Origin of the sequence: Lentilactobacillus parabuchneri DSM 5707 = NBRC 107865, assembly GCF_001435315.1 — a bacterium.
In the GTDB taxonomy this organism is placed as follows: domain Bacteria; phylum Bacillota; class Bacilli; order Lactobacillales; family Lactobacillaceae; genus Lentilactobacillus; species Lentilactobacillus parabuchneri.
In genome coordinates this window covers 1-57,671 of the sequence record NZ_AZGK01000008.1, presented here as the reverse complement: position 1 = coordinate 57,671, position 57,671 = coordinate 1, and the positions used below count along the sequence as shown (strand labels likewise).

56 protein-coding genes, 1 pseudogene and 1 other annotated feature (1 of these 58 running past the window's edge) are annotated in these 57,671 nt (G+C 44.3%); of the genes and pseudogenes, 38 read left to right on the top strand and 19 right to left on the bottom strand.

The window, feature by feature from the left end; translation table 11 throughout:
• The 13 genes and pseudogenes from FC51_RS08440 to FC51_RS08385 all read left to right on the top strand — a co-directional run.
• Window positions 1–450, top strand: partial view of a phosphate/phosphite/phosphonate ABC transporter substrate-binding protein gene (locus tag FC51_RS08440; RefSeq protein WP_057910706.1) — the end only. 573 nt of this gene lie to the left of the window's left edge; 450 of the gene's 1,023 nt are visible here — the last part of the coding sequence; its start codon lies off the left edge, out of view; it ends in the stop codon at window positions 448–450.
• Between the two features lie 11 nt (window positions 451–461).
• Complete coding sequence (phnC, locus tag FC51_RS08435) at window positions 462–1,214, top strand: phosphonate ABC transporter ATP-binding protein (RefSeq protein WP_057910705.1); 753 nt, start codon at window positions 462–464, stop codon at window positions 1,212–1,214.
• A gap of 10 nt (window positions 1,215–1,224) precedes the next feature.
• Window positions 1,225–2,028 (top strand): ABC transporter permease subunit, encoded by an 804-nt coding sequence (locus FC51_RS08430; protein ID WP_057910704.1) that lies wholly within the window; start codon window positions 1,225–1,227, stop codon window positions 2,026–2,028.
• Complete coding sequence (locus FC51_RS08425; protein WP_057910703.1) at window positions 2,025–2,897, top strand: PhnE/PtxC family ABC transporter permease; 873 nt, start codon at window positions 2,025–2,027, stop codon at window positions 2,895–2,897. Before FC51_RS08430 ends, FC51_RS08425 begins: the two co-directional genes overlap by 4 nt.
• Window positions 2,898–2,922: 25 nt before the next feature.
• Window positions 2,923–3,669 (top strand): annotated as a pseudogene (gene phnX, locus FC51_RS12565) (phosphonoacetaldehyde hydrolase); the annotation flags it as partial.
• Between the two features lie 57 nt (window positions 3,670–3,726).
• Complete coding sequence (gene phnW / locus FC51_RS12560; RefSeq protein WP_375710450.1) at window positions 3,727–4,812, top strand: 2-aminoethylphosphonate--pyruvate transaminase; 1,086 nt, start codon at window positions 3,727–3,729, stop codon at window positions 4,810–4,812.
• A gap of 127 nt (window positions 4,813–4,939) precedes the next feature.
• Window positions 4,940–5,197 (top strand) — a binding site (T-box leader).
• Window positions 5,198–5,264: 67 nt separating this feature from the next.
• Entirely contained in the window at window positions 5,265–6,011 is a 747-nt protein-coding gene (locus FC51_RS08415) for an isocitrate lyase/phosphoenolpyruvate mutase family protein (protein ID WP_057910702.1), read from the top strand.
• Window positions 5,998–6,903, top strand: a complete 906-nt coding sequence (locus FC51_RS08410) for an isocitrate lyase/PEP mutase family protein (RefSeq protein WP_174520081.1) — start codon at window positions 5,998–6,000, stop codon at window positions 6,901–6,903. Before FC51_RS08415 ends, FC51_RS08410 begins: the two co-directional genes overlap by 14 nt.
• Before the next feature lie 119 nt (window positions 6,904–7,022).
• On the top strand, window positions 7,023–8,333 hold the full coding sequence (locus FC51_RS08405) for an MFS transporter (protein ID WP_057910701.1): 1,311 nt from the start codon (window positions 7,023–7,025) through the stop codon (window positions 8,331–8,333).
• A 311-nt stretch (window positions 8,334–8,644) separates the two neighbouring features.
• Window positions 8,645–10,381, top strand: coding sequence for an ABC transporter ATP-binding protein (locus FC51_RS08400; protein ID WP_057910700.1), 1,737 nt, complete (start codon window positions 8,645–8,647; stop codon window positions 10,379–10,381).
• The gene (locus FC51_RS08395; protein ID WP_057910699.1) at window positions 10,381–12,267 is read left to right on the top strand and encodes an ABC transporter ATP-binding protein; all 1,887 of its coding nucleotides are present in this window, start codon (window positions 10,381–10,383) and stop codon (window positions 12,265–12,267) included. Before FC51_RS08400 ends, FC51_RS08395 begins: the two co-directional genes overlap by 1 nt.
• Window positions 12,268–12,280: 13 nt before the next feature.
• A complete protein-coding gene (locus FC51_RS08390; RefSeq protein WP_057910698.1) occupies window positions 12,281–13,204 on the top strand; it encodes a hypothetical protein in 924 nt (307 codons plus the stop codon).
• A 167-nt stretch (window positions 13,205–13,371) separates the two neighbouring features.
• Window positions 13,372–15,513 (top strand): dockerin, encoded by a 2,142-nt coding sequence (locus tag FC51_RS08385; RefSeq protein WP_138491136.1) that lies wholly within the window; start codon window positions 13,372–13,374, stop codon window positions 15,511–15,513.
• Window positions 15,514–15,578: 65 nt separating this feature from the next.
• On the opposite strand, the gene FC51_RS08380 is transcribed toward FC51_RS08385, so the two are convergent.
• From FC51_RS08380 to FC51_RS08355, 6 genes are all read right to left on the bottom strand, one after another.
• Window positions 15,579–16,334: a TraX family protein gene (locus tag FC51_RS08380; protein WP_225362380.1), complete on the bottom strand. Its 756-nt coding sequence runs from the start codon at window positions 16,332–16,334 to the stop codon at window positions 15,579–15,581.
• A 204-nt stretch (window positions 16,335–16,538) separates the two neighbouring features.
• Window positions 16,539–17,141 carry a nitroreductase family protein gene (locus tag FC51_RS08375; protein ID WP_057910695.1) on the bottom strand — a complete coding sequence of 201 codons (603 nt, stop codon included), beginning with the start codon at window positions 17,139–17,141 and terminating at the stop codon, window positions 16,539–16,541.
• Between the two features lie 250 nt (window positions 17,142–17,391).
• Entirely contained in the window at window positions 17,392–19,047 is a 1,656-nt protein-coding gene (locus tag FC51_RS08370) for an alpha/beta hydrolase (RefSeq protein ID WP_057910694.1), read from the bottom strand.
• 148 nt (window positions 19,048–19,195) lie between these two features.
• Window positions 19,196–19,399, bottom strand: a complete 204-nt coding sequence (locus tag FC51_RS08365) for a cold-shock protein (RefSeq protein WP_020281299.1) — start codon at window positions 19,397–19,399, stop codon at window positions 19,196–19,198.
• A gap of 187 nt (window positions 19,400–19,586) precedes the next feature.
• Window positions 19,587–21,629, bottom strand: coding sequence for an ATP-dependent Clp protease ATP-binding subunit (locus tag FC51_RS08360; protein ID WP_057910693.1), 2,043 nt, complete (start codon window positions 21,627–21,629; stop codon window positions 19,587–19,589).
• A gap of 268 nt (window positions 21,630–21,897) precedes the next feature.
• Window positions 21,898–22,320: an OsmC family protein gene (locus FC51_RS08355; protein WP_057910692.1), complete on the bottom strand. Its 423-nt coding sequence runs from the start codon at window positions 22,318–22,320 to the stop codon at window positions 21,898–21,900.
• Between the two features lie 102 nt (window positions 22,321–22,422).
• On the opposite strand from FC51_RS08355, the gene FC51_RS08350 reads away from it, so the two are divergent.
• The 3 genes from FC51_RS08350 to FC51_RS08340 all read left to right on the top strand — a co-directional run bounded on the left by FC51_RS08350 (window position 22,423) and on the right by FC51_RS08340 (window position 25,393).
• Window positions 22,423–23,127: an NAD(P)H-dependent oxidoreductase gene (locus FC51_RS08350; protein ID WP_057910691.1), complete on the top strand. Its 705-nt coding sequence runs from the start codon at window positions 22,423–22,425 to the stop codon at window positions 23,125–23,127.
• Window positions 23,128–23,129: 2 nt separating this feature from the next.
• Window positions 23,130–23,309, top strand: coding sequence for a hypothetical protein (locus FC51_RS08345; RefSeq protein ID WP_057910690.1), 180 nt, complete (start codon window positions 23,130–23,132; stop codon window positions 23,307–23,309).
• Window positions 23,310–23,401: 92 nt separating this feature from the next.
• Window positions 23,402–25,393, top strand: a complete 1,992-nt coding sequence (locus FC51_RS08340) for a cation:proton antiporter (RefSeq protein ID WP_057910689.1) — start codon at window positions 23,402–23,404, stop codon at window positions 25,391–25,393.
• A gap of 402 nt (window positions 25,394–25,795) precedes the next feature.
• Here the strand turns inward: FC51_RS08340 and thiD are convergent, their stop codons facing one another.
• Entirely contained in the window at window positions 25,796–26,611 is an 816-nt protein-coding gene (gene thiD / locus FC51_RS08335) for a bifunctional hydroxymethylpyrimidine kinase/phosphomethylpyrimidine kinase (protein ID WP_155519317.1), read from the bottom strand.
• A gap of 162 nt (window positions 26,612–26,773) precedes the next feature.
• Between thiD and FC51_RS12645 the strand changes: the two genes are divergently transcribed.
• The gene (locus FC51_RS12645) at window positions 26,774–26,896 is read left to right on the top strand and encodes a hypothetical protein (RefSeq protein ID WP_268872288.1); all 123 of its coding nucleotides are present in this window, start codon (window positions 26,774–26,776) and stop codon (window positions 26,894–26,896) included.
• A gap of 117 nt (window positions 26,897–27,013) precedes the next feature.
• Here the strand turns inward: FC51_RS12645 and FC51_RS08330 are convergent, their stop codons facing one another.
• Both FC51_RS08330 and FC51_RS08325 read right to left on the bottom strand, forming a co-directional pair.
• Window positions 27,014–27,679: a potassium channel family protein gene (locus tag FC51_RS08330; RefSeq protein ID WP_057910687.1), complete on the bottom strand. Its 666-nt coding sequence runs from the start codon at window positions 27,677–27,679 to the stop codon at window positions 27,014–27,016.
• A 90-nt stretch (window positions 27,680–27,769) separates the two neighbouring features.
• Entirely contained in the window at window positions 27,770–29,107 is a 1,338-nt protein-coding gene (locus FC51_RS08325) for a TrkH family potassium uptake protein (protein WP_057910686.1), read from the bottom strand.
• Between the two features lie 150 nt (window positions 29,108–29,257).
• Between FC51_RS08325 and codA the strand changes: the two genes are divergently transcribed.
• Window positions 29,258–30,499: a cytosine deaminase gene (gene codA / locus FC51_RS08320; RefSeq protein ID WP_057910685.1), complete on the top strand. Its 1,242-nt coding sequence runs from the start codon at window positions 29,258–29,260 to the stop codon at window positions 30,497–30,499.
• Between the two features lie 94 nt (window positions 30,500–30,593).
• Window positions 30,594–31,481 (top strand): glycosyltransferase, encoded by an 888-nt coding sequence (locus tag FC51_RS08315; protein ID WP_075141183.1) that lies wholly within the window; start codon window positions 30,594–30,596, stop codon window positions 31,479–31,481.
• Window positions 31,482–31,641: 160 nt separating this feature from the next.
• On the opposite strand, the gene FC51_RS08310 is transcribed toward FC51_RS08315, so the two are convergent.
• Window positions 31,642–33,429 carry an ABC transporter ATP-binding protein gene (locus FC51_RS08310; protein ID WP_057910684.1) on the bottom strand — a complete coding sequence of 596 codons (1,788 nt, stop codon included), beginning with the start codon at window positions 33,427–33,429 and terminating at the stop codon, window positions 31,642–31,644.
• Between the two features lie 204 nt (window positions 33,430–33,633).
• Here FC51_RS08310 and FC51_RS08305 point away from each other — a divergent pair, with 204 nt between their 5' ends.
• Genes FC51_RS08305 through FC51_RS08295 form a run of 3 tightly spaced genes read left to right on the top strand, consistent with a single transcriptional unit; the run spans window position 33,634 to window position 36,233 of the window.
• Window positions 33,634–34,413 carry a 1-acyl-sn-glycerol-3-phosphate acyltransferase gene (locus FC51_RS08305; RefSeq protein ID WP_057910683.1) on the top strand — a complete coding sequence of 260 codons (780 nt, stop codon included), beginning with the start codon at window positions 33,634–33,636 and terminating at the stop codon, window positions 34,411–34,413.
• An 18-nt stretch (window positions 34,414–34,431) separates the two neighbouring features.
• Complete coding sequence (locus FC51_RS08300; protein ID WP_057910682.1) at window positions 34,432–35,382, top strand: glycosyltransferase family 8 protein; 951 nt, start codon at window positions 34,432–34,434, stop codon at window positions 35,380–35,382.
• Window positions 35,379–36,233 (top strand): lysophospholipid acyltransferase family protein, encoded by an 855-nt coding sequence (locus tag FC51_RS08295; protein ID WP_057910681.1) that lies wholly within the window; start codon window positions 35,379–35,381, stop codon window positions 36,231–36,233. The genes FC51_RS08300 and FC51_RS08295 overlap by 4 nt, the downstream gene beginning before the upstream one ends.
• 111 nt (window positions 36,234–36,344) lie before the next feature.
• Here the strand turns inward: FC51_RS08295 and FC51_RS08290 are convergent, their stop codons facing one another.
• On the bottom strand, window positions 36,345–36,842 hold the full coding sequence (locus FC51_RS08290) for a hypothetical protein (RefSeq protein ID WP_057910680.1): 498 nt from the start codon (window positions 36,840–36,842) through the stop codon (window positions 36,345–36,347).
• A gap of 123 nt (window positions 36,843–36,965) precedes the next feature.
• Here FC51_RS08290 and FC51_RS08285 point away from each other — a divergent pair, with 123 nt between their 5' ends.
• Complete coding sequence (locus FC51_RS08285) at window positions 36,966–37,874, top strand: ribonuclease H family protein (protein ID WP_057910679.1); 909 nt, start codon at window positions 36,966–36,968, stop codon at window positions 37,872–37,874.
• Here FC51_RS08285 and FC51_RS08280 read toward each other — a convergent pair.
• Window positions 37,871–38,437 (bottom strand): DUF2179 domain-containing protein, encoded by a 567-nt coding sequence (locus tag FC51_RS08280; protein WP_057910678.1) that lies wholly within the window; start codon window positions 38,435–38,437, stop codon window positions 37,871–37,873. The two genes, FC51_RS08285 and FC51_RS08280, sit on opposite strands and share 4 nt — an antisense overlap.
• Window positions 38,438–38,616: 179 nt before the next feature.
• Between FC51_RS08280 and FC51_RS08275 the strand changes: the two genes are divergently transcribed.
• Complete coding sequence (locus FC51_RS08275; RefSeq protein ID WP_057910677.1) at window positions 38,617–39,057, top strand: VOC family protein; 441 nt, start codon at window positions 38,617–38,619, stop codon at window positions 39,055–39,057.
• A 72-nt stretch (window positions 39,058–39,129) separates the two neighbouring features.
• The gene (gene pgmB / locus FC51_RS08270) at window positions 39,130–39,804 is read left to right on the top strand and encodes a beta-phosphoglucomutase (RefSeq protein ID WP_057910676.1); all 675 of its coding nucleotides are present in this window, start codon (window positions 39,130–39,132) and stop codon (window positions 39,802–39,804) included.
• Here pgmB and FC51_RS08265 read toward each other — a convergent pair.
• A complete protein-coding gene (locus FC51_RS08265; protein WP_057910675.1) occupies window positions 39,786–40,154 on the bottom strand; it encodes a DUF488 domain-containing protein in 369 nt (122 codons plus the stop codon). The two genes, pgmB and FC51_RS08265, sit on opposite strands and share 19 nt — an antisense overlap.
• A gap of 41 nt (window positions 40,155–40,195) precedes the next feature.
• On the opposite strand from FC51_RS08265, the gene FC51_RS08260 reads away from it, so the two are divergent.
• Entirely contained in the window at window positions 40,196–40,819 is a 624-nt protein-coding gene (locus FC51_RS08260) for a DNA-3-methyladenine glycosylase (RefSeq protein WP_057910674.1), read from the top strand.
• Here FC51_RS08260 and FC51_RS08255 read toward each other — a convergent pair.
• The 3 genes from FC51_RS08255 to FC51_RS12460 form a co-directional block, all read right to left on the bottom strand.
• Entirely contained in the window at window positions 40,816–41,316 is a 501-nt protein-coding gene (locus tag FC51_RS08255; protein WP_057910673.1) for a phosphatidylglycerophosphatase A family protein, read from the bottom strand. The two genes, FC51_RS08260 and FC51_RS08255, sit on opposite strands and share 4 nt — an antisense overlap.
• An 88-nt stretch (window positions 41,317–41,404) precedes the next feature.
• A complete protein-coding gene (map, locus tag FC51_RS08250) occupies window positions 41,405–42,199 on the bottom strand; it encodes a type I methionyl aminopeptidase (RefSeq protein ID WP_057910672.1) in 795 nt (264 codons plus the stop codon).
• An 82-nt stretch (window positions 42,200–42,281) separates the two neighbouring features.
• Window positions 42,282–42,452: a hypothetical protein gene (locus tag FC51_RS12460; RefSeq protein WP_169790220.1), complete on the bottom strand. Its 171-nt coding sequence runs from the start codon at window positions 42,450–42,452 to the stop codon at window positions 42,282–42,284.
• A 143-nt stretch (window positions 42,453–42,595) separates the two neighbouring features.
• Here FC51_RS12460 and FC51_RS12455 point away from each other — a divergent pair, with 143 nt between their 5' ends.
• Window positions 42,596–42,757: a hypothetical protein gene (locus FC51_RS12455; protein WP_167547568.1), complete on the top strand. Its 162-nt coding sequence runs from the start codon at window positions 42,596–42,598 to the stop codon at window positions 42,755–42,757.
• A gap of 418 nt (window positions 42,758–43,175) precedes the next feature.
• Here the strand turns inward: FC51_RS12455 and FC51_RS08245 are convergent, their stop codons facing one another.
• Complete coding sequence (locus tag FC51_RS08245) at window positions 43,176–45,188, bottom strand: M13 family metallopeptidase (protein ID WP_057910671.1); 2,013 nt, start codon at window positions 45,186–45,188, stop codon at window positions 43,176–43,178.
• 149 nt (window positions 45,189–45,337) lie between these two features.
• On the opposite strand from FC51_RS08245, the gene FC51_RS08240 reads away from it, so the two are divergent.
• Window positions 45,338–46,273, top strand: a complete 936-nt coding sequence (locus tag FC51_RS08240) for a PPK2 family polyphosphate kinase (protein ID WP_057910670.1) — start codon at window positions 45,338–45,340, stop codon at window positions 46,271–46,273.
• Window positions 46,274–46,346: 73 nt separating this feature from the next.
• Here FC51_RS08240 and FC51_RS08235 read toward each other — a convergent pair whose 3' ends face one another.
• The gene (locus FC51_RS08235; protein ID WP_057910669.1) at window positions 46,347–46,562 is read right to left on the bottom strand and encodes an NfeD family protein; all 216 of its coding nucleotides are present in this window, start codon (window positions 46,560–46,562) and stop codon (window positions 46,347–46,349) included.
• Between the two features lie 265 nt (window positions 46,563–46,827).
• Between FC51_RS08235 and FC51_RS08230 the strand changes: the two genes are divergently transcribed.
• The 4 genes from FC51_RS08230 to FC51_RS08215 all read left to right on the top strand — a co-directional run bounded on the left by FC51_RS08230 (window position 46,828) and on the right by FC51_RS08215 (window position 49,910).
• Window positions 46,828–48,156, top strand: coding sequence for a replication-associated recombination protein A (locus FC51_RS08230; protein ID WP_057910668.1), 1,329 nt, complete (start codon window positions 46,828–46,830; stop codon window positions 48,154–48,156).
• A 4-nt stretch (window positions 48,157–48,160) separates the two neighbouring features.
• Window positions 48,161–48,676 carry an O-acetyl-ADP-ribose deacetylase gene (locus tag FC51_RS08225; protein ID WP_057910667.1) on the top strand — a complete coding sequence of 172 codons (516 nt, stop codon included), beginning with the start codon at window positions 48,161–48,163 and terminating at the stop codon, window positions 48,674–48,676.
• A gap of 210 nt (window positions 48,677–48,886) precedes the next feature.
• The gene (locus FC51_RS08220) at window positions 48,887–49,594 is read left to right on the top strand and encodes an AzlC family ABC transporter permease (protein WP_057910666.1); all 708 of its coding nucleotides are present in this window, start codon (window positions 48,887–48,889) and stop codon (window positions 49,592–49,594) included.
• A complete protein-coding gene (locus FC51_RS08215; protein ID WP_057910665.1) occupies window positions 49,581–49,910 on the top strand; it encodes an AzlD domain-containing protein in 330 nt (109 codons plus the stop codon). The genes FC51_RS08220 and FC51_RS08215 overlap by 14 nt, the downstream gene beginning before the upstream one ends.
• A gap of 81 nt (window positions 49,911–49,991) precedes the next feature.
• Here the strand turns inward: FC51_RS08215 and FC51_RS08210 are convergent, their stop codons facing one another.
• The gene (locus tag FC51_RS08210; RefSeq protein ID WP_057910664.1) at window positions 49,992–51,062 is read right to left on the bottom strand and encodes a 2,3-butanediol dehydrogenase; all 1,071 of its coding nucleotides are present in this window, start codon (window positions 51,060–51,062) and stop codon (window positions 49,992–49,994) included.
• 216 nt (window positions 51,063–51,278) lie between these two features.
• On the opposite strand from FC51_RS08210, the gene FC51_RS08205 reads away from it, so the two are divergent.
• The 6 genes from FC51_RS08205 (at window position 51,279) to FC51_RS08180 (ending at window position 57,321) form a co-directional block, all read left to right on the top strand.
• Window positions 51,279–51,785 (top strand): acyl-CoA thioesterase, encoded by a 507-nt coding sequence (locus FC51_RS08205; protein WP_057910663.1) that lies wholly within the window; start codon window positions 51,279–51,281, stop codon window positions 51,783–51,785.
• A 78-nt stretch (window positions 51,786–51,863) separates the two neighbouring features.
• Window positions 51,864–52,298 carry a universal stress protein gene (locus FC51_RS08200; protein ID WP_057910662.1) on the top strand — a complete coding sequence of 145 codons (435 nt, stop codon included), beginning with the start codon at window positions 51,864–51,866 and terminating at the stop codon, window positions 52,296–52,298.
• 521 nt (window positions 52,299–52,819) lie between these two features.
• Complete coding sequence (locus FC51_RS08195; RefSeq protein ID WP_057911262.1) at window positions 52,820–53,935, top strand: YibE/F family protein; 1,116 nt, start codon at window positions 52,820–52,822, stop codon at window positions 53,933–53,935.
• Window positions 53,935–54,705, top strand: a complete 771-nt coding sequence (locus tag FC51_RS08190) for a YibE/F family protein (protein WP_057910660.1) — start codon at window positions 53,935–53,937, stop codon at window positions 54,703–54,705. Before FC51_RS08195 ends, FC51_RS08190 begins: the two co-directional genes overlap by 1 nt.
• A gap of 151 nt (window positions 54,706–54,856) precedes the next feature.
• Window positions 54,857–55,795, top strand: coding sequence for an ATP-binding cassette domain-containing protein (locus FC51_RS08185; protein ID WP_057911261.1), 939 nt, complete (start codon window positions 54,857–54,859; stop codon window positions 55,793–55,795).
• Window positions 55,795–57,321 carry an ABC transporter permease/substrate-binding protein gene (locus tag FC51_RS08180; protein ID WP_057910658.1) on the top strand — a complete coding sequence of 509 codons (1,527 nt, stop codon included), beginning with the start codon at window positions 55,795–55,797 and terminating at the stop codon, window positions 57,319–57,321. Before FC51_RS08185 ends, FC51_RS08180 begins: the two co-directional genes overlap by 1 nt.
• The last annotated feature ends 350 nt before the right edge of the window (window positions 57,322–57,671 follow it).

Genomic DNA, 57,671 nt, shown 5'->3' with positions numbered 1-57,671 from the left:
AAATTCTTCAGCAAGGTGCTTTATGGGCAATCACACCAAGGCTCAGCGGTAAACCTGCTGAAAGGAGATGCCGACGTGGCAGCCTTTGATGATATGGATTTGACCCAGTACGGTAAGTTCCAAAATGATGCCACTAAAGCCGGGGCAATCTTCAAGATTAACAAAGACGCCCCCGCACCGTTCACCGCAGTTCGCGGTAAGGAATCAGTTGCAATCGCGGCTTACGCTGTTCAAAACGAACCACTGGTCGCAAATACTAAAACAATTAGTAAGTCTGATATTGAAAAGATTCAAAAGCAGTTGACATCCAGCAGTGTGACAAATAACAAGTTGTTCTTTGCCCCTGCAAACGCGAAAGTCCGTGGCTTATTCACTAAGGACGGCAAAACACAATTTATCAAGATTACGGATGCCTGGTACAAGCCAACCCACGACATTCTTGGAGAATAAAGGAGATTAATATGCTTGAGGTTAAACAGTTAACAAAAACTTATGACGGGGGCAAACGCTCACTTCAAGACGTTTCATTTACTGCCCAGCCAGGAGAGGTGACGGTGATCATCGGGCCTTCCGGAGCAGGGAAAACAACGCTATTGCGAAGTATCAATCAACTCATTACCGATGATTCCGGGCAGATACGATTTGATGACCAAGATATCTGCGCACTTAACAAACGTGACCTCAAGCACATCCGTTCAAAGATTGGGATGATCTTTCAAAACTATAATTTGATTGAATCGCTGACGACAATCGAAAATGTGCTTCACGGCGGACTTGCCAGAAAATCAACGATTGCCGGTGTCTTATCGCTATACACCAAGCAGGAAAAAGAAGAAGCCTTACAGCTGATAGATGAAGTGGGTTTGAAGGATTTCGCATTTCAGTACTGTAGTGATTTAAGCGGTGGCCAAAAGCAACGGGTCGGAATCGCCAGATCGCTGATGCAGCATCCGGAAATGATTTTATGTGATGAACCAATTGCGTCACTGGATCCTAAATCAACCATCATTGTGATGGATATTTTAAAAAAGCTTGCCAAAAAACGGGGAATGTTGGTGCTGATTAATCTTCACCAAGTCGATATTGCAAAAGAATATGCCGACCACATTATTGGCCTAAATGACGGCCACATTGTATTCGATGGGCCGGCTGATCAAGCTTCCAGTCAAGATATTGAACGAATATATCGCGACAGTGCGTTTGTCACTTCATAGGGGGGATTCTATGAAAAACCAAGTAATGGATAGTTCCAAGTTCTTTATGCGAAAACGGCTCAATTTATCAATTGTGATTGGGCTGATGATTGTCTTGTATGTTGGTGCGTCATTGATTTTGAATTTTAACTCGGCTGCATTTCTTTACGTTGACCGCGGGATCATCTGGCTGGCTAAGAACTTTGTGCCCAACAGTCACTCAATTCAGTATTGGGGCATTATTCTGCAAGCCCTGTTACGGACGTTGATTGTGTCGGTTGCGGCGACAACGGTTGCCGGCGTCTTGGCACTTGGATTAGCGCTGGCGGGTGCGAAAACCACCGGCCCAAGTCAAACACTCAGTTGGTTGATTAGGGGATTTGCCTCCATCATGCGAAACATTCCGATCGTTGGCTGGGCAATGCTCTTGTTGTTTTCCTTTAAACAAAATGATTTTACGGGATTTTTAGCCTTACTTTTTTTGAGCATCGGCTTTTTAACCCGGGCATTTATGGAAACAATCGAAGCTGTCGACGTTGAAAAAATCCAGGCGCTGGAAGTAACCGGTGCGAATTATCTCCAAGTCATCTCCCAAGCGGTAATTCCCGAAATCACTACGCCATTAGTCTCGTGGCTGCTGTATATGATTGAAAACAATCTGCGGGATGCAACTTTGGTTGGGCTGCTGACAGGGACTGGCATTGGGTTTGTATTTGACCTTTATTTCAAGAGCTTACGTTATGGTCCTGCAGGGTTGGTCGTTCTGGCAATCATCGTCTTGGTGATTGGTGTTGAACTGGTCTCAAACCAAGTTGAAAGGAGAATTGCAATATGATCAGTAAACCTGAAAGGGGACTGGAGATGACACCCGAAGCTTCGCAGCCAATGACTAAATTTAAGCTGCCGCTTCGACTGAAGGATAAACGCCGGCGCACGGTTTATCTGGTCATGGCGATCCTGGTGTTCACCACGGTTCTCACGATTCCGACAATCATTCCAAAGGGCGTCAATTTGGCCGTCGCAACGAGTGGCTTGTTGGATAATTTGCGAATTATGATGCTTCAGCCGGCACCTTCCAATACCACCATGGAAAGCTTGATGGTGGCACTGTTTCAAAGTATTGCACTCGCCTTTCTCACGACCTTGGTCGGCGCTGTCATTGCCTTTTTCATCGCCTTGATGGCCGCGAGAAATCTCGCACCAACCTGGTTAATTAATATTGTTCAGACGGTTATGGCATTGATTCGGGCAATTCCAACGATCCTTTGGGTATTAATTTATTCGGTTGCCCTTGGATTAGGCGCTAACGCTGCTGTCATTGGATTAACATTTCACAGCGTCGCGTATTTGGTTAAAGTTTATGCCGATAGTATTGATGAAATTTCCGGTGACACCTTATCCGCTTTGCGGGCGATGGGCGTTGGCTTTTGGCCCTTGGTCAGCCAGGTTATTTTTCCAACGATTGCCTCAAGCTTGTTAAGCTGGACGTTTATCCGGTTTGAAATCAATTTTGCCAACGCGGTTGCGGTGGGTGCTGCGGCCGGAGCGGGTGGAATCAGCTACCAGCTATTTATGGCAAGTGGCTTTTACTTTGATTTTCACGAGGTCGGCATGATTGTTTACCTGATACTGGCATTTACCATTCCACTGGAAATTATTTCCTATAAATTAAGAAGTCGCTATATCAAACGAGCAACTAAGTAAGTCAATCAAGTAAGGAGATAAAATTATGATAAAAGCAATTGTATTTGATTGGGCAGGCACCACGGTTGATTACGGCAGTCAGGCACCAATTATTGCCTTCCAACAAGCATTTGAGAGCTTCGGAATTACGGTTCCGACTGCAGAGATTCGCGCAGACTTGGGCTTGGATAAGCTGGATCACGTTAAAAAGATCATGGCAAAACCAGATGTTCAAGACAAGTGGCGAGAAAAGCATCCCAACGACTCAATTTCACAAGCGGTGGACCAAATTTACCGGCGGTTTCAAACAGAAATTGTTCAGGTATTGGCAAAGACAAGCCAACTCAAATCCGGGCTGGTGGAGCTAGTCGCATACTGTCAACAGCGGGGCATTAAATATGCATCGACAACCGGCTATACAAGTGAGATGCTCGGCCATGTGATTCCACTGGCCGCCAAGCAGGGCTACACACCGGAAATTAACGTGACGTCCGACCTCACAAACGGCATCGGACGGCCAAATCCTGATATGCTGCTTTATGCCATGGATAAAATGGGCGTTGAAGGCCCTCATTCCGTGATTAAAGTTGGCGATACGGTCAACGATATTTTAGAGGGAAAGGCTGCCCACGCAATCACGGTTGGCGTGGTTGAAGGCGGCAACCTAATCGGGTTGACAGAAGACGAATATAATAGTCTGTCGATTGCCAAACAAAATTCGCTCAAGAATCGAGCGATTACAATTTTAGAAAATGCCGGCGCTGATTACGTGATTGATAATCTTCAGGATTTAATTAATCTGATTTCAGCAATTGATACCGACCAAAAATATGAGCCACAACCGGCACCAATTTTACTGACACCGGGGCCACTGACAACGAGTCCAGTTGTTAAGAAACAAATGTTGGTCGACCATGGTACTTGGGATGATGAATATAAAGCCGACACCCAAGCAGTTCGACAAGCGTTGTTGAAGTTGGCAAATGTCTCGAGCGCAAACTACACCGCTGTGTTGATGCAGGGAAGCGGCACGTTTGCCGTGGAATCAACAATTGGAACGGCGGTCCCAAAGCAGTCGGCAGTTTTGATGATTGCCATTAACGGTGCCTATGGCCAACGAATGGCTCAAATCGCCGATTACCTTGATATTAAACACGTTGATTTGAACTTTCGAGAAGATGAAATTACCGATTGGCATCAGATCAAAAGGGCTCTCGATGCGCATCCGGAAGTGACCCATTTTGCGATTGTTCATTGCGAAACAACGACTGGAATCCTGAATCCAATTGAAACCATCATCCCTAAAGTTCATGCCAAAGGGATTACGACGATCGTTGACGCAATGTCGAGCTTTGGCGGCGTGCCGATTGATGTTGAGAAAAGTGAAATTGATTATTTGATTAGCAGCTCAAATAAATGTATTCAAGGCGTTCCCGGCTTTGGGCTGGTGATTGCCAGAAAGGCTGTCATTGATGAAACAGCCGGCAATGCCCGTTCTTTGGCACTTGATTTGTACGATCAATATAAGTGCTTTGAAGACAATGATGGCAAATGGCGGTTCACGTCCCCAACCCACGTGGTCTACGCATTTCTTCAAGCATTACGTGAGCTGGATGCTGAAGGCGGCGTTTCGGGGCGTAATGCCCGATACACTCAAAACGAGAAGATGCTGCGGGCAGGAATGATTGAAATCGGTTATCAGCCGGTTATTGATGAGGCCGTTCAGTCACCGATCATTACGTCATTTAAGTACCCCACGGCCGATTTTGATTTCCGTAGCTTGTACGAATATCTCAAGCAAAATGGATTCATCATTTATCCAGGAAAAGTTTCCAATATTGATAGTTTCCGAATTGGAAATATCGGGGAAGTCTATTCCGGGGATATTGAGGAATTGCTCACGTTGATCAAGAAGCATGATGTGGTTAAGGTGTAGCCGATTTTCCCTGCATTGAATGAAGCCTAGTTGTAATCTGACTTGAAGGATTAATTGTGAGAATGTAAAAAATCCCTTTACAATTAAAATTCAATGAGTTAAGATACTATTCAATTAGAAAACGTTGAGAAAAGCGATGAAAAGCGGGAGTAAATTATTAATTGCATTTAGAGAGTTTCCGGTTGGTGAAAGGAAATTGCAATTCATGATTGAAAGTAGGCTTGGAGCTGTAGATGCGATCCCTGAGTGTTTACTGGATGCCACCATTAAAAGGCCAGCGACTACAATTTTATAAATTGTGTTCGTTAAGATCGAATTGAATTGAATGGTTTAATTCGATAAATCAAGGTGGTACCGTGCATCTATTTTAAAATGCGCCCTTCGAAGTTGATTCGAAGGACGCATTTTTTATTTTCTCATTTTTCTACACATAATTGATTGGAGGAATCACAATGACTCAAACTAATTTATTAACCTATCTAGATCAACATCCCGACACAATTATCCCTGCTTCAGGTGACGGGAATACTTTCAGGATGTTAAGTGATGAAGGCTTTCCAGCAATTTTAATTGATGGCACTTTGACAGCCAATACATTGATAGCCGAGGATTCGCAAGGCATGCTGACATTGTCTGAATATGCGAAATTCTTGCGGGACATGCGTTTAAAAAAGACCGGGCGGTTGATTGCCGATCTGCAGTCAGGGTTTGGCAATCCTCTCAATACCTACTATTCGGCAATGGAACTGGAACGATCAGGTGGAGACATTTTATTGTTGAATGACCAGACATACCCTGCTCACACAACGGCGGAGCCCCACACCACAACACCAGAGGACTTGATTGGTAAGTTGAGGGCAGCCAAGGACGCCTTGGAAAATTCGGACACCCAAATTTGGATCAAGCTAGAAGGAATTCAATCTTATGGAATTGAGGGTATTATTCAACGAATTGGATATCTGGCAAAGGCTGGCGCTGATGCAATTGCCATTGATCATTACGATATCGATCAATTAGCTCAACTGACTGAACGACAGTTACCATTGCCGCTAATGGAAACTTGGACCCCGGGAATGACCCAAATTACCGGGATTTCTGGCTGGCTGGACAAGGGAAGTTTAACGAGTGCAATTAAGAACGCGCAGTCAGATGCAATCAAATTAATCAAACAAGGAGGCATCACTTATGCTGAAAAATAATAAGATGCGTCATCAATTTAATAAAGAAGTCATGAGCGGCAACATCGTTGAGATGATGGTCGCACCAGATGCTTTAGCTGCCAAAATTGCTGAAGCCGAAGGGGCTCAAGCGATATTTTCAGCTGGATATGCCACAAGCGCGTCAGCTTTGGCCATGCCGGATCGAGGAATTGCGGACTTTGGCCTTTCACTTGAACGATGTCGGCAGATTATTAATGCAGTTAATGTTCCGGTATTTGCCGACGCAGATACGGGGTATGGTGATCTCGATAATATTAAGCGAACTGTCGAAAGTTATGAAGCGATCGGGGCAGCGGGGATGTTTATCGAAGATCAGGTTTGGCCTAAACGGTGTGGACACATGGATGGTAAAAAAGTTGAACCGACGGAAGTTCTTGAAGCTAAGCTGCGAGCTGCAAAATCAGCGCGTAAACACGATGACTTTTTGATTATGTCGAGAACTGATGCCCGTGCAGTTTATGGCTTGGATGACGCAATTGCCCGTAGTAAACGGTATCGTGCCGCGGGCGCCGATTTTATATTTATTGAAGCGCCACAAAGCGTTGCAGAATTGGAAAAGATTCATGAAGCCTTTCCTGACACACCGCTGATGGCCAACATGATTGAGGACGGCAAAACACCGCTAACGAAAAAAGAGGATCTACAGGAATTAGGCTTTAATATCGTGGTGCATCCAAACACATTGACCTATACGCAGGCATACGCTGAAAAGACGTTACTTGAAACTTTGAAACGTGATGGGTCGACTAAAGCATACAAGGATCGAATGATCACTTTTCCAAAGTTCAATGAATTTGTAGGACTGGACCGTGTTAACGCAAGGGATGCGGAATATTCACCTGAAAAGATGGCCCGGACGTATATGTCTTAAAGCAATGCTTATTTTGTTCCATCACACATAACTTTTCAATTGGTTTCATCAACACATAGATCGACGAACATAGTTAATAGTTGAGATGGCAGGCACACATAGTAATGGAGGATTTAATTATGGCAGATAACACGTATAGTTCCAATCAGGCGTATTCGTTAGAGAACCAGTTAAATGAGGCACGTGAAACACCGTTATTTTATAAGGTATTTGCCTTGGCGGGGGCAGGGATGATTCTAGATGCCGCTGATGTTTATATGGCTGGTGCAATTAATAGTACGTTAATTCAGACAAAATTTGCGAGTATTAGCCAAGGTTCATACTTTCTATCAAGTGGCTTTTTAGGTCTTTTTATCGGTTCACTTTTAGCCGGCTACATTGGCGACTTTTTTGGGCGAAAATTGTCCTACCACTTTAATCTTTTACTTTTCGGTGTATTTACATTGTTATCGGCGTTTGCGCCAAGTATGACGCTTCTGATTGGACTGAGATTTATTGCTGCCATCGGCCTGGGAGCAGAAATTGTTACCGGGTATGCGGTGGTTAATGAGTTTGCACCCATCAAACGGCGAGGACATTGGTCAGGGATGACCGCCATCGTTGCGAACACGGGGGCACCGATCACCCTATTGATCGCATCGTTCATGATTCCAAGATTTGGTTGGCGTTCAATGTTTCTTACAATGGGAACACTTGCTTTAGTGCTTTGGCTTGCCCGTCGTCATTTTCCTGAATCACCCCGCTGGCTTCTTGCCAAGGGTCGGACTGAAGAAGCAAATGTTATTATTAAGAAATTAACTGTTCGGGGTCTTTATGAAAAGGATGAGATGACTCATCCAGACGAACCAGTCATTCATATTCCCTTTGCAAAAGGGCTGTTCATTGCAATTATCGCGGTTAGCGCAACCCTTCTTTGCCAATATACATTCACATCTTGGGTGCCAACGTTACTTTTGAAGCAGGGAATTAATATTGTTGATTCGATTGGCTTTTCCGCTATTATGATGATCGGGGCTCCAATTGGGGCGGCAATCGGAGCTCTGTTAGTCGATAAAACCGGCCGCAAGAAGTTAATTGTTACCGCGTTTATCGCAACAGCTATTTTGGGAATTGCCTATGCATACGAACGCAGTACGGCAGGCATTTTGATTAATGGCTTCTTGCTGACGATCACGTTATACATTCTGGTTGCTTCGGTTGTTAGCATCTATACGAATGAGTTATTTGAAACGGCTCACAGATTCCGTGGTGCCGGGATTGCTAATGGGATTTCCAAGCTATTAAATGGCTTAATGCCAATCTTCGTTGCATTTATGATCACACAGGTTGCCACATCATTTATCTACTATATGATTGCCGCAATGGCGATTATTGCCGCAATCATCGTTGGGCTGTTTGGACCCGAGACGGATCAAAAGGCCATTAAATAAAACTATCTGAATAGTGGAGGATCAAAGGTCGAGCCATCATTAATCTATTGATGGCTCGGCCTTTTGTTTGCTGTTAAAACAACTACAATGTTCGCTAATAAGTTCTAATCTCGTAGCAGTTCACCGCACCCAAAATTTTTGATTAACATTGATGAAACTCACGGCCGAGAAGTTCATAATAGGAAGTATCTGTTTGCATATTATTTTTCTAAATTATGCTTGTATTTTAGATTGACTAGCAGTAATATAGTTCGGTACCTAAATATATGTAAAAGAATCATTAAAATAACGAACCTGGAAGGAGTAGCAAAATGCTGAAAATTGCCAAAGGACGGATCTCATACCTGGCAGTTCTTGGGGCAGTGCTGTTTATGATCGTTCAAGTTATTGCAAATTTGAACCTTCCCAGCTTGACCTCGGACATTGTTAATAATGGGGTGGCCAAAGGAGACATTAACTATATCTGGAAGATCGGCTTTGAAATGGCCGGCTTCTCGCTGATAAGTATATTGGCGGCAATCTGCAACGTCTTTCTCGCTGCCCGGACTTCACAAAAGTTGGGTCAAAACTTGCGAAGTGACGTTTACCGCAAAGTTATCAATTTTTCGAAGGATGAATATGACCAAATTGAAACGTCATCATTAATCACCCGGACGACCAACGATGTGGTTCAGATTCAAAACGTTGCCATTATTATGCTGCGAATGATGTTAATGGCACCCATCATGCTGATCGGTGCGAGCTTTTTGGCTTACACCAAGGATCATCAATTGACGATGATTTTCCTGGTTGTTTTGCCAATTATGATTATCTTTGTCGGCCTGCTGCTGTATTTTTCTGTTCCATTGTTTAGAGCAATGCAGACAAAGACCGATAAGATTAACCGGATTTTCCGTGAAGGCTTGACCGGAGTTCGGGTTATTCGGGCATTTCGTCAAGACCAGTTTGAACAGGATCGCTTCGAGGATGCCAACAAGGATTACACTGCCAATGCGATTAAGGTTAACACGATTGTCGCCTTGGCATTTCCAGTGATGACGCTGATTATGAGTGGTACTAACGTCGCGATTGTCTGGTTTGGTGCCAAATTAATTGGTGCTCAGTCGATGCAAGTTGGTAACCTGATTGCGTTCATGAGTTACGCCATGCAGATTCTGATGAGCTTCATGATGCTTTCGATGGTTTTCGTCTTTATTCCACGGGCGCAAGCTTCTGCCAAACGGATTCAGACGGTCTTTGCATTGAAATCAACCATGAAGCCAGCGGAACATCCCGTCGCCCTTGACCCAAACGTCAAGCAACATACCTTATCATTTGATCATGTCGACTACCGCTATCGTCAAGCAGAAATGCCGGCGCTTTCGGATATCGATTTTAAAGCTAGCAGCGGCCAAACGGTTGCGATCATCGGGGGAACCGGTTCAGGAAAGACGACGCTGGTCAGCTTGATTCCGCGTTTTTACGATGTTGATAAAGGTGAAATCGAGTTGGATGGTCATAACATCAACGATTTTTCGATGAAAGACCTGCGAAATCAGGTGTCCTTTGTTCCTCAAAAAGCGACCTTATTCACCGGATCCATTCGCGATAATATGAAGTACGGAAATCCCAATGCCACTGATGATGAGATTTGGCATGCACTGGAAATTGCTCGAGCCAAAGATTTCGTTGAAGAAGATCCAGCTGGCCTTGATTTGCAAGTCGAACAAGGTGGGGATAACTTCTCAGGTGGTCAAAAGCAACGGTTGGCCATTGCCAGAGCCCTGGTTAAGAAGTCCGCTGTGTACGTCTTTGATGACTCCTTTTCAGCACTGGATTTCAAGACCGATGCTGATTTGCGGGCTGCTTTAAGAGCTGATGAGCATATCCAGCAAAGCATTACGGTTATCGTGGCCCAACGAATCGCCACGGTGGCTGACGCTGACCTGATCTTAGTGCTTGATAACGGTAAGTTGGTTGGCAAAGGCACTCACGATGAGCTCCGCGCCAACAACAAGGTTTATCAAGAAATTATTCACTCACAATTACGAGAGGAGGATGACAAATAATGGCTGAAAAAGATACGGCACCACAACCTGCCGGCAACCAAAATCATGGTGGCCATGGCGGTTTTCAGGGAGTTGTCGAAAAACCCCATAACTTTTGGGGAACCACTAAGCGACTGCTGGATTACATGCAAGATCGCCTGGTCGGTTTAATCCTGGTTCTGGCCTTTGCCATTATCAGTGTTATCTTCCAGATTCGAACCCCGAAGATTTTAGGAGAAGCAACGACTGAAATCTTTAAGGGCTTGATGAAGGGAAATGCCCAACAAAAAGCCGGCTTTAGCGTGGCTTCACTTCCGATTAACTATCAAAAGATTGTCCAAATTATTCTCATCGTTCTTGTGATGTATTTGGCTTCTGCGGTCTTCAGCTTCTTGCAACAGTATATTATGACCCGAATTTCACAGAATACGGTCTATAAATTACGGCGGCAAATGAAACAAAAGATGCGCCTGGTGCCCATCCAATACTACGATACGCACAGTAACGGTGATGTCATGAGCCGGGCGGTTAACGATATGGATAATATCGCCAGCACCCTCCAACAAAGTCTTACCCAGGCGGTTACGTCTTTTGTGACCTTCATTGGAACTTTGTGGATGATGTTTACGATTAGTTGGAAATTGACCTTGATTGCATTGGTAACGATTCCGTTGAGCTTGTTAATTGTCGGCGTGATTGCACCACGATCCCAGAAGTATTTCGCGGCCCAACAGAAGAGTCTTGGCTTATTAAACAACCAAGTGGAAGAAAACTACGCTGGCCAAATCGTCCTCAAGAGTTTTAATAAGGAACAGGACACGATTGACCAGTTTGAAGTTCAAAATAAGAAATATTATCAAGCTGCTTGGAAAGCCCAATTTATTTCAGGGATTATCATGCCCATGATGATCTTCTTAAATAACATTGGTTACGTCTTCGTTGCCGTTGTTGGTGGCATCCAGGTTGCGAACGGAACGGTCACCCTTGGTAACGTGCAGGCCTTCTTGCAGTATACCAACCAGTTTTCACAACCAATTTCTCAGTTAGCCAACTTGATGAACACCATTCAGTCGACGATCGCTTCAGCTGAGCGGGTGTTTGAAGTGATTGATGAAGAAGAAATGAAGAATACCAAGCAAAATCGACCGATTGAAGAAAATACCGATAATTTGGTCGAGTTGGAACACGTTCAGTTTGGCTACAACGATGACGAGTTGTTGATGAAGGATTATAACCTTGCCGTTAAACGTGGCCAGCAGGTCGCTATCGTCGGTCCGACCGGTGCTGGTAAGACAACCATCATTAACCTGTTGGAGCGCTTCTACGACGTTAAGGGCGGTAGTATTCGCCTCAAGGGTGTCGACACCAGAGATTTGGATCGAGAAGCATTGCGGTCTCACTTTGCGATGGTTCTCCAAGATACCTGGCTGTTCACGGGGTCGATTTATGACAACATTAAATACGGCCGCGAAGATGCTTCCAAAGAAGAAATCATTGAAGCCGCTAAAGCTGCTCACGTGGATGAATTCGTCCGTAAGCTGCCAAAGGGCTACGATACCATCTTAAATGAGTCTGCTTCCAATATTTCTCAAGGACAGCGTCAACTAATTACGATTGCCCGCGCCTTTGTGGCGAACCCTGAAATTCTGATTTTGGATGAGGCCACCAGTTCCGTTGATACTCGGACCGAAGTTCAGATCCAGCACGCTATGAGTCAGTTGTTGGAAAATCGGACCAGCTTTGTCGTGGCTCACAGATTGTCGACAATTCAAAATGCAGACAACATTATTGTGATGAATCATGGAGCAGTTGTTGAAACCGGAACGCATAATGAGCTGCTTGCCAAAAATGGTTTCTATGCCGACTTGTACAACAGTCAATTCTCAGATGACGTTTCATTTGATTAGGGAGGAGCAGACGATGAAAAAAATATTGAGCTTATTGATCGCAGCAGCTTCTCTCATGATCGTGCTGAGTGGCTGTGGCACACCAACGCTGACGGTATCGAACCATCATTTGAATGCCAACGCCCTGGCTGTGACCGTCAAAGGAAAGAGTAACCAAAATCAGGTTCACTACACGGTCAATAATGGCCCCAAGAAGTCGGTGAAAACGGATAGTGGTGCTTTTGTGATTAGTGTACCGACCAAGAATTACCAGCAAACGGTTAAGCTGACAGCGGACGGCAAACACCAGACGGTAACGGTAGCCAAGGCAAAGGTCGTTGCCAGCTACCAGAAGATGCGCGCTTCATACAACCAAGCGTTAACCGGATCGGCATTGTCAACGAAGGATCAAAAGCTGGCAGCCGGGATGGCAAAGCAGGCTGCCCAGTTAAAAAAGCAATCCCAAGCGCTTAAATCCAGTAAGGATACGAGCGTAGCGGCCATGCAGAAGAAGGCCCAACAAGCCATGGCTTTGAAGCAGGAAGCAGCCAAGCTCAAGCAAACGCAAGCCCAACTTGCACCAGCGATGAAGCAGGCGAAGGCGAGTGTCAAGGATCAATTGCTGCCGAAAAAACCACAAACGGGCATTCATAATTTGATTTCGACCAACAAGATGGTTTTGAGAGCAAATCTAAACGGTGATAAGGTTTTGGGAATTGCAATGATGGTCCCGGTGTCCAGCTTGAAGCATAAGTCTGAACTTAAGCCGTTTATCGTTTCATTTTCAGTCTTATCGGAAAGTGTCGGCGCCAATGCCAAGCACGTTTTGAAGAAGTTCCAAAAGCAGGCAAAGGCGAAGAAATCCAGTTCCACAACAGCGCCGAAGTTCCACTCTAACGGCTTACTGTTTAGTCTGGGATATTCGACCAGTACGTTGTATGTGTTTATTACGAAGTAAAATATGATTCATATATATAAAAGTGATGCCTCTCCGGAATAATGGCGGGAGGCATCTTTTTCTTGATTAAAATTAAATTTAATTTGTGATATATTAATATTTGCTTAATAATCTAACCTAATTATAATGAAAGCATGCGTCATTAAATTATTTAGGGAGGTCATTACATGAAAAGTCGGAAAATACATATACATTGGTCGAAACATATCTTGGCGATACTTCTATGGGTACTGGCGTCGGCAGTTATATTTCAAGAAAATGTGAGTGCTGATACTTTGGGGACCACTGGAGATATGGACACAATTTCAACTCAGTCCAGTTCGTCATTGCCGACACGCGCATTTGAGTTAAAAGGAGTCACAATTAGTGCGCAAAATGCGAATCATTATGAAACAAGCCACTTTAACTTCTATTGGGGAAATTCTGGTAATGCGTCAAAGGTGACACTTGCTTATTTGAAAGAGGCGGGCACATTAATGGAACAGGTTTGGCAGGTTTACATTGGTGAGATGAAAATGACGCCGCCATTGTATGCAATTAATAAACCCTATGATCAACAACAGCCATACAAGTTAAATGTGTTATTGGCAGACACAGGGCTGAGTGGTGTCCAGAATGCATGGGCCTATGCCGATCGTGATTCCCAAACGTATCCATACTTTGCTGCCCAAGTCGCCGCCCTTGAGCCTTCCAAAGATTGGTGGGGTTCAGGTGTTCCTCATGAGTTTGGTCATGATGTTCAGTTTGCTCAAGGAAATAATAGTTGGAATGACGGAAAATATTTACAGCCTTGGTATGAAACTGTTGCAAACTGGTTTCGAGAAGAATACGCATATAGCGATGTTTACCGCAACTCAGGGAACAACTTAGGGACTTCATTGAGTGAAATGTATTTGCGGGCGACCATGCTCACACCTGTTAATGGGAGAGCATTCTATGAGGCTTGGCCACTACTGTTATTTTTACAACACAATCCAGATCACTTGAATATTTCGAGTAACTTGATGAAAAAGCTTCTAACGAATGGCGATAAAACCAATTCCCATGAAACATTTTTCAAAATATTGAGAAAAAATACACCGCGAGTTAGCCAAAAAACATTGTTTGGAGACTATGCTAGTCGAATTGCAAGCTTGGAATGGGCTGGTAATGATAGTCAGCCTTATTCACCCAAAACGCTTTATTCAATCGCACTTAATAGTCTGTTTAAGCAACATAATCTCTACTGGCAACAATTTTATACTCAGATGGAAAAGGTCAATCATACATCTAATACATTTCGCGTGCCTAATGAAAGGACGCCACAGGCCAATGCGTTTAATATAATCAAATTACAACCCAAATTTAAGCACAAACAAAATCAAACTAAGCTAACAGTCAGCCTTAAAGGATTGACAAAAAAGCACGGAGCTGACTGGCGAGCTAGATTGATTGTTCAGCCGGGAAATGGCGCTTCTGCAAGATATTCAAAGCTGTTTAGAAGCAATGGCTCAAAAAGTATTTCCGTCAAACAAACTGACGATGTTTATTTGAGTGTGGCAGCGACCCCGGATAAGAAAAATGTTGATGTGAACACATTTGGGCTATCAATTGATAGTAAACAATTTTCTGAAAAGGCGCATCCATACAACTCAAAAGCGCGCTATCCCTATCAAGTTACCCTTAAAAATGCGACCCCAGCAAGTCGACCACAGACCAGTTTGAAAGGTGTAAGTGGATACTACACGAAAGATGGCGGCTTCGTAGCCAATACGGCATCTGTAGGAAAGGATGTGACCGTTGGTAAGGGGGCAGCAATTCTTGATCATGCGAAAGTAAAAGACCATGCGGTTATTACTGGTCATGCTGTTGTTAAAGATCATGCAGATGTTTCCGGTGATGCACATATTTCTGGACATGCTTTAGTTGAAGGCAATGCAAGTGTTGAAGATCATGCTTCTGTCAGAGACTATGGGATCGTTGATCAGTATGGAAAGCTGACGGGTCATGCCATTGTTGATGAGATGGCAATCGTGAAAGACCACGCTCACATTGGCAATGATGCGAAAGCAACTGACAGCGCACTTGCTCAGGGGTATTATTCGGTACTTGATCATGCACAGCTTGGTGGAATGTCCATTGGAGGCGGCGGAAGCCCTAAGGCGATTAGTGGACTTGCTGGGAATGCTAAATCTTACGGAGATTTCTTTGATGATTCTGGCTATCAAGTACAGTCAGGAAAATTATCCGGGTATGAGTCAGTGTCCACTTCACTTGATCAATATAAAGATGGCTATATAAAGCCGACAGATGCAGTCAAAAATTCTTAATTTGTTGATTGGTCACAAAAAAGACGATTTCTCCAATTGCTGGAAAAATCGTCTTTTAATTTGCCTTAATAATGAATCCCCATCAATGATGCTAAAATATATAGAATCCAGATGTGCAGCGGATAAAAAGCATAGAAGAAGCCTTTCATACTGCGGCCGAGCTTGCCGTTGTAGAAGTAAATTGGAATCACAGCGAGAAACATTAGCCACTGGAAGTTGGTGGTAAACATGGTGCTGAAATTAAATCCAGTCGTTAGGAGGGCAACGGCGACGATCGCTAACAGCTGCCAGTTTCGGTTCTTTCGCAATAGGTATAGCAAAGGCCCAAGATAAAGAACAAAGCCATTTTCAGCAAGTAATGGGTTTGGAAGTAATGATACGACCTTCATCCAGATGGTGCCTCCAAGATTTGCGGACAAGACAGTCATCATGAGGCCAGCAAAGATGAGGGGGAGAATGATGAGGAAGATCCCACCCCAAATTTTAGATGGTTGATGTTTTTGGCGGCCTTGTGAAATGGTTTGAATGCCATACATCGTCAGGACACCAATGAATAAGTCGCCGAAAATGTTATTGATCAGCGCAAAGTTTCCAAGGCTAAAGAAATGTTGGACGACTAAATTACCAATCTGCATGATCCAAAAGCCGATCAGCAGACGACTCAAATAGCGTTTTTGGTCGTGGGTATGAATAAAGCCTTCAACACTGAGGAAGAAAAAAATGGTGGCGACCGGACGGCCAAACCAGTCGACCCAGTCCGGAACTCCGGCGGCGTTGAACATTTCGTGAACGTGGTCGATGAACATCAGGGTAATTCCGATGACCTTGATGTCGAAGTTGGTGATACCACGACGGGCAGTTGTATCGATAAGATCACTCCTTAAATTAAATTACAGAAAAATTCTACCACGTGTTTACCGAAAAATTATCGATTGATCGTTTGAAATAGACAATTTAAGAAAAATACAAAAAACACCCAGCTAGATTGTTACATCAGGTTGGGTGTCATTTTGTGGTGTCTTAAATTACTTCAAAACCTTGAAGCGATCTTCATCATTCATAAATTCTTTTTCGCCAGCAGGTGCTTCGATTGAACCAAAGTCCATCTGAGCACGGAGCTTCCAGCTGTCAGGAATGCCGAATGTTTCGCGCACTTCGTCATCGATTAGTGGGTTGTAATGTTGTAAGTTGGCACCAATACCGTTTTCGGCAAGGGATGTCCATACAGCGAATTGGGCGTTTCCTTGAGCTTGTTCTGCCCAGTCGGCAAAGTTGTCGGCATACAGTGCAAAGTCGTTTTCAAAGCGGTGAACGATGTCCATATCAGTAAAGAACATCACTGTTCCAAATGCCGATTTGAATGCGTTGATCTTTTGCAACGTCTTTTGGTAAGCCTCTTCAGAAGGAACTTCTGACTTGAGACGTTTGCCAACGATGTCCCAAAGTTTTTCATGGTTTTGGCCGAATAAGATTACGGCACGCGTTGTTTGGTTGTTAAATGGGGTTGGTGCCCACTTGATGTCTTCCTTGATTAAGTCAGCAATCTCGTCAGGGGTTTGATTGATGTTGCGGCCGAGTGCATAGATTGAGCGGCGCTTTTTAGCGAGTTCGAGTAATTGTTCTTTCATGTTTGAAATTCCTCCAATAAGTTACTTACTTTTTATTAGTCAATAGGTTAATCATACAGATTGATAAATGGGATGTCAACCAAAATCAACCGAAATTCTTTTATACTAATAGAGTAGCACAGATATGAGGTGGATGGCTTGATGGGGGTCAAGTTTTTTGTTATCATTCCTTATTTTTTATACAAAAATTGCCATTAGTAACAGATGGCCCGTTACTAATGGCAGAAGTTAAAGACTTAAAGGAATCCAATTAAGCAGCAATTGTATTGGCTGCTGGAACGTCTAATTGATCATTTGAAGATTGGCTTGTTGCTTGAGCAAGAAAAGCTTCAATATTGTTCATATAGTCCTGAACGGCGTTGCTTGCTGATGCGTGGCCGCCAACGTGACCATCGAGAATCCAAAGCTTTTTGTCTGATGAAGCACTCATGTTGTACATGGTTTGAGTTTCACTATCAGGGATGAATGCATCATCTTGCGTTGAAATGAACAGGGTTGGTAACTTTGAGTTCTTAACAGCGGTAATTCCAGAAACATCATCCAAATTAAAGCCTTGAACAAATTTGTTAATGTTATTCATCGCAGTCAACAATTGATCGAATGGAACCAAGGGAATTGAGCCATTGAGGTTCCAACCAATCTTCGAAGTGATGCTGTTGAGACTATTGGCCGCCCCGTTATATAAATGATAAATCAATGAGGGAAGTGTCGAGAAGCCACAATCCGCAATGGTTGCTTTAACAGAAGAAGGCAGGTTGCCTGAACCAGCGTATTGAAGTGCTGTGTCAGCACCCAATGATTGACCATACAAAACAATCTGGCTGTCCTTGCCGTTGACTTGATCAATCTGGTTGATCCAGTTCACCCAATCCTGCTTATCCTTATTACCAAAAGTCAGCCATTCACCATCACTGGCGTTCTGACCACGAGTGTAGGGCATCAATACGTTGTAGCCCAAATCATAAAACATCTTGGAAATCCGGCCCATGCCTTCAGGTTCGGTCGTCCAGCCCTGACCATAAATAATGGTCTTTTTTGAGTCGCCATTCTTAATGTAGGTTGCTCTGGCTGTCCCAGTTTTATCCGCAAACGGCACCTCCCACGTCTCTTTTTGAACACGGTTATCGTACCAGTCTTGCGCATCTGTATAGTACGTCTTAACGTAATCCGGATTGTATTTTTGATCCAAATCTGCCCAGTTCTGGCTGACATCCCAACGATTAGGGGATAAGAGCGTTCGGAAATGAGAGATAAATTGGGCACCTTGACGGCTGGCAACTAACGGATAAATGATTGAAGCGGCAATTCCACTTGTGATACCCGTAAAGAAGTTGATGAATGGATTATCACTTGACTGCTTGATAGCGGGATCTGTGGAATTTCCAATATCAGAAACGTTAATATCGTCTTTATTTGTTTCCGTTGCCGGTGTCGTTGTGGCGGCAGTTTCAGAATTTGTATCAGATACGTTGCCGACAGCGTTCTGATCTTCAGTTGTCTGCTCAGTTGTTGTATCAGCTGGGCTTGGAGTTGCGACCGGCTGATCGCTTGTCGACATGTTTTCAGTCGACGAATCAGTAGATTGACTGTCTGAGGATGCAGGTGACTCATTTGTCTGGGTGGTACTTGATGGCGCACTTGACTGCTGAGTGGCTGTCGTATCTGAGGTGTTTGTATCGGTACTTTCAACGGACTGAGTTGATTGCGCTGCCGGATCGGTGTTGGTTGATGACGGTGAGTCACTTGTGGACGAACTATCCGCAGGTGATGTGACTGTCGGTTCAGCCGTTGTTTGCACTTGGGAAGAATCTGCGTATGTAGGGTTACTAATTAACAGAAATCCGAAGACGATGGCTAATGCTGCAGTGAATTTCAACGTGTGCTGAAAGTGTTTTGCTGTATTCATTATATATATTTCTCCTTTCTTAATATTTGCAGAACTCTTATATTATATATGTAAGGCGTACGTCTGTATAGTGGCAATCCCTATTCAAGCACAAAAAAAGAACCAGCAACCGAAATTGCTGGTTCTTTTAAAAGTTTAAACTAATAAATTAGTCTTCAACTGGTGTAACGTTAGCAGCTTGTGGTCCACGGTCGCTGTCTTCAACGTCAAGAGTAACTTTTTGGCCTTCATCTAATGACTTGAAGCCGTCTTTGTTGATAGCTGAGAAGTGAACAAATACGTCACCATCGTCAGTAGTAATGAAGCCATAACCTTTATCAGCGTTGAACCATTTAACAGTACCTTGTTTCATAATATATGAAACCTCCTTGCGCTTTAAGCGCATAATTATATTTAATGTATCAAGTTGCAGTGATTCCAAGGAGTTATTTCATAAAACTATAAAACAAATACCTTTGAAAATCGAACCCTTAAACACATTAGCTATAATATACCAACATCCTTAGTCATTGTCAAATGCGAATCTGCAAAATTCGGGATTATGATGCAACGGCTTGCTTAGCTGCCACTGGTTCAACCTTAATTGCATCGTTATTTAAAACGACTTTGAAATCTTTGACATCAGGATTTTGCAGGTAGCTGTTCGTCAATTTGTCAGTAATTTCCTTGGTGATCACTCTGTGCATTGGACGGGCACCGAGCTCTTTGCTGTAACCCAAGTCAACTAACTTATTTTTGGCATCGGCAGTTACGTCGAAGTGAATGCCACGTGATTTGCCAACTAAAGCGTTAAGATCATGGAGCATTAAATCAAGGATCTTCAGCAGGTCAGGCTTGGTGAGTGAATTGAACTGAACGATGTCATCAATTCGGTTCAAGAATTCAAGCTTGAAGTATGGCTTCAGTCTGTCAATGACATCTTGCTTGTTGTCAGCTTCGGATTGGCCCGCGTTACTGGTCATGATAATCACGGTGTTGCTAAAATCAACCGTGCGGCCTTGGGCATCCGATAAGCGACCATCGTCAAGAATTTGAAGTAACAGGTTCAAGACATCTGGATGAGCCTTTTCGATTTCGTCCATGAGAATCAGGCTGTATGGATGACGACGGACCTGTTCGGTTAATCGACCGCCTTCTTCATAGCCAACGTAACCTGGAGCGGAGCCAATCAGCTTACTTGCACTGATCTTATCCATGTACTCTGACATATCATATCTAAACATGGCTTTGGTCGTGCCGAAGAGTTCCTTGGCAAGTGCTTTGGCAGTTTGCGTCTTACCAACGCCAGTCGGGCCGACAAACAAGAAACTGCCGATTGGTCGATTGCCTTCAGTGAAGCCGACTCGACTCCGCCGAACGGCCGCTGAAATTGCTTCAAGTGCTTTATCTTGGCCAATGACTTCTTTCTTTAAATCTGTATCCAAATGATTCAATTGGTTGACTTCGTTTTTGTTGACATCCGTTACAGGAACGCCAGTGATCCGTTCAACAACAGATTGAATGATTTCTGGTGTAACTTTTGGTGTTGCCACCTTGGTACCACTATCAATGTTGTTGATCTGGTCTTGAACCTGATCCAACTTGTCGCGTAACTTGGCAGCCCGTTCAAAATCTTCTTTTTGTGAGGCGGCTTTCTTTTGTTTTTCAAGTTGTTCAGCTTCTTGCTGAAGTGTTGATTTGTCTTTGGTTAATGATGAACCCATCGCAACCTTGGCGCCGGCCTGGTCAATCAAGTCAATCGCCTTATCAGGATTCATTCGGTCTTGAATGTAGCGGTTGCTCAAGGACACAGCGGCTTTCAACGCGTCAGCGGTATATTGAACGTGGTGGAACTTCTCGTACTTTGGTGCCAAGCCTTTGATAATCGTCAACGTGTCCTGTTCACTTGGCTCATTGACCATAATTGGTTGGAAACGACGTGCCAGTGCCTGGTCTTTTTCGATATCTCGGTACTCATTACTGGTCGTTGCACCAATTAACTGGAAGTCACCACGCGCCAGCTTTGGCTTTAAAATGTTTCCGGCATCCATCTTGTCACCTTCACCGGTTGAACCGGCCCCAATGATTTGGTGGATTTCATCGATAAATAGAATCACGTTCTTATCTTTAGAAACGTCGTCGATTAATTTCTTCATCCGTTCCTCAAATTGGCCACGGATTCCAGTTCCTTGGACAAGTGAAACGACATCAATTGAGATAATCTTCTTGTTCAGAAGCTTTTCAGAAACGTCGCCGGCAACAATCTTTTGGGCCAAGCCTTCCACTACGGCAGTCTTTCCGACACCGGCTTCACCGATCAAGACAGGATTGTTCTTCGTTCGACGACTCAGCACTTCTTCCATCTGTTCAATTTCTTTATCACGGCCAATAACTGGATCGAGCTTGCCGTCTTTTGCCATTTGTGTTAAATCAGTTCCGTATTCATCTAACAAAGTTTTCTTTTGTTGAGGTCTGCGTTCTTGAACCTGAATGGGTTGTTGACGCATTTGTTGACCATTGTTGGAATCAGACATCGCGTTTTTGAAGAATGGATCGTTAAAAATGTCATCAAAACCGTTAGCTCCAAAAATATCGTTATTCATAGGCAATACCCCCATATTCTAAGTGATTATTCATGATTAGTTTAAAAAGCGTTCCAGTGGGGAGAACATCCATTCCCCTCTCGAACAACTATATAATATCATATATATGTAATGGATACAAGGAAATGGCTTGAAAATATTAGTTAGATAAACGCCGTTAAATCAACGTTTTACCGGGTATGTTCCGGATTTAATAAAATAAAAATAGCACTCTATAATTTAGAGTGCTAACAATTAATGTAATTTTTGCTCAACTATCGACTACTAATTAATCCGTAATTTCAAACGTGAAGGCAACGGAATCCTTTAAGGTGTCGTGGACCGTGCAAAGGTGGATGGTGTCTTCAATGAACTTGTCGTTGCCAGCTTTATCGAGGTTGGTTTTGCAGGTTAGTTTAACGTGGATACTCTTTACCCGCGATGACTTGTCGGGGAAGCGTTCTGTTTCGCCGGTGACCTCAACTTCAAACGTTTCAACTTTAATGTTGGAACCTGGACGGTGGACCAGGGAAGCAGCGCTGGCACCGAGGCAAGCGCCAACCGCGCCTAGTAGATATTGAACCGGGTTGGGACCGGCATCAGTCCCGCGAAATTTGGTGGGCTCGTCCGCGATGAATTGATGAACGCCGGCAGTATTAATGGTTTGAGAACCAACGTCTCGTAAAGTTGTGTGAACGTTATAAATTGCCATAGTTTAAATCTCCCTTTAATTATGATTTGGTTTACAATCTAAATATAGATGATTTTGAAATGAAACGAAATAAAAAAGGTCTATGAAAGGCGAATTAACCGAATGAAAACACTCATACTCATTTCTCACCCGAAATTCGAAGATTCTGGTACCCAACAATTTCTCAAAACCAGCTTTTATTCGTTGGATGATGTGAAATACCAAGTGATCGACGAACTGTATTCATCGTCTGAATCCGGTCAAATTGACGTTGATAAGGAGCAGGCGGCAATGACCGATTTCGATCGCATCGTTTTTCAATTCCCGATGTACTGGTATTCATCCCCCGCAAGCTTAAAGCAGTTTATGGACGATGTCTTCACGCGAAATTACGTTGTTGCCAACCGGTCGCTAAAAACCAAGGAGTTGGGGATCGTCGTGACATTGGGAGATTCAGAAGCTGATTTTCAGGCTGGCGGCAAAGAGCAGTTCACAATTTCAGAATTACTACGCCCATTTCAGGCTTTTGCCAACAAATCGGGGATGACTTATTTGAAGCCGTTTGTGGTCAACCAATTTGGATACAAGGATCCCACCGAAAAAGAACAATTGCTGGTGGCTTACCTGCAGTACTTGAGTGCTGAAATGCCCCTGAGCTTAGAAAATCGTGAGCAGTGGCTTGTTGCGCGTTTGCAAGCCACTAAGGAAGGAAAAGCGGACGATCAAGTACAAGCAATTGATCTTGTGATTAACTCGCTTGAAGACCAGCAGGCAACCGTTGAGAGTCTAAAGCAAGACGTTAAAATGATTCGTGACCAGGAGGAATAGGGATGAACGACACAACAACTTGGCTGATCAATCAGCTAACGGAACTGAAACAGGACGATCAATCCTTTATTAACAAGTCACTTTACCAGGCCGCCATTGAATTGGCCAAGGAGCAGGAAAAGCGCGCCCAGCAGTCACAAGATGAGTTGGATGGCCGGATTTGGAGCCCGGATAAATGGTGATTAAGCGCCGAGTCTCGTCCAAGTGTTGGCGGGGCTTTTTTGCTGCAATCAGTGATAAACTATAATCGATATTAAGCAGAGGGGTGAATGAAATGGACATGGTACTCTTACTGACCATTATCTTGGCGGCAGTCGTGTTGGCAAATATTTTGGCACGACACGTGTCGTTTATTCCGCTGCCGTTTTTCCTGATTATTTTAGGTGGGATGCTGGCGGCATTGCCGATTTACCGCAACTTTCAGTTAGACCCGTCTACCTTTGCACTGGCGATTATTGCCCCGATGCTGTTTAATGAAGCCCAAAACAGCTCACGATTTTGGATTGGCCGCTCAATCACCAATATCTTATCGCTTGCGGTGGGGCTGGTATTGGTCACCGTGTTAGTCGTTGGGGCGGGGTTGCACTTGGCCATGGCGGTTTTGCCGCTGACTTTATGCTTTGCATTGCTGGCGATTGTCACGCCAACTGACGCCTCTGCGGTTAATTCGATTTTTGAAGCCAACCCAATTGCTGAAGAGCAGGCGGGGATTTTGCAGCATGAATCGTTGTTTAATGACGCAGCGGGCATTGTGTTGTTTGATTTATCTTTGACTGCCTTTATTTCCGGGACCTTCTCATTGAAGCTGGCAGTTGGCATGTTCCTGTGGGAATTCTTGGGCGGCCTGCTTTTCGGGAGCTTGATGGGTGTGGTGATTGTCAGCACGCGGCTATTTTTAATCCGCTACAACGACGATACACCCATTATTATGGTCTTAATTCAGCTGCTTTCGCCGTTTTTGATTTATTTACTTGCGGAAAAATTATTGCTATCAGGCATCTTGGCGGTAGTTGCCGCAGGGCTGGTTCAGGGATCCGAAAGAGATAAGCTGCGGTTAACGTCTTCTCGAATGCAGCTGGTTACCAGCAATGTTTGGGAAATCGTGTCCGGCACGCTGTCCGGGGTTGTGTTTGTTCTCTTGGGGCTGTCGCTGCCGGAAGTCGTTGAGGCACTTCATCAGGCACCCAATCCAAATTGGAATATTTTGAAATTAGTGTTGATTGGGATTGGTGTTTATCTTGCCAAAGGTGCTTTACGGTTGGCTTGGAGTCGCTACATGTTGAAGCGACGGGTTAAGTCGAAGCATGAGTGGCGTGACAGCCTCGTCATGGCACTTAGCGGCGCCAATGGGACAATTACCTTGTCACTTGCTTTCTCGATGCCTAACACGGTCAATGGGCAGCCATTTGCCTTTCGAGGAATGATGATTTTTGTGGCCGCGGTGGTTATTTTAACCAGCTTGATTATGCCGACAATCTTTGTGCCAATTATTTTGCCGAGTCAAGATCAGCGAAAGCCACGTTATCGTTGGGTGAAGCGGATGATCCAAGCGGCCATTAGTGACCTTTTGAAGGAAAAAGAACACCCGGCGGAGGCCCAGATTGTAATTGATTCGCTTCAGCAGCAACTGGTTCTGGACAGTACACCAAACTTACATTTGCGCCGCCAATTAATGAGTGAAAGCCATCAAGTTGAATTGAAGGCGGCTCAGAAATTACATGATGACGGAAAAATAACCGACGACGAATTAACTTACTACACAAAATTTTTAAATTTAAGCAATTTTTCGGCAGATGAAAAAATATGGAAGAATGTCTTATTAAGAATTCGGTTCAGTCTCCACATTGGCACGATGTATAAGGATTTGAACCGCGCGCAGGAGGCGTTTTTGACAGCGCCGGTCGCGCTTGAAGAAATTTATTGGCGTGAGCAGTTTGAAAAGCACGGGGAAGATATTTTGCCGATTGAAAAGGCCGGCTTCGAAGCGGTGATGGCGTTCCTAAAGACCCAGCAGGGTGACAATGGCGTTGAAACCAATATGGTGAAGCGATTCTATCGGACTCGGCACAGAAGAATTAACGGCGAAGATGTCGATATGAATATCGTCTACCAAATGTTCATGAGAGCTTTCCATAGTGAATACGAATTGATCCAGGATTCCTTACAGACGGGAAAAATAGATTCGGCCCTGGCGGAAAAGCTCCAGTCAAGAATCTCAACGGACGAGATGACTTATCTGCAGAATGTGGAGGTGTTCAGGGATTAGAGTGCGGACCAGAGCGGTTAGCAACCGGAGCCTAAGCTGGCTTTGGGTGAAATCGAGTTTGATTTCACCCAAAGTTGGCTTAGGTGCAGGTTGCTGCTCTGGACAGCACGTTTCGACTATGTAGCAGTGGTGCGTGGCAGACTAAGCGGAGGGGCCTGGCTCGAGAAGCACATTTCGGCTAAGTAGCAGTGAAGGTGCAGGTTGCTGCTCTGGGGAGCACGTTTTGGCTAGGTGGCAAGGGGTACATGGCGGACTAAGCGGAGAAAGCTGGCTCGAGAGTTTTGGCTAAGGAACAGTGAAACAACCACAGTATTAAATTCAACAATCCTAAGCATCACAAAAGACCAGCCAACAAACTGTTAGCTGGTCTTATTATTAAAGATTGCAATCGAGAAGTGAGCGTTACGGTTCCGGATACCCCGGTGCCCAGTGATTAATCGGTCCAAACTTATGACCAACGTTAATCTCATTTTCAATGGCCACGTCAACAAACTTCTTGGCGATTTTTACAGCTGTTTTGACATCGTTTCCGCGTGCCAACTCAGCCGCGATGCAGGCAGACAGGCTGTCGCCAGTTCCGTTTTTGCGGTCGGTATCGTAAAAGTCGCCGGTTAACCAGAAGCTTTCACCCGATTCGAGCAAAACATAGTCTGAGACCTCCGTTTGACCCGGATTATGGTGGCTTCCCTTAATCATGATGTTGTCGGCGCCGAGTGACTTTAATTTATTGGCGGCAGTGATCATGTCGTCTTTGGTATTAATGTCCATTTCAGCTAATTTTTGGGCTTCAAAGAAGTTGGGTGTAATGACGGTTGCTAACGGAATTAACTCGTCTCGAAGCGTCTTATAGGCACTTTCTTCCAGCAGCATATTGCCGTGCTTGGTGGTAATAACCGGATCCACGACCAATGGGCCAAAGTCGTATTTTTGGTAGTTGCGGATGACGGTTCGAATCAGATCGGTGTCGGCCAGCATGCCGGTCTTGCTGGCCCGGACGTCATAGTCATCCGCTAAATCTTTAAATTCCTGGTCGATAAACGATGATGGCAGGGTCACTGAGTCGTGAATACCATAACTGTTTCCGGCAACCGCAGCAGTCATCACAGCTGTTCCATAGATGTGGCGTCTAAAAAATGTATGTAAATCTGCCTGCATGCCGGCACTACCATCGCTGTCAGAGCCTGCAATCGTTAATGCTTGTGGATATTGTTCTGTCAAATTAATCACCTCAACCGTTTATTTTGTATTTAAGAATACCACATTTAATGAGAAATCATAGAGAAATCGCAGATTGATTTGCGTTGATGCATTGACTTGTATTATAATAATTTAGTCTATTGGAATTATGAAGTCATAATACAAAATAAGGAGAGTCTAATTATGCGAATTTGTCATCCACACGGCGTACAAGGACGTCGTCCAGTTAACCGTAAAAAAGATATTAAGCGGAACAAAGAATTATCATACTTACAACGTTTCTTGAAACAGAAGCCAGCTAAGTAATAGCTATAACTCGCATCTGTTACGTTGTCCATGGGACTAGGCGTGACAGGTTCCCACAAAATATCATATTAGTACTAAAAAGAACCGGGCAACTATAAAAGTTGTCTGGTTCTTTTTTTACGCCGTTGCAATTTCCTCAAACGCTTCAACATCCTTCTCCGTACCAATAATGGTCACAATATCTCCTGGCTTTGTGATGGTCGATTGATTGGGAATGATCGCACCTTCCTCATCGGCATGGGAAAGGGCAATCACGGAAATCTTGTAGCGGTTGGTTAAGTTAAGCTCTTTGAGGGTCTTATTAAATAACTTGGGATTTGTCAGCTCAAATTCGATAACCGACAACTCACCCTTTAGTTTTAAATCATTGAGGATCTTAGGCTCCATGACGTGCAAGGCAATTCGCTGGCCCATGTCACGTTCGGGCTGGATGACTTCATCGGCGCCCAGCCTTTCCAAAACCTTGGCATGGCGGGCGTTTTCAGCCTTACATACCAGGTGTTTAACGCCTAATTCTTCACAAATCATGGTGGTCATGATGCTGGCCTCCAAATCAGTTCCGATAGCGACAAACACATTGTCAAAATTACCAATGCCAAGTTGTTTTAATGCCAGTTCATTTTGAGTGTCGGCAACAATGGCTTCGGTTGCTCTATCGCGAAACTCGTTGACCCGATTTTCATTTTTATCAATCACCAGCACTTCCTGGTCGTGTTCCAGCAAGGCGTTGACAATGCTGGATCCAAAAAGGCCGAGGCCGATGACTGCATAATTTTGTTTCATGGTATGAATGCTCCTCTACGTTGAATTGATTATTACCTCATGATATATGGTTTTTGGATTAAAAGCCGCTTCTTCGACCAGACTTGCAAATTAGCCAATCATCACATTTTCTTCCGGATATCTGAAGGCATCTTCTGGTCGCTTTGACGTTAACAATGAGTACATGACCGTAAAGATTCCCACTCTACCCATGAACATCAGCACCGCGAAAATTAATTTGCCGATCACACTCAAATGCGCAACCAAGCCCAGACTAAATCCAGTTGTACCAAAGGCTGAAACGACGTCAAACATGATGTATTCCAATCCTTCTGATTTGGGGATGGTCTCCGTGAAAGTTAAAATCAGAGTCGCAATCGACAGGACGACGGCGACCAAGAATACCAGAGATAAAGACCTGGTAACGTTATCGTCACTGAATCGGCGCCCCCAAAACGTAGCGTCCCGCTTGCCACGGAGGGTTGCCCACACTCGAATTAAAAGAATGCCCACTGTGGTCGTTTTAATCCCGCCGGCAGTCGATCCGGGCGTTCCACCAATCAGCATCAAAATCATGGTAAAAAATGCCCCACCAAGGGAAATATGAGTGACTGGAAAGGTGTAGAAGCCGGCAGTTCTTGGTGTCACAGATAAAAACCAGGTGTTCATAATCCGCTGGAAAATGGTTAAATGACTGCCCTCTGAGAAATTACGCTCAGTCAGCATATAGACCACAAAGCTGATAACGATAATTCCCAGATAAGTGGTCAACGCCAATTTAGTGTGCAGGCTTAACCGATGATCTTCATGGTAGAAAAGAATGTCCTTCCAAACCAGAAAGCCGAGGGACCCGGAGATGATGAGAATCGTCAATACGAACAGCAGGTAGGGATCTGTTTGAAACCGCACGAGACTGTTATCAAACAAATCAAAGCCGGCATTACAAAATGCACTGATTGAGTGAAAAATGCTATAGCCCAGGCCTTTAACCAACCCATAACGGGGATAGAAATCAATAAAAATCAGGCCGGTCCCAAGAACTTGAATCGCCAGGGAAATGCGAACCACCAGAAAAACAACCGTGCTGGTGTTAGCAAATGATTGCAGGTTAAGGGACTGCTGGGTTAGCAGTTGGGTGGTCAAATCAACCTTCCGGCGCATAAACACAAACAGTAGAACGGCGAATGTCATAAAGCCCAAACCACCAATTTCGACCAGCATCAGGATCACAATTTTACCGAAGATACTCCAATGAAGCGCGGTGTTGACCACCGTCATTCCGGTCACACAAGTCGCGGAAGTTGCCGTGAAAAAGGCATTGATGTAACTGGTCATATGCCCGGATTTACTTGAGATTGGCAGCGACAGTAAAAAGGTTCCCACTAAAATAATAATCAGGAAACCTAACGTCAAGATCTGCGGTAACGCCAATCTGGTTTTTGAATTCAATGAATCAGAACCTTTCACTTAGCAAAAAAATGCTAATGTCTTAATAGGGATCACATATGTATTATCGCACACTCACCAGAAAGGGCCCAACTTTGCTGCCAAAATAGACTATAATATGAATAAATACGTTGATTGTGAGGGATAAATGACATGCTTATCAAAAATGTCCATATCGAAAATGCAGAACAAACCAGTGACGTCAAAATAGCTGACGGCAAGTTTGTCAAGATTGCGCCAAGTATTGAACCCAGTGACGGTGAACAGGTGATTGACGCCACCGATAAATTATTGCTGCCACCGTTTGTTGATCCCCATGTTCATCTGGATGCGACCCAAACGGCCGGCGATCCTGAGTGGAATCAATCCGGGACGTTATTTGACGGCATTCGAATTTGGAGTGAACGTAAGAAGAAGTTAACGATTGACGACGTGAAGACCCGCGCTAAGAAAGCCATCAAAATTCAAGTCGCCAACGGGATTCAATTTATTCGAAGCCATGTTGACGTCACCGATCCGGATTTGACGGCTTTAAAGGCCCTAATTGAAGTTCGTGATGAAGTTGCCGACCAGGTAGAACTTCAACTGGTCGCTTTTCCCCAAGAAGGCATATTGTCCTATCCAAACGGCAAGGAATTGATGATTGCCGCGGCCGATATGGGTGCCGATGCGATTGGTGGGATCCCGCATTTTGAATTTACCCGTGACTACGGGGTTGAGTCGTTGAAATTCTTGATGAAGGTTGCTGAAAGTAAGGGTAAATTAGTTGATGTCCACTGTGACGAAATTGACGATCCCGCTTCTCGAAACCTTGAAGTACTGGCAACTTTGGCACTGGAAAGTGGGTTGGGCGACAAAGTGACTGCCAGTCATACCACTGCGATGGGGTCGTATAACGACGCCTACACGTATAAATTATTCCGTCTCTTGAGAATGTCTCATATCAACTTCATTGCCAATCCATTAGTTAACACCAACCTGGGCGGTCGTTTTGACACCTACCCCAAGCGTCGGGGAATGACCCGGGTTAAGGAGTTGGCTGAAGCTGGCATCAACGTTGCCTTTGGTGAAGATGATCTCAAGGATCCCTGGTATCCAATGGGCAATGGCAACATGCTTGACCCCGTTGAAATGGGCATTCATGTCGGTCATCTGATGGGCTATGACGATATCATGAATTCGTATCAATTTATCACGACAAACGCTGCCAAGGCGATGCACATTAGTGGTCACTATGGCATTCATGTTGGTAAGCCTGCCAACTGTATCATCATGAACAACAATAATTTCTACAATGCTTTAAATGAGCGATCAGAAATTTTGTATTCAATTCATAATGGCCAAATCTTGGTTCAGACTGAGCCGAAGCACGTGACAAATCACTTCGAAGATTAATCGTTTAAAGTAGGAGTTGGGACAACGTCCGTTGTGCCGACTCTTTTTTACACACATCATGCACACGCTCTTTTGTTGCCATTTTACGTCAAATATGACACACTTTGAGTGGGTAGCACGACAGGGGGAAGCAACGTTGGATATTTTATATTGTGGTGACGACAACATGTTTGAAGGCTTGATTATCTCAATCTTGTCGTTAACCAAACACGCTCATGAACCACTGAACATTTATATTATGACCGGACACCTTCACAATAAGCACCGTCAGTTTCAAGCGTTGAGTGACGATCATATCGACTTTTTAAACGATCTGGCCAAGCAGGGGAACAACCGGAATGCCGTTATTAAAATCGATATGACCGAAAAGTTTGAAGCGGAATTGCCAACTGCCAATATTAATACATTATTTACGCCGTACAGTATGTTGAGACTATACAGTGATTTAGTACCACAGTTCTCAGATCGGATTTTATATTTAGATGCGGATGTCGTTTGTCGGCGACCGTTTGAAGCGTTCTACCATCAAGAGCTGGATAAGGTAGATTTTCTAGGGGTTCTTGATCATTATGGCCGCTGGTTTTTCCATCATCAGCTACGGCCGTTTGACTACATTAACTCCGGAATGCTGCTGATGAATCTTAAACAGATTCGCCAAGATCAGCTATTGGCGCGCTGCCGGGCATACTGTGCCAAACGGCCAATGATTATGCCTGATCAATCGGCCATGAACAAGTTGGCCAAGCATAAGGCGTTCGTGGCAGAGAAGTATAATGAGCAACAGGATGTTCAACCGGACACGGTGTTCCAGCATTTTTCAACTCGTTGGAAATTTTGGCCGATTATTCATACGGTTTCGGTCAAACCCTGGGAAGTCGACAAGGTCCACTCTCAGCTGAATTTGCACGAATATGATGACATCTTGGATGAGTATCAAGAGATAATGGCTAAGCTGCAGGCGGAGCCCGTTTTATCCAAATAAAACAACAGAGTGCGAGTTAAACCGCATAGCTTCGGAGCATTAAGCGGACGGAGCTGGTTTGAGGAACATGTTTAGGCAAGATAATATGGAATCACCAGAAAAAGGCTGAGCCAAAAGTTGATACTTTTAGCTCAGCCTCTCTTTTTCATCCAGCACATTCTCAAGACGTTGCTTGCTTTTCCGTCCGAATTGGCTGATGCGTTTTTTCTTCTGAAAATTGGTTTTCCACGTATTCTCGGTACAGTGGCGTACTTTTGACTAACTGTTTATGGGTTCCGTGACCACTGACCCGACCATTTTCGATGAAGTAGATTTCATCCGCGTCAGTGATGGTGCTGAGGCGGTGGGCGATGACTAAGGTCGTTCGGTTCACCATCAATTTGTCGAGGGCTTGTTGGACCATCATTTCTGATTCGGAATCCAAGCTGGCAGTGGCTTCATCAAGCATCAAAATCTTCGGATCTCTTAAGAAAGCTCTGGCAATAGCCAAGCGTTGGCGTTGCCCGCCGGAGACTTTTATCCCGCGTTCACCCACTTCAGTGTCGAGACCGTGTGGCATGGCTTTGACAAATTTGGTTGCGTAGGCCATATCTAAAACATGCCAAAGTTGTTCGTCTTGAAAGGTTTTATCGAGCCCATAGGTCAAATTATAACGGATGGTGCCGGACATGATTGCGGCGTCTTGGCCAACCAACCCAATTTGATTCCGCCAGCTTCCAAGCTTGATATCGTCTACTTCGGTATCGCCAATCATAATATGGCCACTGTCCGGCTGATAAAAGCGTTCTAAAAGACTGAAGATAGTTGATTTTCCGCCACCCGACGGACCGGCAAAGGCGATCACGGAATTGGCAGGAGCGGTAAATGAAACGTCGTGGAGGATTGGTTTGTCCTTTTCATACGAAAAGCTGACATGGCTCATTTTTAACGTTTGGCCGCTGATATCAAAATCGCTTCCAGACTGTTGATCTTCCTCGCGTGTTTGAAGCAAGGCTTGAATTCGGGTGGTCGAACCACTTGCTTTGGCGACGTCAGCCATAAATTGACCGAGGATTGCGAACGGTCCGATCAGTTGAACCAAGTACATTAGAAATGAAAATAGGGTCCCGATGTCGATGGCACCTTCACGGACCCGGATGGCACCGTAGGCCAAAATTCCCAGTACCATGGCCATCATCACCATGCCCATGACGGGACCGGCGATTGAGTCATAGATGGCTTCCCGACGGCCAATCCGATACAGGCGAAACATGCGTTGATCGCCAGCCGACTTTTCAAGCGGTTCGGCAGTTGAGGATTTAACTAGGCGGACTTCACCCAGCATTTCACCGGCTTTTCCGTTAAGGTCTGCCAAGGCATCTTGACGGGCCCGGGCAATTTTGTGCGACTGGCGGACAATTGGTAGCAGGCAGACGAGGACAAGTGGGATGGCAATGAACATAATAATCGTCATCCGCCAGTCCATAATCATCATCAAGACCATCGCCCCAACGAGTTGAATGATTGAAGTGGCAGTCTTTGGAACGGAATTTGCCAACAGTTCCTTGACCTGAGTCGAATCATTGACTAATCTGGAGGTGATTTGACCGGACTGGGTCTCATCAAAATAATGAACTGGTAATTTTAGAATCTTGTTCCAAAGCGTTTTTCGCAGCTTATAAACTACGTCTTCACCGAAAAAGCCCAAGACGGTTCCGGAACAGGCACCGATAATTGTACTTAATAGGAATAAAAGGACCACGCCGACAATTAACGTAGTGTTCATGTGATGTCCGATTGAATTGATGATCCCCTTGGCAATTCCTGGAACGGCCAGTTGCATGGCGGTCGCCAATACGCCAAGCAAAAAGCCTGCGATCAGTTGCCAGTATCGTGGGTGAATCCGGTTAATGAGGGTTAAAAACGTCTTTAAATTAAATTTTTGTGGTTTATTAGAATGATCTGGCATCGATGAATCCCCCAAAATATTGATTAATATACTCACTCTTTAAACTAGCATAGCAAGCGTCATTTTAACACTAATTTGGTGTAAGAAATCAATGATTCGTTCAAAAGGTTTTATTTAGCTGTCGATATGATAAAATTATGTCACCATTTATTTTAAGATGGACTTGTCCAAATCAGTCGTTTAATATGAGGAGGTGGCATCCTGATGAAGCAGCACACATCTAAAACATATCGGTATCGATCCTTTGATGACGATGTTGTGTTCACTAAACATCAGGATGCGACGATCCCCGACAACCACGTTTGGCTGCACACCTCACTTATCTACCGAGGCATTGGAACGGTCATTTATGCACTTGCTGTGGCGTTTAGTTTTCTGTACTGTCGTTTTTATTTACACACGTCGTTTCGAAACAAGCACTGCTTGGCCACTCAAGGTCGGCGGGGGGCTTTTGTTTATGCGAACCACACACAGCCATTAGGGGATGCGCTGTTGCCAATGCTGGTCGCTGTTCCCCGACGCGCTTATCCAATTGCCGAACCGGCCAACTTGGGGATTCCAATTGTCGGTCGATTTTTGACGATGTGTGGGGCCTTGATTTTGCCGGACAAATTATCTCAAATGGTGAAATTTCAACGGGCCATGAAGAAACGGCTGGACCAGCACCAACGGGTCTTCGTCTACCCTGAAGCACACGTCTGGCCTTATTATACCCATATTCGCCCATTTCCAGTTGGAGCATTTCACTATCCTGTGGCAGAGAACGTTCCCAGCTACACGATGACGATTACATATCAAAAAAGCCGGCTTTTAAAGCGGCCGAAACAGGTTATCTACTTTGACGGCCCGTTTATGCCAGACATGGCACTATCTCGCAAATCCCGGCAACGAAAGCTCCATGATCAGGTTTATGATCAGATGGTGCTTCGAAGCCGTGAAAGTAACGTTGCTTACATTCGCTATGAGCGACAAACAGACGACTAAATTCTAGGAGGAAGATTCATGTCTAATCAAACAGTACCGGCATTTTTTGCAGTCGACGATAATTACGCCGCTTATTTGGCAGTGGCACTGGAATCCTTAGAGGCCAATGCTTCAACAACACGGGACTATGACATTATTATTTTATGTGACGATTTGAATCAGGAAAATCGCGACCAGTTGAAAAAATTTGCGCGTGATAACGTTCAAATCAGCTTTGTTTCGATTAACGATCGTTTGAAAAAGGAAATCACCGACAAGGGAAACAAGCTACGCAGTGATTACTTTACGTATACGATTTATTTCCGGTTATTCATCGCCGAACTATTTCCAAAGCTCGATAAAGCAATTTATTTAGATTCTGATACCGTAGTTTTAAATGACATTGGCAAATTATTCGACACGGACCTTGGGGATAACTTGGTTGGTGCGGTTTCTGATCATTTTATCGGTCATAACCCGGAAACGATGGCCTATGCTGAAAAAGCCATTGGCATCGATTCACAAAAGTACATTAATTCTGGCGTTTTGCTGATGAACTTAAAGGCAATGCGTGAGAGCCATTTTGCCGATCACTTTTTGGACCTCTTGAATCAATATCATTTCAAGAGCTTGGCACCGGATCAGGACTACATGAATGCGATCGCCAGAAAACGAATCTATTACCTCAATCCGTCTTGGAATATTCAAATCTCGACGCCTTTGGATGTGACCCCTTGGCTGATTCACTACAACTTGTTTGCCAAGCCGTGGCGCTATGAGGACTGCCAACGTAAAGAATATTTCTGGAAGTACGCCAAAAATACCGCGTATTACAAAGCCTTAACCGACGAACTGGCAGCGATGGATGACAAAGAAGTAGCTCGTGATCAAAAGAACCAGGCTGATTTGATCCAGTTGGCGGTTGATACAACCAACAAGCCAGATACGTTTGCGGCCCGAACAAAGCAAGGAGTCAACATCGCCCTATGACTTTCACACCAGTAAAACTTGGTGACCGTGATAAAGTCATCCGTAATATTGCCGAAAATGTTCGCCAAGGAAAATTAAATCAAAAAGTTGAAATTAACGACCCGGTGTTGACATTAGCTGAGCAGCAATCGGTTTTAGCCGATTTTTTGAAGCTGCACCAGACCAGACGTTACCGACTAAGGGCCGTTGAAGCCCGTTCGATGATGAATATTGGTGCCAGAATGCTCAGCCCCAATTTACAGGTGGAGGGGCAGGCTCATTTAGCAGACGTTAAATGGCCGGCAATTGTAACAGCTAATCACTTTAGTCCGATTGACAGTTTGCTCATCCGCTCGGCACTTAAGTTGCCTGATTTGTCGATTGTCGTTGAATTGACCAATCTAAAAATGCCTGGTCTGCTGGGCTTTTTGATGACCTATTCGGATACCATTCCGATTAGCGACAGCATTAATTACATGGGCAAAAACTTTATCAAGCTGTTAAAGCAGAGCTTGGATCGTCAGCAGTCCATCCTGATTTATCCGGAACGGGAGATGTGGTTCAACTACCGAAAGCCACGGCCCCTTGAACGCGGTGCTTACTATTACGCTGTGAAATTCAATGTGCCGGTGGTTTCCTGCTTTGTTTCGATGGCAGATGCACCGACCAAGGGTGATCCCCATGGTATTAATTACACGGTTCATGTCTTACAGCCAATCTACCCGGATCCTTCGATTAAATCAGAACGAGACGCCGCTGACAAAATGCGTGAACAGGATTATCAGCAAAAAGTTGCCGCCTATGAGGCTGCTTATCACAAGAAGTTTGTCGAGGCCTTTGACGAATCTGACGTTGCTGGGAACTATATTTAGGGCATATTAAAAAGGGCTGGTCAGGCAAAACGCATCTGTTTTGCCTGTGCCAGTCCTTTAAATGTGGTAAAGCTGAAATTGGGACCCAAATACTGGGTGCCAACTCTCGAATTAATTTGCTTTCTTTTTCTTGGCCACACTGGATTTATTAACTGCAGCCGGCTTCTTCTTTGGCATCGTCGCTGCTTTTTTAGCTGCAAGAGCTTCCTTGCGCTTTTTAGAGCGTTCCTTCAAAATATCTTTGAGGGCAGTGATGTCATCTTCATGCATTTCCTTCCAAGACTTGTATGAAGTGTTGGTGTCAGTATCGGTGGGTTTAAGACCGGTATCCAACCAGAACAACGCCTCAGTTAGACTGGGAAAATTGTGCATCCAAAGCGTCTGACCGTTTTCCGAGTCAAATGCAACGTAGGAACGGGCATGGCGCTGTAAAAATGTATGCTTTCGAATTTTGAAAGCTTCACGTTTTCTTGTTAACCGATAATCAGGTAAAATGTACTTACCTTGTTTTTTTAATCGGGGAAAGCGCTCGTTTATTTGATCTGATTGGTCTTTTAAAAGCGCTTTGGCTTCGTCGACCGAGATCAATGTGGCTTTAGTTTGGGTCATATTCAGTTGCCCCCTTTATTAACATTTTCGCATAGATTTATCTAATTGCAAAGTAGATAGAAACATTATAAATAATTATTAACATTTTTTCTGAAAAAATGTTGAACTGGAGAACGGAACTTAATGAAATTTTATGCAGTCAAAAAAGGAAAAAAGACCGGGATCTTTACGACTTGGGACGAGACTGAAAAGCTGGTCAAGGGCTATTCAGGTGCGCAATATAAAAGCTTCAAGACGCGTGAAGAAGCCGTTGACTATTTAGGCGGTGAGGTTGGTCATGGAACTGATCAAAAACTAACCCGGAAACGCGCTACCAAAAAACGGCCGGCTAAAAAGCCAACAAAACCGGACAGCTTTTCGGGTGAGACGATTGTCTATACCGATGGCGGCTCCAGAAACCATGGCAATGTCCGTGGGGGGCACATTAAGGCTAGTGATAAAGCTGCCTGGGCATTTTTAGTCCAGACGAAAGATGGTCAGTTTGCCAAATCGGATGGCGAGTTTGGGGCCACCAACAACAGAATGGAAATAATGGCGTTTTTAGAGGCTTTAAAGTACTTGGCACACAATCACCTGCAAAACAGTCGAATCGACGTTGTGATGGATTCCAGGTACGTTTTAGACGCCATTCAAAAGGGGTGGCTGAAGGGCTGGCGGAATCGTGGCTGGACTAAGAGTGACGGCAGCAAGCTTCAAAATAAGGAGCTGTGGCAAGCCGTTGATCAACAACTCCGTGAATTTCAATTAATTCAATATCACTGGACAAAAGGGCACGCAGCCGATGCCGGTAATGTTTTTGTCGACGAACTGCTCAACAAGACGATGGATAAAATGGGTACGAGCCAGGCTCAAACGCCACAATTAGTCGAAAAGCTGCCGCCAATCCAACAACTGGTCAAGCAGCAAAAAGAACCCAAAAAGGCCGATCATAAAATTGACCTACCCAAGCCAGGGCCGAAAACGGCCGCTTCTGTCAGGGATATTGAAAATAGCCTTAAACAACTTGGCCTGTTTGATGAGGATGACGACTAGTGATGCATCCGATTAGTCGCATGATATCGGCGGTCAACTTCCTTACTCCAAAAGCCACCGGATAATTGAACCGGTTCTTGAACCATGATGAATGCGTCAGGGGAAATCTCTTTGATTTGTTCCATCAAGCGCCGGTCTGCTTTTCTGGGGGCTAAGATACTCAAGACCAACCGGGCACCGGAACGGCCCTCGGCTCGGCTGACGGTAACCCCATAACCAAGGTCACGCAGCTTTTCGGCCAACTCTTCGTTGTGAGCATGAATCGGGTTGGTGGGGTCGATTTGAACGGTTACTTCAAAGTTGACATACCCCAAGGCGATTTTATCTTCAATAATAATTCCGATGTAAATCCCAACGCCAAAACCAACGGCATATGCGGCGATGTTGAGGGGACTGTCAATGTGTTGTAATGCAATTGCCAGGGCCATCACGTAGATGAACTCTTCTCCGACCGCTACCAGTGGTGCCAGGAATTGGTGCCCCTTGACAACCAGCATGGTTCTAAAGGTATTGATCGCAATGTATAAAGCATTTAATAGAAATATTGTGATTGCAAGTTTCATTAATTAATTTCCTCCAGACTCATTTAATTTATAGTTTAGCACTTTTAAAATTGATGGGGCCAAAAAGCGATATCATTCCTATTAGAATAGGCATTAACGGTTTGTTAACATTGACAACTATTGTAATTAACGGTATTCTAAATGCTGAATAATATTAAAAAGTAAGGGTTGCTGACCTAATGAATAATATTAATTTAATTCCATATCTGACATTCGAAAATACAAAGGAAGCCTTGGCCTATTACCAAGACGTTTTTGGTATTACCGATATTCAGCGGGAATCCCCAAATGAAAAACAGGCAGAAGACATGTCGCTGAATGCGGATGTTAATCTCGACGACCTTACTTTGCAAGGCAGCTTCAAGATCCTTGGCAAGCAGGTGTTTTGTGCGGATAGTTTTCTAGGCAAGCCCGTGGTCTCCTCACTGATTTCATTAATGATTGAAGTGGATTTACACGACTCGGAGGCTTCGTCTGCCCTGCAGAAACTTTACGATCGAGTTGTCGAGTCAGAAGAAGTTAAAGTGATTGTAACTTTTGAAAAGAAGTCTTCCGGTAATAAGTACGGACAGATTGTTGATAAGTATGGGATCACTTGGATTTTTAACGCAGTTAAATAATACCAAGTGAGTTGGGGCTGAAAACAAGATTGTTGTTTTCAGCCTTCTTTGCATAAAAAGGGGGGAATTGAGATGACAACATTTTCAAACGTTAAAGGCGTTTTATTTGACCTTAATGGGATCATCACAGATTCATGGCTGTATCATAGTAAATCGTGGCGCCAGGTCGCCGAAAGCATCGGCGTTCAGTGGAGCGACCAGCTCGAAGAGGCCATCAAAGGGCGGGACCGAATTGATTCACTTAACGCAATTTTGAGCGCTGGTGGCTTGGAAGACGCCTATTCCGATCAACAAAAAGAGGCCCTTGCCGACAAGAAAAACGCCATTTATCAACAAATGCTCGAAGTGATGAATCCCAATGATATTTTACCCGGAATTCACGATTTCTTAGCCGAACTTAAGCAAAATGGCTACAAGATGATCATCGCGTCAGCATCTGCCAACGCGCCAAAGGAAATTCAAAAATTAGAACTGGAAGATTATTTTCCATTGATTGTCGACTTAAATCAAATTAAGCATAATAAGCCCGCCCCTGACGTTTTCTTGAAGGCAGCTGAGATGATCGGCTTATCAGTTGATCAATGTGTCGGCATTGACGACGGGGTTGTCGGCGTCGAATCGATTAACGCGGCCGGCATCGTTTCAATTGGGGTTGGCGATCCTAAGGTGTTGAAAATGGCCGACATTCATTTTAGCTCAACCAAGGATTTGACGTTGGCCAATATTCGTCAAGCTTGGCCTAAATGATTGGTAAGGTAATCCTTCAACACAACCGCCTGATTGTTTTCGCGGTCCTTTGCACCATAGAGGAAAATCACGTCAGTCGTTTTCAACTTATCAGCGATTAACGCAGTAAACTCAGCCGTCTTTGGATTGGCATCCAATTCCGCAATATACTTGGTTTTGAACTCGGAAAATTTTTGGGGATCGTGTGAGAACCATTGGCGCAGCTCTTTGGACGGGGCAACTTCTTTCTCCCATTCGTCCAATTTAGCATTAACCTTTGAGATTCCCCGTGGCCACAAGCGATCGACCAAGATTCGGTAGCCTGATAAATCTTGGGGTTTATCATAAATTCGTTCCAATTTGATTTGCATCGTAAAACCTCCGTTAACTTATTTTGAAAGGCGTGACACTTTTGAAAGAAGACCCGTTTTATTCCAGCGGCAGCACAGATGAAATTTCCAAAAAACTTCTGGGGATGCTGCTTACATATGAATCGCCCGAGGGGCTGGTAGGTGGCTGGATTGTTGAGACCGAAGCCTATATGGGGCAACAGGATTCGGCGGCCCACGCATTTAAGGGGCGACGAACACCATCCAACGAGCCGTTATATGGGCCTCCAGGTACAGTGTACATCTATTCGATCCACGGACGATACCTCTTGGATGTCGCTGCCCAACCAAAAGGTGTTCCACAAGGGATTCTGATTCGGGCAATTGAACCGACAATTGGTATTGACATCATGATGAAAAATCGTGAGAAGCACGGCGTAGATTTAACCAACGGCCCCGGCAAATTGATGGAAGCCTTTGGCATTGCCGATAAGAAAATGAATATGGAAATCTTTGGTGACAGTCAGCTTGATATTCACCAAAACGACAAAAAAATCCCGGCTCAAATTGAAGAATCAAATCGAATCGGGGTTGCGAATCAGGGGACTTGGGCGACCAAGCCACTGAGATATTTTGTTAAGGGCAATCCCTATGTTTCAGGAATTAGAAAACGTGACGTCGATGAAACGACTCACGGGTGGGATTAGTTGTTTCGGTGGGCAATCTTTGCGGATACCGCACTGGCAATCGCGCCAACAATATCATCAATAAATGTATTGGATGTGCCGTCCTTGGCTTCATCCAATTTTTTTGTCACGCCGGTTTTTTCTCGATCAATATAGCCATAATTGGTAATGCCAATTGTGCCGTAGATGTTGGCGATGTTCAGGGCGATTCCTTCGTCAACACCAAAGACGCCCGAATCGTTCATGATGATACTTTCGAGTGGTTCCTTGATTAGCCCTTGAGTTGCCAGTCGGTCCAGTTCGAGACCAACCATGGCATTATTCAACACTTCTCGTTTGTGGAGAACGTCAATCGTATCTTTTTTAACCTCATCCATTTGGATGTTTGGGACAAACTTTTTCTGCAGGTTATAGGCCATTTCAGCAATGTCTTCGTAGGTCACGCCCCGGTCCTTTAAAGCGTTAATCACAAATTCGTAGGCAGCTGTATCGGGAAACTTAAAGTTCTTATTATTCATGGAATCCTTCCTTTCGATCGTGATAGAAAAAGCCCAGGCCAAAACAATGTTTTGCCCCAGGCTTTTATGGTTTTACAAGTATTTTGAATTACAATAGATATTTTGCATCAATGTCTGGGTCTTGAGATGTTAGAATCTTTGGACCGTCTTTTGTGATTGCCAGCGTGTGCTCATACTGAGCAGATGGGGTCCCATCTGCTGAAACATAGTATGTCCAATCATCTTTTTTATCATAACGATCGGCAATTTCCCACGTACCGGTGTTCACCATTGGTTCGATGGTGATGGTCATGCCTTCTTTAAGCCGCAAGCCTTGACCTGGGACACCGTATGCAGGAACGTTTGGTTCTTCATGAATGGATGGTTGAATACCATGGCCAATCAATTCACGAACATCGCCCATGTGGTTTTCATCTTCAACGTAAGTCTGAATGGCGTTTCCGATGTCACCAAGACGATTGCCAATAACGGCTTGGTCAATGCCAAGGTACAAGCCTTTGCGGGTAACTTCCATTAACTTTTGAATTTCAGGACTCACGTCACCGACGGCATAGGTCCAGCAAGAATCACTTTCAAAGCCGTCCTTGTTCACACACATATCAACCTTAAGGACGTCACCGTTTTTCAGCTTCAAGCCCTTACGTGGAATTCCGTGGGCAACTTCATCGTTGATGGAGATACATGTGGCAAACTTGTAACCGTCAAAGCCCATTTCTGAAGGGTAGGCGTTATGTTCCTTGATGTATCGACGCGCAAACAATTCAATGTCCCAAGTGTCCAACCCAGGCTTGATCATCTTGCGGAGTTCCTTATGAACACCGGCAAGGACGGCGCCTGATTCGGCCATTTTTTCAATTTCACGTGGTGATTTTAATGTTATCAATTAATTAACTTCCTTTTTTGTTATTAAATCTAAAACGCTTCTAAATAAATTAAAACATAAAAAATGGCCAACTGGCCACATTTTAACTTAACCCATCAATGATTCCCTTTTGGAGGGCTTCCAATATCAATTTAACTTCGGTAATCTTTGAATCAACCAAGTATTGCATGGTTTCGTCTTTATCTTTCTTAGCCGAACTCATCTGGTTATTCAAAAATGTAAGTTGGGAATGAAGATATTCTGTTAAGTTCATGGTATCACCTCTCCGATGCTCTTTACATATATTATATCCTAATAGTCATTAGTTTACATTAAAACACAATTTTTACAAATAATTTGTTTGCAGATTAGAAACAATATAAACTAGAAGCGTAGGAAAAAATTGGAGGGATAGAAATGGTTAGCAATATCTGGCTTCGTTGGTTCTTTGTTCTGTTGTATCTGGTGATGGGAATTTTGCTGTACATGGGGATGAACATGGTGGTCATGTACCTGATGGTAATCGGAATGTTCTTGGAGGCACTGATTAGCTTGATCGGCTATTATCGCGATCGGTGATAGGTACATATAGAAATTGCCTTGGGTAACCTTGGCAGAGAAGAAATAACAGTCAATGATGAAGCAACAAGTTCATCGTTGGCTGTTATTTTTTGAGTTGTGGATTCATATATAGATTGTGGAAACGTGCTTCACAAGCCAGATTCTTCCGCTTAATCCGATAACCCGCTTTGACGCAAGTTCAGCGTCAAAACTGTTGTCCGATATACGGTTGAGGACAGCTTCGACGCAACTGGCACTGCGATCTAAGCCACTTTGATTAAAATCCAAATCGTGGTTAAGGTTCACTGTTATTTTGTGGAAACGTGCTCCGACGCAACTGATGCTAACTTCTAAGAAAACTTTGACTAAAACCCAGAACCAGGGTTTCAGTCAAAGTTCTCTTAGAAACCGCATCACCCGTTGCTCGTCGCACTCTCTACCAAATTTTCACCCTTTCCCCCGGTTCCATATACATCCCGTCACCAGGTTGGACATCGAAAGTTTTGTAGAAATCATCCAGATTTTTGACCTGGACATTTGCCCTTAATTCTGCCGGGGCATGGACATCTATATTTAGCAGTAACTGCTTGTACTGTTCCGTGGCCTTCATTCGCCATACCTTGGCCCAATTGATGAAGAAGTCATACAAATTATAATCTTCCTCATTTTTGGCCGCTTCGTTGGCACAGCTCAGACCACCCGCATCCGCAATGTTTTCCGACACCGTCAGCTTGCCATTGACCCTGCCGCCCGCAAATGGGATGCCGTCAAATTCTTTAATCATCTTATCGGCAAGCTTGGAGAAGTACTCATGGTCTTCTTTCGTCCACCAATTGTTTAAGTTTCCAAGTTCATCAAACAACGAGCCATTATTATCAAATGCATGAGAAATTTCATGGGCGATAACCGCACCAATACCACCGTAATTTTGGCTGGATGACTGCTTCAAGCTATAGAAAGGTGCCTGAAGGATTGCCGCTGGGAAGACAATAATGTTCTTAAATGGTTCATAATAAGCGTTTACCGTAGCCGCACTCATTTCCCATTTCGTCCGGTCGACTGGTTTGCCCAGCTTCTCAAACGTATCTTCAATGGTGATCTCCCCAAATTTGGACATGTTATCAAACAGGGTCCCGCCATCATTTTCGGGCGTCACCTTAAATTTGTATTCCAGTTGGTCGATGTGATCCGGATAGCCCACTTGAAGGGCTAATTTATCCAGCTTCAAGATTGCTTTTTCTCTGGTTTCCTTACCCAGCCAAGTGTTGTTGCTGAGGCGGTTCTTATACACGTTGATCATGTTTTTGACCATGTGCTCAACGTCCGCCTTGGCTTTTGGACCAAAGTATTTCTTGGCGTAATAGTCCCCAATCGTTTGGCCAAAGATACCTTCAGCGAGGTAGAAAGCAGCTTTCTTTTGGGGTGTTGCTTCCTTCTTGCCGGAAAGGGCTCGGCTAAATACAGAACCGGTCTGACGGAACTCTTCTGACAGGTAGCTTGAAGCTGAGCGAACCGTGTTGACCAGCATCCAATTCTTCATGTCGGTGAAGGTATCACTGTTAATCAGGCCATCAAAGCGTTCGTAGAACTTCGGCTGGGTCACGATAAGTTGCTCCGGCGCGTGGCCAAACAACGCGTCTGCCAGGTTCATAAAGTCAATGTGAGAGCTGGACTCTGAGAAGTAGGCAAACTTCTGTGGGTTGTACATTTTACTGTAGTCGGCAGATTCTTCAGCTGACTTCACGTTAGGGGCAATTTTGGCGTCAAATCGCTTGGCGGATTCGACAATCTCATCTGCTTCACTGCTGCTGTAATCAGCCAAAATCAAGAGTTGACTGGCCATTTTGGTGAAGACCGGCATCAGTTGTTGATATGCCGGATTGTTGTTCTCATAGTAAGTCCGGTCTGGTAAGAATAAGCCTGGAACCGACGCAAACAATGCGTTGACCTGGGTGTTTTTCATATCCGGTTCAACCCAGAAGCCAAACGGTAGCGGATAGCCGGCTTTAACCAACTCAGGCAATTGTTCGTTTAAATCATCAAAATTGGTGATATTCTCGATTTTTTCCAAATAGGGCTTGAGTGGATCGGCACCATCGGCATCACGCTTCTTATAGTTGCGAGCGAGTGCATAGAGCTTCAAGAATTCTGAAAATGGGGCGTCATATTGTTTCTTTTCCTCAATGATGTCATCGAGGTCGCTCATTAATTGCTTATCAATATTGTCGTTGAGGTCCATGAAGCCACCAGTCGAGGAATGATCAGCCGGAATCTCGGCGGTCTTTTCCCAGCGACCATTAACGGCTTGATATAAATCGTCTTTTAGTAATGACTTGTCAATTGAATCTTCAGTGGGTTGGTCTGCTTGACCACCATCTGCTGCATTTGCCTTAAAAATATTCAAAATAAAGCCTCCTTCGTAGAATTGTGATGTGATTTCCGCACACATTTAAATAGCGTTATTTGAAACTATTTCTATGTAATCTAGTATACTCAATATGAGAAATAAATGTGGAGAATGTCAACTTTCTCCAAGCTATTTTTCGACGTTAAACGTATGGTTACATTTGTTTAAATGATTCCTGAGGGGGCTTCACTTTGGACGAAAAAGAGATTTTTAACCGTGAAAAATCATTTCGATACAACGGGGACCGGGATTTAAAAATTAGCAAAATCCCCACTTCCGCTACGGTAGAAAATTTGAACAAGGATGATATTAAAGCAAGAATTGAGAGTAATATTCAAACGCTCCAGGATTTACAAGGGAAGTTGTACGCGCAGAACCACTTTGGCGTTTTGGTGATCTTTCAAGGAATGGACGGCTCAGGCAAGGACAGCATGATTCGCCATATCTTGAGTGGTGTTAACCCACAGGGAATTGAAGTCACCAGCTTCAAGTCGCCAACGTCAATTGAGCTGAATCATGATTATTTGTGGCGGGTCCATCGTCACGTTCCTGAACGTGGAATTATCGGGATTTTTAACCGTTCCTATTACGAAGATGTGTTGATTAGCCGCGTTCATCCGGAAATGATTGTCAGCGCCAACATTGGCAATATTACCAAGCTCGAACAGGTTGACAACAAATTTTTTGATGGCCGCTTCAAAGACATTAATTTCTTTGAAGACTATTTAACCCGAAATGGTTTCATGGTTTTGAAATTTTTCTTACACATGTCAGCCGACGAACAAAAGGATCGGTTCAAACGGCGGATTGAATTACCAGATCACAACTGGAAATTCTCTTCAGCCGACATCAAGGAGCGCCGTTACTTTAACGATTATCAAAAAGCATACGAAGACGCCATTGAGCATACGGCCAACAAGACCAATCCTTGGTATATTATCCCATCAGATGACAAATGGTACTCGCGACTCTGTGTATCCGACATCATTGATCGGCGGATGAAAGAGCTGCCGCTAAAATATCCGGATTTACCGGATTCTGAGAAGGCAAAGTTGGAAGAAGCCTTGCAGGAATTGGATGATGATGCGGTTTTAAATAACAAGAAATCCGGAAAGCACAAATCATAAATATGATCTCAATCATTAAAAAACAGGAGAGTTGCAAAAAGGCTGGATTGACCTTTCTCACTCTCCTGTTTTGTTATAACCGTTTATTTTGATCATTTTGATCTTTTGAATATTTCGACAAGAAATAAAGAATGCCAATCAGCGCAATGACCACAATTAATAGTTGCAGCCACCAGATTGGGCTGTACATGGTCGCATTACCCGCAAACAATGACATCAAGCCAACTGCTGCCGCACAAATACTCAGCCAAAAGGCCGGCTCCCGATAGAAATTATGATTATATGACATGTTCGCCATCTCCCCTGAAACTGGCAAAACGGACTTCCACTTACTTAGCTTAATTATAAACGATTTGTTATTTAAGAGGTTCAGTTTTGCATTATCATCTCACTGCTGGTATCAATATTGCTAACTGGTAGTTATTCCCACATAAGTTGCGAAATTATGTAAATGAAATTGGGTTGCGATAAAATGAAGGTAGGAGTTGACCGATAGAACACATGTTCGTATAATTAACATGGTTATATCATTTCGGGTTGTCAGGAGGTGCGTCATGAAACAAGAATCACTATTTGCTGGAAACCAAGCTGAAAATCAACCGCTTGCCAGTCGGGTCCGCCCACAAACGTTGGACCAGTTTGTCGGCCAGCACCAGCTTGTCGGTAAGGGCAAAGTGTTGCGCGAAATTATCGAAAGCGATCAGCTGCCGTCGATTATCTTTTGGGGCCCACCGGGAGTTGGTAAAACAACCTTGGCTGAGATTATTGCCAAGAAGACCCAGGCTAAATTTGTAACTTTCAGCGCGGTGACCAGCGGAATTAAAGAAATTCGAGACATCATGAAAGACGCCGAAGCTAACCGTGAAATGGGTGGAAAGACAATTGTGTTTGTCGATGAAATTCACCGGTTTAACAAGGCCCAGCAGGATGCCTTTTTGCCGTTTGTTGAACGGGGCAGTATCACATTGATAGGAGCAACCACCGAGAACCCCTCGTTTGAAATCAACTCAGCTCTACTCTCCAGATGTAAGGTTTTTGTCCTGCAACCATTGGAAACTGACGACATTGTTCAGCTGATTCACCAAACGTTAAACAATCCGGCTGCCTTTCCCAAAGAAACGATTGAAATCGACGATGATGCGGTTCAAGAGATTGCCGAATTTGCCAACGGGGATGCCCGAGTCGCGTTGAACACATTGGAAATGGCGGTTAATAACAGTTCTAAAGAAGACGGGACGGTTAAAGTTTCCACGGACAATCTGCATCAGTTGATGAACACCAAATCTTTTCTGTACGACAAACACGGTGAGGAACATTACAACATTATTTCTGCACTTCATAAGTCGATGCGAAACAGCGATCCGGATGCAGCTGTATACTGGTTAACGCGAATGTTGAGTGGCGGAGAAGATCCACTGTACATCGCCCGCCGGATGGTGCGTTTTGCCAGTGAAGATATTGGGCTGGCGGACACCAATGCCTTAAACGTCGCCATTAATGTGTTTGAGGCCTGCCAATTTTTGGGGATGCCGGAGTGTAATGTTCATTTAACTGAGTGTGCGATTTATTTATCGCTGGCGCCAAAGTCAAATGCGGTCTATAAGGCGACGCTTGGAGCCGAGCAGGATGTGAAACACTCGATCAATGAGCCGGTTCCCCTGCAATTACGAAACGCGCCAACGTCGTTGATGTCAAAGCTTGGGTATGGTAAGGGATACCAGTACGCCCACGAATCGACCGATAAGTTGACGACGATGCAGACCATGCCGGATTCATTGATTGGTCACACTTACTATGAGCCAACTGATCAAGGAAACGAGGTCCGTTTCAAGAAACGATTGGCACAAATTAAAGCGTGGGAAAACGCCCACAGAAAAGAGTGATCTCATGGCAACATTTAAGTTAATCAAAGGCGACATTACGACGATGACTGTTGATGCAATCGTCAATGCTGCAAATACAGCCCTTAGCGGCGGTGGCGGTGTTGATGGGGCGATTCATCGTGCTGCCGGTCCTGAGCTGGACGAGGCGTGCCGCAAATTAAACGGCTGTCCAACAGGTGAGGCGAAGGTAACCCCTGGGTTTAAGTTACCAGCCAAATTTGTCATTCATACGCCGGGACCTATTTGGCATGGCGGAAAGAACAACGAACCACAGCTTCTTCGAAACTCATATGTGAATAGTTTGAAACGGGCGGTTGAGAATGATTGCCAAACGGTAGCATTTCCGTCGATCAGTACGGGGGTCTATGATTACCCGTTGGATCAAGCAGCCAAAATCGCAATTGACGCGATTGAAAGTTTTGATGCGCCCTTGGATGTGACAATGGTCTGCTTTGATTCGGGAACCTATGCTGCTTATAAAAGAGAATTAGATGAGAAATCAAACGAGAATGCGGGATAGAAAAACCACTATTTGACACACAGTTGCACTAAGTATTTGGACAAGAAAGAGCCGGGGCAAAACATTTTGTTTTGTGCCGGCTCTTTTTAAAACACCGATCTAAGAATTTGATATTCTAATTTTTGATTGACTTTAAATAAGAACCCCATTAGAATTTTATTAATACTAAAAAGTTACGTGTCCATGTAACGAAAGGGGTGTGATCAATCAATGAATGGAGAACTAACTGTTTCCGCGGCTTCAAAGGATACATTGCCAACAGTGTTTGGATACATCGGCATTGGGCTGGCGTTTGGGATCGTTGGCAAAGCTTCTGGGTTAAGTCCACTGTTAGTAACGTTGATGTCAATCATTACATATGCCGGTTCCGCGCAATTTGTCATTGTCAGTATGCTGGTCACCCACAGTCCCATCCTGTCGATCATCTTTTCAGTCTTTCTGGTCAACTCCCGGATGATTTTGATGAGCACGACGCTGTCACCGTACTTCAAACACGAGAGTATGCTGAAAAATATTTTGGTGGGGAGCCTGCTGACAGACGAAAGCTTCGCCCTGGGGATGAATAAGTTAAACTATTCTGAAAATCATTTGAACTTCCCTTGGTTTAATACGGCCAACGTTATTTCTTACATGACTTGGATTATCTCATCTTTAGTCGGTGCTGTGCTGGGAAACTTTATCAGCAATCCCGAAAAATTCGGGCTTGATTTTGCATTGGTCGCAATGTTTATTGGGCTGCTGTATTTGCAACTGATTAGTGACAAGTCGATTCAGTTCAAGCTACAGCTAATCGTGGTCGGCTTTGTTCTGGTAGCGATCTACTTTGGCCTGGTCTTTATTCCGAGCAGCTTGTTAATCTTGCTGGTCACGTTGGTAGCCTGCAGCTTTGGGGTGGTGATGAAACATGCCTTCTTTTAATTTTGTACTGCTGACGATTGTTGGGACTGGCGTGGTGACCTGGTTATCGAGGATTATACCGTTTGTCGTTTTGAAAAAGTTCCAGTTATCCAAAGGCGTGATCGAATTTTTGAGTTTTGTTCCGATTGCGATTATGTCGGCACTGTGGTTTGAAAATATTTTTGTCCAGCATATCGGGCATCTGCCATCAATCGAATGGGGCAATTTTTTGGCGTCGCTTCCGACTGTTGCATCCGCAATGATTTCAAAAAACCTGTTAGTGATTGTGATCGTTGGTGTCATTTCACTTGGGGTTATCAGGTTATTAATGGGATAGATCGTTTGTAAGAAAGCAAAAAAGTTGGCAAGCTGCCAACTTTTTTGTTATTTCAAATATTTTCGACTGAATGATGATTATTTAAAGAGATGGATCAATCATAATCTTAACTTGTGATTTGTCGGTTGATAATGCCTTGATTCCTTCTTCGAGGGCATCGTCTAAGCTGACTTTCTTGGTAACAACTTTCTTAAACAGGTCTTTGTGGTTGTCGATGATTCCTAAAACGTTAGGGAATGAATTGTTGTAGCACAGAGTCGTGATAACGTCCTTACCCTGCATAATCAAGTCATCAGTCATGTTCATGGTTACTGGCTTTGCGTACAGCGCAACAACTTGAATAATTCCTGTTCGTTTGGTTACCTTGAGTGCGGAGTCAAAGGTTGCTTGAACACCCGCACATTCGAAGGTAATGTCAACGCCGTTTGGCAAGTCCTTCTTGATAATAGCTTCAACGTCGTCTTTGCTTGGATCCAAAGCGTTTTCAATACCTAATTCCTTGGCCTTATCCAAACGAACCTTGGAAACATCAACGATATAAACGTGGTTGGCGCCAGCAATTTTAGCTAACACAGCTTCCAATAAGCCGATTGGGCCGGCACCCATCACGGCAACGTTTTGACCTTCACGTAAGTGGCTCTTCTTAATGGCTTCGTAAACAACAGCAGTTGGTTCTGCCAAAGCACCTAATTCAAAGTCCATGTCTTCAGGCATCTTGTGGGCAAATACGCCTTGAACGTTGGCAAATTCAGCCATCCCACCGTCTTCTGAGAAGCCTAAGAAGTTACCGGCACCATCAGTTGAAACTGCTTTGTTACAGAAGTTGTAGTTTCCGGCCCGACAGTTTTCACATTTTCCACAGGCAAGTAATGGTTCAACAGCCACGTGATCGCCAACTTGTAAGTCATCGACATCTTTTCCAACTTTGACAATTTCACCTGAGAACTCATGGCCTAAGGTGATGGGAACGGTTTTGCCGGTTAGTGGATATGGAACGGTTGGCAGGCCCCAGCCTTCGAGGTAGGCATGAAGGTCACTTCCACAAATTCCACAATATTTAACTTTAATTTGAACTTGATCATCTTTAGGTTCTGGAATTGAAACGTCTTCAACCCGAATATCTTTTTCACCATAAATGCGAACTGCTTTCATAATGTAGCCTCCTAAAATGAAAAATTTCTTACCATCAACACCTTTAGTTTACACCCCGGAGAAACCGCTTACAATATTATATGCGATAAATTAATATTACATTCACAAACAACAAAAGAAGTGGTGAAAAAGATTGCCATGGTGGGCATGTAAAGGTTATCATTGTATGTGTAGTACCAATTATTTTGGCTAGAAATCCGTGAGTTGGAGGAGATCATGATCGAAGCAATTAAATGTTCAGATACGCGGGCAGTTCATGAAAGTTATGTCTTTCCTGCACAACTAAATAACAATCAAATTCAATTTGGCGGTGAGACATTACGTATTTTGGATGCGAATGCCGGCTTGGCTGGTGTAAAATTTTTGCCTGGGGACTTGTCGTTTGTGACGGCGGGGTATGATCACGTCCAGTTTTTGTCGCCGGCAAGGCCAAATGAAATTCTGACCTGTATTTCATACGTCACGGGTAGTCACAAACGGGCGGTGGAAGTGTTCACAAAATTTTTAACCACCGATACGCATACCAAGGAAGTCCAACTTGCATTCATGGCCTTTTGTACCTTGATTGTCACGAATGATCTCAACGACATTCATTTCCCGAAGTTGATCGCGGAAAACGATGAGGAGCAGTATCTGTTGGCGAGTTATGATGAGCGCTTGAAGCAGCGTGATGCGGAGTTGGCTAACAATAAAGTGATTCGTGGGCACCTGAACTTGAAGTAGATTTGAGACTAGATTCATGTTTATTACTTCACAGAATGGTAAGATTAATTTAGATAGAAGATTATGGAGGTGTTGGATATGTTTGAAACAATTTTAGTTCCGGTTGATGGTAGTCAAAATGCGATGAGAGCGGTCGAAGAAGCTGCTGATTTGGCAAAGACGTTTGGATCGACGTTGCAAATTGTCTCGGTGGCAAGTGATCAACGGTACGTTCAGTATGGGGTCACGCTGGGCCAGGATGTTATGGAGTCGTTCCGTGAACGTGGCGAGGAAATTTTAGATGATGCAAGAGAGATTGCGGAGAAAAAGGGCGCCAAGGTCGAAACCCACTTCGTAGTTGGGGTTCCCAAGATTCAAATTGCAAAGGAACTACCAGAAAAGATGGGTGCATCGCTAATTGTGATTGGAAAATCGGGTGTAAACGGCATATCCAGGGCCATCTTAGGATCGACAACAGCATATGTCGTCAGACATTCGACGGTTAATGTGATGGTGGTGGATTATAAGAAGTAGAGTGCGACGAGCAACGGTTTGACACGGAGAACTAAGGGAGCTTTGATTTAAATCCTGATTTTGGATTTGAATCAAAGCGTCTTAGATCGTAGTGTCAGTTGCGTCGGAGCACGTTTTTTCTATGTAAAAGAAAAACAACTGGCAACAACGGGGTTTAACGCTGGGTTTGCGTTGAACCCCGTTGTTGGACTAAGCGGAGGAAACTGGCTTGGTTCGCACGTTTCGGCTAGGTAAAAAAACACGCGTGAACTCAAAACCATTTTGAAAGACAATAACAGGCACAGCATATACAAGGAGCAAGCGTCTCAAATCCCATAACCGGGTGTGAGTCACTTGCCCCTTATTTGTCGTCTACTCCATAGAGACTGAAGTACTTATAAAAAAATAAACCGCTAAGCCCGCATCCAATCATCATATTCACAAATACTTCCTCGAAAAACTTTCACTTTCCTAACGTTTCCAAAAAATTGTCAAAATTTTCACGGTCAAATGGTACAATAACTCTAAAATTAGTTGAAAAGATGTGCATTATGGATACTAAATTAACGAGTAAAATGACCTGGATTCAAATCATCTTGGTGATCGCCTTCTGTTTTCTGGCGGCCTTTTTCTGTCAGCATAACGACGGGTTATACCGCCAACCGATTTTTCAAGTAAACCGCGTTGAAAACGGTAAGGCCGTGAAAATGACTGACGAATTTCATAACGTTGATTATTACCATTCGCAGAAACTGTATGGGCAAATCACCAATGGGACATACGCCGGTAAAAAGTTTTCGATCAATAATTCATATTCTGATTCCCATGCCATGGATCACGAGTATAAAAGGGGCCAGAAATTATTTATTACGCTTCACACTCAGCCCAAGCTGCACGCAACTGTAAAGGACATGAAGCGTGACGCACCAATTGCCTTTTTGTTCGCCATTGCGATCAGCTTGTTATTTGTAATTCTCAAGCTGCGGGGCGTTACCGTGATTTCAAGTATCGTGATTAATACAATTTTATTTTGGATCGCGGTTAAAATTGATCACAACAATAACGGGTCGGCCGTGATTTTGATTTTCAGTATTCTGGCAGTTGTCTTTTGTTTTGTGACCTTACTGTTGGTCATGGGGTGGAGCAAGAAAATGTTAGTCACGCTATCGGCGGTTCTTTGCGCGACGGCCGCAACCATTTTGATTACGCTGCTGGTGTTCGCTGTGACCCATGAGCGCGGGGTCTATTATGAGTCGATGCAGTACGTGACGCAGCTGCCCAAGCCGTTATTTATCGCAGAGGTCCTGATTGGCGTTCTTGGGGCCGTTATGGATGAGGCTACGGACATCATCGCATCGTTAGCGACCTTGAAGCAGGAACGACCGCAGCTGTCGAAGATGGACATCTTTAAATCCGGCCGCCAAATTGGAAAATCAATCATGGGGCCTTTAATCAATGTCTTGTTCTTTATCTTCATGGCGGAAACGTTGCCGATGACATTGTTATATTTGAAAAATGGCAACTCCTGGCACTACTCGTTTTCAATGAATATGTCTTTGGGGATGACCTCCAGCCTGATCAGTGGGATTGGGATTGTGTTGACGGTGATATTGTCCAGTCTGTTTGCCGGGCTTTGGATCAAAGGAGATGAACGCTGATGGGCTCAATTACCGCATTAGGGATCGTTTTGCTCATTTTGATGATTATTGTCGGTGGCAAACAAGGTGTTACCTCGTTTCTCAGTATGGTCGTCAATTTTGGCATTTTATTTTTCACGATTGTTTTGATCGCGTTTCATTTACCACCGATTATCGTGACGATTGTCTCCAGCGTGATTCTTCTTTCGATCACGATCTTTTGGAGCAGTGCGAGTGATAACGCATCAACAACCGCCTTTCAAGCGTCCGTTATTATTCTGATTTTAATTGTGGTGATTATTATCCCAGTCGAATATTGGGCCCAGGTGGGGGGCTTTGGCTTGGAAGACAGCGAAGAGCTCGAGGGCCTGTCCACATACGTCGGCATCAACTTCACTAAAGTAGCGATTGCGACCGCGATCTTAAGTTCGCTTGGGGCGGTTGCGGAAGCGGCGATTGCCATTTCCTCTGGACTTGATGAAATTGTTACTCAGCACAAAGAAATCACCAGTTCCCAGTTGTTCTTAGACGGAACGATTATTGGTAAACAAATCATCGGAACGGCGGTTAACACATTATTTTTCGGCTTCTTTGGCAGTTCGCTGGCACTATTCATTTGGTTTTACGGGTTAAATTACTCATTCGGTGAAATTTTAAATGACAAGGTGTTTGCCGCGGAGCTGATTGCCATTGTGATTTCGCTAATTGGCGTGGTCACCACGATTCCAATTACCACTTGGATTATGAGCTTTAAGCTGAAACGACTTCATAAAACCCAGTTAAAGGAATGACAACAGGACTTTGCTACCAGGGGGAAACAATAACTATTTTGGGGTAGTATTTCTTCTTGACTGTTACGTCGAGAGACAGTTTATATTAATGATTGTTTAAAGTGTTAAGATATTAATACTTAACACGCGTAATATAAATGAGGTGAATACGGTGATTGAATTTTCTCACGTGACAAAAACATTTGACGGCCAGGATGCACTAAAAGACCTTAACCTCACCATTCATGATGGTGAGCTTTTTGTGTTGGTTGGTCCCTCTGGGAGCGGTAAAACGACATTGCTTAAGACAGTCAACCGCTTGGTGGTACCAACCAGCGGATCAGTTAAGATTGACGGTCAAGACGTTGCCGACAGCCATTTACAAAAGCTACGGAGACACATTGGTTACGTGCTTCAGACCGGAGCCTTGTTCCCGAACATGACGATCGAGCAAAACGCCTCGATTCAACTTGATAATTTGGGTTGGGATCCAGCGAAAAAGCATCAACGAATTGTTGAGTTGATGACCAAGGTGAATTTGGACCCCGACCAATTTCTGTCACGGATGCCAAATGAGCTTTCGGGTGGGGAAGCTCAGCGAGTCGGGATTGTTCGGGCATTAGCCGGACGTCCCAAATTGGTGTTGATGGACGAGCCATTTAGTGCGCTTGACCCGGTTTCTCGAAGACAGCTCCAGAAAATTATTCTGAATTTACACAAACAAATTGATACCACCATCGTGTTCGTCACCCATGATATGCACGAAGCGTTTCTGTTGGCCGACCGATTAGCCGTCATTCACAACGGCGTCTTGCTTCAGGTGGGTGAACCGGATTACATGATGGCCAACCCAGCGGACGCGTTTGTCAAACGCTTCTTTGACGTAGATGTTTCGGGTCACCGACTATTAAAACAGGTGATTGATTCAGGCCTGGGACGACCGAAAGCCGATGGTGATGCCGTTATTAAGCTACAAAACAGCCAAACCGTCTACGAGTGGGCAGGGTTGCTGGAACGAATCCCTGGCCAGTTGGTGGAAGTTGACGGGCAGGTGCTGTCTCAAGGCGATCTGATCTCCTTTGTTGCTGATTTAGGAAAGGGGGTCGACTGATGATTGATTCTGTCATCAATTACACCAGTAAAAATGCCGGGGCGATTGGTCAAGCACTCTGGCAACACGTAGAAATTTCCTTAATTGCAATTTTAATCACCATTGTCATTGCGATTCCGTTGGCTGTTGCCCTCGTTAATCGCCCAAAAATCGGTGAGTTGGTTTCTCAGGTTGCCGGTGTTATTCAAACGATTCCCAGCTTGGCGGTATTGGGAATTTTGATCCCATTTGTGGGTATCGGAACGGTCCCCGCAATTATTGCATTGGTGTTGTATGCCATTATGCCGATTTTTCAAAATACCTATGCCGGGTTAACCAATATTGATCCAGTATTGTTGGAAGCTGCCGATGCGCTTGGGGTAACCAGACGCTTTAAGCTCTTTCGAATTGCGTTGCCACTGGCGATGCCGATGATTTTGTCGGGAATCCGAATCGCAACGGTTTTGGTCATTGGGACTGCGACGTTAGCTGCCTTGATTGGAGGTGGTGGCCTGGGAACCTATATTTTATTGGGAATTCAAACCAATAATAATGACGCCTTAATCATTGGTGCCGTATTATCAGCGATTTTAGCGTTGCTGGCAAGTTGGCTGATTAAAATCCTTTCCAAGGTTTCTTTCAAAAAACTGATCTTTGGCACTTTATCACTGCTGATTCTTGGTGGTGGGGCGATCGGCTGGTCAATTCTGGCGCAACCCAGCCAAACCATCACAGTTGCCGGGAAAATGGGCGGTGAGCCTGAAATCTTGATTAATATGTATAAGGACCTGATAGAGCAGGACAACCCACGAACCAAAGTACAGCTGAAGCCAAACTTTGGCGGCACCAGCTTTTTGTTCAAGGCCCTCAAAAATGGTCAGATTGATGTTTATCCAGAGTTCACGGGAACTGTTTTACAATCACTCGTTAAGACACCCAAGGAGATCAATTCGAACCCCCACAAGGCTTATTTGGATGCTAAGCAAGCGTTGAATAATGAATTTCAAATGACTTATTTGAAGCCGATGGCCTATCAAAATGGCTATGCGATTACGGTCCGGCGATCGACCGCTCAAAAGTATCATCTCAAAACTATCGCTGACCTGCGGCGGGTGGGCAATCAGCTTCGGGGTGCTTTTGATCCTGATTTCTACCAGCAATCTGATGGTTATCCAGGATTACAGAAAGCCTATCATATTCAGCTTAAATCAGTTCGAACGATGGAGCCGTCATTGAGGTACATCGCGCTGGCGGATGGCCGGGTGGACGTGACTGACGCCTACACGACTGATCCACAGATTCGTGAATATCACTTGGTTGTTTTGAAGGATTCGAGAAGCTTCTTTCCACCATACCAAGGCGCTCCGTTGATGACCAAAAAGTTTGCGACCACCCACCCGAAAGTGGTCCGCTCGCTTGATCGACTGGCCAACAGGATCACGACAACGGATATGCAGGAAATGAACTATCAAGTAACGGTTAAGCACCGCAACGCTGCTGATGTTGCGAAGGATTATTTGGAGGAACATGGGTTGTTGAATAAATAATAAAAGAGAGTGTGAGTCAAACCGCTTAGCTTCGGAGCATTAATGTGATCATCAGTTTTGACGCTGGGGTTGCGTCGAAACTGATGATCGGATTAAGCGGACGAAGCTGGTTTGAGGAACACGTTTAGAGTGCGCAACGAACCGTTCAGCTACTAGACGCTGCACTCCGTTTGCGGTCGTCGGAGCATTAATGTAATCATCAGTTTCGGCGCGATCTTGCGGCGAAGCTGATGATTATATTAAGCGGAGAAAGTTGGTTCGTGGAGCACGTTTAGAGTGTGAGTCAAACCGTTTAGCTTCGGAGCATTAATGTGATCATCGGTTTTGACGCTGGGGTTGCGTCGAAACTG

Bases quoted from the DNA above. Each gene is read 5' to 3' on its own strand.
- phnC (WP_057910705.1), top strand. From the start codon at position 462: ATGCTTGAGGTTAAACAGTTAACAAAAACTTATGACGGGGGCAAACGC.
- FC51_RS08430 (WP_057910704.1), top strand. From the start codon at position 1,225: ATGAAAAACCAAGTAATGGATAGTTCCAAGTTCTTTATGCGAAAACGG.
- FC51_RS08425 (WP_057910703.1), top strand. From the start codon at position 2,025: ATGATCAGTAAACCTGAAAGGGGACTGGAGATGACACCCGAAGCTTCG.
- FC51_RS08415 (WP_057910702.1), top strand. From the start codon at position 5,265: ATGACTCAAACTAATTTATTAACCTATCTAGATCAACATCCCGACACA.
- FC51_RS08410 (WP_174520081.1), top strand. From the start codon at position 5,998: ATGCTGAAAAATAATAAGATGCGTCATCAATTTAATAAAGAAGTCATG.
- FC51_RS08405 (WP_057910701.1), top strand. From the start codon at position 7,023: ATGGCAGATAACACGTATAGTTCCAATCAGGCGTATTCGTTAGAGAAC.
- FC51_RS08400 (WP_057910700.1), top strand. From the start codon at position 8,645: ATGCTGAAAATTGCCAAAGGACGGATCTCATACCTGGCAGTTCTTGGG.
- FC51_RS08395 (WP_057910699.1), top strand. From the start codon at position 10,381: ATGGCTGAAAAAGATACGGCACCACAACCTGCCGGCAACCAAAATCAT.
- FC51_RS08390 (WP_057910698.1), top strand. From the start codon at position 12,281: ATGAAAAAAATATTGAGCTTATTGATCGCAGCAGCTTCTCTCATGATC.
- FC51_RS08385 (WP_138491136.1), top strand. From the start codon at position 13,372: ATGAAAAGTCGGAAAATACATATACATTGGTCGAAACATATCTTGGCG.
- FC51_RS08375 (WP_057910695.1), bottom strand. From the start codon at position 17,141: ATGAAAGAACAATTACTCGAACTCGCTAAAAAGCGCCGCTCAATCTAT.
- FC51_RS08370 (WP_057910694.1), bottom strand. From the start codon at position 19,047: ATGAATACAGCAAAACACTTTCAGCACACGTTGAAATTCACTGCAGCA.
- FC51_RS08365 (WP_020281299.1), bottom strand. From the start codon at position 19,399: ATGAAACAAGGTACTGTTAAATGGTTCAACGCTGATAAAGGTTATGGC.
- FC51_RS08360 (WP_057910693.1), bottom strand. From the start codon at position 21,629: ATGAATAACGATATTTTTGGAGCTAACGGTTTTGATGACATTTTTAAC.
- FC51_RS08355 (WP_057910692.1), bottom strand. From the start codon at position 22,320: ATGGCAATTTATAACGTTCACACAACTTTACGAGACGTTGGTTCTCAA.
- FC51_RS08350 (WP_057910691.1), top strand. From the start codon at position 22,423: ATGAAAACACTCATACTCATTTCTCACCCGAAATTCGAAGATTCTGGT.
- FC51_RS08345 (WP_057910690.1), top strand. From the start codon at position 23,130: ATGAACGACACAACAACTTGGCTGATCAATCAGCTAACGGAACTGAAA.
- FC51_RS08340 (WP_057910689.1), top strand. From the start codon at position 23,402: ATGGACATGGTACTCTTACTGACCATTATCTTGGCGGCAGTCGTGTTG.
- FC51_RS12645 (WP_268872288.1), top strand. From the start codon at position 26,774: ATGCGAATTTGTCATCCACACGGCGTACAAGGACGTCGTCCAGTTAAC.
- FC51_RS08330 (WP_057910687.1), bottom strand. From the start codon at position 27,679: ATGAAACAAAATTATGCAGTCATCGGCCTCGGCCTTTTTGGATCCAGC.
- codA (WP_057910685.1), top strand. From the start codon at position 29,258: ATGCTTATCAAAAATGTCCATATCGAAAATGCAGAACAAACCAGTGAC.
- FC51_RS08315 (WP_075141183.1), top strand. From the start codon at position 30,594: ATGACACACTTTGAGTGGGTAGCACGACAGGGGGAAGCAACGTTGGAT.
- FC51_RS08310 (WP_057910684.1), bottom strand. From the start codon at position 33,429: ATGCCAGATCATTCTAATAAACCACAAAAATTTAATTTAAAGACGTTT.
- FC51_RS08305 (WP_057910683.1), top strand. From the start codon at position 33,634: ATGAAGCAGCACACATCTAAAACATATCGGTATCGATCCTTTGATGAC.
- FC51_RS08300 (WP_057910682.1), top strand. From the start codon at position 34,432: ATGTCTAATCAAACAGTACCGGCATTTTTTGCAGTCGACGATAATTAC.
- FC51_RS08295 (WP_057910681.1), top strand. From the start codon at position 35,379: ATGACTTTCACACCAGTAAAACTTGGTGACCGTGATAAAGTCATCCGT.
- FC51_RS08290 (WP_057910680.1), bottom strand. From the start codon at position 36,842: ATGACCCAAACTAAAGCCACATTGATCTCGGTCGACGAAGCCAAAGCG.
- FC51_RS08285 (WP_057910679.1), top strand. From the start codon at position 36,966: ATGAAATTTTATGCAGTCAAAAAAGGAAAAAAGACCGGGATCTTTACG.
- FC51_RS08280 (WP_057910678.1), bottom strand. From the start codon at position 38,437: ATGAAACTTGCAATCACAATATTTCTATTAAATGCTTTATACATTGCG.
- FC51_RS08275 (WP_057910677.1), top strand. From the start codon at position 38,617: ATGAATAATATTAATTTAATTCCATATCTGACATTCGAAAATACAAAG.
- pgmB (WP_057910676.1), top strand. From the start codon at position 39,130: ATGACAACATTTTCAAACGTTAAAGGCGTTTTATTTGACCTTAATGGG.
- FC51_RS08265 (WP_057910675.1), bottom strand. From the start codon at position 40,154: ATGCAAATCAAATTGGAACGAATTTATGATAAACCCCAAGATTTATCA.
- FC51_RS08255 (WP_057910673.1), bottom strand. From the start codon at position 41,316: ATGAATAATAAGAACTTTAAGTTTCCCGATACAGCTGCCTACGAATTT.
- FC51_RS12460 (WP_169790220.1), bottom strand. From the start codon at position 42,452: ATGAACTTAACAGAATATCTTCATTCCCAACTTACATTTTTGAATAAC.
- FC51_RS12455 (WP_167547568.1), top strand. From the start codon at position 42,596: ATGGTTAGCAATATCTGGCTTCGTTGGTTCTTTGTTCTGTTGTATCTG.
- FC51_RS08245 (WP_057910671.1), bottom strand. From the start codon at position 45,188: ATGTGTGCGGAAATCACATCACAATTCTACGAAGGAGGCTTTATTTTG.
- FC51_RS08235 (WP_057910669.1), bottom strand. From the start codon at position 46,562: ATGTCATATAATCATAATTTCTATCGGGAGCCGGCCTTTTGGCTGAGT.
- FC51_RS08230 (WP_057910668.1), top strand. From the start codon at position 46,828: ATGAAACAAGAATCACTATTTGCTGGAAACCAAGCTGAAAATCAACCG.
- FC51_RS08225 (WP_057910667.1), top strand. From the start codon at position 48,161: ATGGCAACATTTAAGTTAATCAAAGGCGACATTACGACGATGACTGTT.
- FC51_RS08220 (WP_057910666.1), top strand. From the start codon at position 48,887: ATGAATGGAGAACTAACTGTTTCCGCGGCTTCAAAGGATACATTGCCA.
- FC51_RS08215 (WP_057910665.1), top strand. From the start codon at position 49,581: ATGCCTTCTTTTAATTTTGTACTGCTGACGATTGTTGGGACTGGCGTG.
- FC51_RS08210 (WP_057910664.1), bottom strand. From the start codon at position 51,062: ATGAAAGCAGTTCGCATTTATGGTGAAAAAGATATTCGGGTTGAAGAC.
- FC51_RS08205 (WP_057910663.1), top strand. From the start codon at position 51,279: ATGATCGAAGCAATTAAATGTTCAGATACGCGGGCAGTTCATGAAAGT.
- FC51_RS08200 (WP_057910662.1), top strand. From the start codon at position 51,864: ATGTTTGAAACAATTTTAGTTCCGGTTGATGGTAGTCAAAATGCGATG.
- FC51_RS08195 (WP_057911262.1), top strand. From the start codon at position 52,820: ATGTGCATTATGGATACTAAATTAACGAGTAAAATGACCTGGATTCAA.
- FC51_RS08190 (WP_057910660.1), top strand. From the start codon at position 53,935: ATGGGCTCAATTACCGCATTAGGGATCGTTTTGCTCATTTTGATGATT.
- FC51_RS08180 (WP_057910658.1), top strand. From the start codon at position 55,795: ATGATTGATTCTGTCATCAATTACACCAGTAAAAATGCCGGGGCGATT.